The organism is Pseudoalteromonas sp. SR41-8, assembly GCF_014163915.1.
Classification (GTDB): Bacteria; Pseudomonadota; Gammaproteobacteria; order Enterobacterales; family Alteromonadaceae; genus Pseudoalteromonas; species Pseudoalteromonas rhizosphaerae.
Window position 1 is genome coordinate 1 of record NZ_JACJEE010000025.1, and the last position, 57671, is coordinate 57671.

Below are 57671 nucleotides of genomic sequence, written 5' to 3' on the forward strand. Positions count from 1 at the left end.
ATAGCTGATAGCTGATAGCTGATAGCTGATAGCTGATAGCTGACACCCCATAAATTACGTTATGTTAAATAGGCTGAAATAAATTAAAGTGGGCGTAATCATACGAACTAGCCCACTTTTAGAAGGGTTTTGATGTCTTAATTTAGCTCAGAATCTACCCAGAATTTAGTGCCTTTTAGTACGGCTTGTAATGCAAGGCCATTTTCGGTTAATGAATAAACAGTTACTTGACCTGCAATGGCTTCGGCAACAAGTGCACCGCCTTTATCTTGGTATTTTGCCGCTGCATCGGCATTGCCACCGAAGGCCCAACCATTTTCAATAAAACGATTTAACGCAGCTTGATTATGAAAAACCATTACAACGTTAAAGTCTTTAACACCTAAACCAAGTCCTAAACCAGCTTCACCCATATTCATATAAGTGGATTTACCCGTCAAATTATTTTTAACCACACCATAGCCGCCACCAAAGCTGGCTAAAACAACATTGACATTAGCATTATCAAATACTGCATAACCAGCGGCATTTTTAATTTGCTCTTTAACATCTGGTTTTTCTTTGTATAATTTACTGAGTGTATCTGCTCGCATATTTTGCACTAGATTACGCTTTTCAGTTGGAGAAGCACTACCTGTTGTAGCACAACCAAACAGGACTAATGTAAGTGCAACTAAACTTAAAACTATTAACTTTTTCATATGCCTTCCTTAAACCAGCAACATTGCCTTGGTATTATCTGATTAGCTTAACAATATAATTATTCACTAAGTCCAATACTAGACAGTATCGGACTTTAAAGTTAAACTGTAACTACTTTATTTTATTAGAAATAACTATATTATGCTTGTTGCTTTGGTCGATACATTAAAACAATTACGGTATCAAATTGCCCATCTTGAAGATGATACAATGCAATCAGAATACCCAGAACTTGCCACCTTTATACAGCAAGTTGGCTTGACTGTCGCTGAATCTAAGCAAGAATTAGTATTTTTGTATCAATTTTTATATGTTTATGGCCGAAAATCAGAAGCGACATATAATCGTTTTCGGAACGAACTCGAACGCTTTTACCTATGGTCTTGGTTAGTCGCAGAAAAATCAGTATTTGAATTAAAACGTGAAGACATAGAAGCCTATGTCGATTTTATGGTCGAACCCGATAAAAGCTGGGCGATGACTTCAGTGCAATGGCGCTATAAAGATGAGCAAGGGATCCGTAGATTAAACGAAAATTGGCGCCCTTTTATGCTCAAAGAATCTATTGCTAGCCAACAAACATTAGCGGCCATGTTTACTGCTTTAAATGTATTTTACAAGTTTGCTATTTTAGAAGAAAAAACCTTTGCTAACTTTGTACCGGTTGTAAAAAAGAATAGCCCTTATTTAGTTGTGCAATCACAAATAAAAATTCCTGATACCTTGAGTGATATTCAATGGGAATATGTATTTGGTGTCACACGTGATAAGTGTGAGCAACAACCTGATCTTGAAAGAAATTTATTTACCTTAGCGTGTTTAAAAGGTCTTTATTTACGGATCTCTGAACTATCAGAGCGACCACAATGGTCGCCTGTTATGTCTCATTTTTGGCAAGATAATGATGGCTTTTGGTTTTTAAGAATTATGGGTAAAGGAAATAAATTACGTGATGTCACACTCAGTGAAGATTTTGTAACTTATTTAAAACGTTATAGGTTGTACCGAGGTTTACCAGCCCTGCCCCGCGTTGATGAATCTGAACCATTGGTGCATAAAATTCGTGGTCAAGGCGGAATGACCGTTCGACAAATTCGTCGCTTAGTTCAACAAAGTTTTGATTTAGCCAAACAATCTTTACTTGATGATGGCTTTACTGATGATGCCGAGCAACTAGAATCGGCAACAGCGCATTGGCTCAGACATACTGGTGCTACGCATGATGCACAAACTCGCCCTTTAAAACATTTATCAGAAGATTTAGGACATGCAAAAATTGCCACCACCGATCAAATATATATTCAGACAAATATCAAAGAACGAGCAAAATCTGGACTTAAAAGGAAAATCTAAATGGAATATGTTGTATTAGCTGCAGTGGGTTTAGCCTTTTTAATTTATTCATTATCTATGCATCAATTAGAGCGAGCTGAAATTACCGGACCTATGTTTTTTGTTATTATCGGTGCGTTGATCGGGTTTATGCTACCAAGTAAAACGGCATATTTAACCAGAGACTTAGATCACTTATTACCTTTAATAGAATTAACACTGAGCATATTTTTATTTACTGATGCCGCAAAAACCAAACTGATGGTTTTAAAACACAGTTTTCAATACCCTAGCCTATTACTTTTTATTGCTTTACCACTTACCTTGTTTGCTGGAATTATTATTGCGAGTTTAATGTTTACCCAGCTGACACTTATTCAAGCTGCACTAGTTGCAATAATATTAACGCCGACAGATGCAGCGCTTAGTAAAGGATTATTAAATAGCAGCGCGGTGCCTGAAAAAATTCGTGAAGGGATCAATACTGAAAGTGGTTTAAACGATGGTTTATGTGTGCCAATATTTTTAGTCTTGATGTTGTTAGCAAAAGAGCCTGCATCTACATTTTCGGTTTTTGATACGGTCATTGTTTTTGCGCGTGAATTAGGTGTGGCTATTCTGGTTGCAGTTGCTGCAATGGGATTGATCATTCCCGCGATTAAATTTGCCATGCAACGTCATTATTTTTCAAATAATAGTAGCCCATTTTTAGTGGTTGGTATGGCAATGGCCATTTTTTCAATCGCACAAAGTTTGCATAGCAGTGGTTTTATTGCGGTGTTTGTTGCTGGATTAATTTTTGATAGATTTACCGATCAGGCTTTACGCTTAAAACTCGTTGAAGATAGTGAACACATCGCGGACTTTACTGGTTTGTTGATCTGGTGTTTATTTGGTTTTGTATGCAGCTATTTAGTTTTGCCAGAATTATCATGGGCACTTACTGTATTTGCACTACTGAGTACAACGCTTATTCGAATTATCCCTGTGATGTTGTCATTACAATTTACTAAATTAAAAATGAAAGAACGTTTTACTTTTGCTTGGTTTGGCCCGAGAGGCTTAGCATCTATTGTATTTACTTTAATGGTGATCGATAGCGGCATCGAAAATAAATACCTTATAGCTACGATTGCTATGACAACTATTTTATTTAGTGTTTTTATTCATGGTATGAGCACCAAGCCTATTGCTGATAGTTATTTAAAATAAAAAAACGATATAAAAAATGCCGCAATCCTTTTTAAAAGCGTGCGGCATTTTTATATTAAATGTTATTGCTTAGCTTATCTGCTAGTAGTTCTATTGGGTGTTTTGGTTTGAATTTTTCATAGCGTTTAACTTGGCTACGACAAGAAAAACCGGTTGCTAATAATTGCTCAGGTTTATTTTTCTCTACAACACCTTGCCAACTCATTTCATATAATGCTCGAGAGTTTTTTTGGTTTTGCGCTTCATGGCCATATGTACCTGCCATACCGCAACACCCTGTTGCTGTTGTATTAAGTTTTAGGCCTAAGTCAGTAAAAATTGTTTGCCATACATTCGCCGCTTTTGGTAATGCGGTTGTTTCAGTACAATGACTTAATAACGTAAATGTTATATTGCTATCAACTTTGTTAGCTAAAGATTTAAAAGATTGTGTTGCTAACCATTCATGAGCAAGTAGCACTTCAAACTCACCACGTTCATCACCTAAAATAGAATTATATTCATCCCGATAACACATTACTAATGATGCATCTAAACCTACAAGTGGTGCATTTATTTCAGATAATGAATTTAAAAATGTTGCTGCATTTTTTGCTGTGATCTTAAATTCATTTAAAAAACCTTTAACGTGTTGCGGTTTTCCATTTGGCTTAAACGGTAACAGTATTGGCTTCTTGCCTAGTGCGGAAATTATTTTTATAAAACTTTCTACCAGCTCAGCTTCATAAAAACTGGTAAACGGATCTTGCACAATTAGTACATACTCACTTTGTTGCTCGGGAGATAAGCCTGAAAGTTGTGCAAAATTAAATTCGTGTGTTTTATTAATCCGTTTTGTTAAACGTGGTGAACTAAGCACGGGTGTATCAACATAGCCAACAGATTTTTTTATTAATGAGCTGACTAATTTAGTTTTTACAATTGGGTTTATTACATTTGAAAATTTGGCCATTAATGGTGCACTGGCTTCAATATTACCGACTAGATAATCTTTAAGTGGGCGCGCGTAGTAACTGTGATAATAATTTAAAAAACGCGATCTAAAAGTCGGCACATCAACTTTTATTGGGCACGCTGTGGTACATGCTTTACACGCTAAACACTCATCCATTGAGGCTTTAACTTCATGAGAAAAATCATATACGCCTTTCTTTTTATCGCGGCTATGTTGAAAACGTTCCCACCAGGTGATCACTTCACCTTTATTAAGTTCTTTTTCAACCTCAATTAAATCAATCTCTTTTGCTTCTTGTAATCGTAACCATTCGCGCATTAAACTTGCGCGACCTTTAGGTGAATTACGACGATCACCGGTTACTTTATATGATGGGCACATAGGAGAGTTTTCATCATAGTTAAAGCAAATACCATTGCCATTGCATGTCATTGCATTATTAAAACTAGTTTTAACATCAACCGAAATTTGTCTGTCGAACCACGCACGCTTTTGACCGTCAACACTAACTAGTGAGTCCTTACTTTCAATCGGAGTACATATTTTTCCGGGATTAATCCTATTGTTAGGATCAAAAGCTGATTTTATAAGTCGTAATTGCTTAAATAAATGCTCACCAAAAAACTCAGGGCCATATTCACTTCTATACCCTTTGCCGTGCTCGCCCCACATTAAACCACCGTATTTAGCTGTGAGTTTAACAACTTCATCAGAGATCACTCGCAGTAATTTTTCTTGTTCGGGATCACACATATCAAGTGCCGGTCTAACATGTAATACACCGGCATCAACATGACCAAACATGCCATATTGTAAATTATGGCTATCGAGCAAAGCTCTAAATTCAACAATATAATCTGCAAGATTCTCAGGTGGTACGGCGGTGTCTTCAGCAAACGCCAAAGGTTTTTGTGCGCCTTTAACATTACCCAACAAGCCAACTGATTTTTTACGCATGGCATAAATTTTCAAAATATCAGTCTTACTGCTGGTAAGTTGATAACCAATTACGCCGTTTTTTTGTTGTGCAACGCAATCATCGAGTAATGCACAAAGCGACTCAACTTTGTCTTTTATGTCATCAGGCGATACAGCATTAAACTCAACCATGTTAAGCCCTTGCATATCTTTATTTGGCACATCGGTTATTAAGTCCGATACTGAATGCCAAATTATATCTTCACGTGCAAGATTTAAAACTTTGCTGTCAACGGTTTCAACTGAGGTAGCACGGGCATCGACCAAAAATGGTGAATGCCGCAGTGCCGAATCAAAGCTATCATACTTGATGTTGATTAAGGTTTTGAATTCAGCAATAGGTGTGATGTTTAATTTAGCCTCAGTAACAATACCAAGCGAACCTTCTGAGCCAGTTATTAGCCTACTCATATCAAAAGTTTGTAAGTCATCACTTAGCACATGCTCTAGGTCATATCCGGTTAAAAAGCGATTTAAACGTGGAAACTTGGCTAAAATTGCATCCCGCTCAGACAAACAAATATCAAGCACTGTTGCGTACAGTTTACCGATTGTAGTGTTTTGTTCGGCAATTAGTTTGGCTTTATCAATGTCAATTGGTGTCGTTGACATTTGTGTGCCATCGACTAAATAAGTGGTAAGTCCTAAAACATGATCGCTAGTTTTACCATACACCAGTGAGCCTTGTCCTGATGCATCGGTATTAACCATTCCGCCGATTGTTGCGCGATTACTCGTTGATAAATCAGGTGCAAAGAAAAATCCATAAGGGCGTAAAAAATCATTTAGTTGATCTTTAATCACGCCCGTTTGCACTCTAACCCAACCTTCTTCAGGATTAATTTCGAGGATTTCTCGCATATAACGTGATAAATCGACTACGATCCCGGGAGTTAATGATTGACCGTTGGTGCCTGTACCACCGCCGCGAGGTCCAAAAGTCAGCGATAGATAAGGGTCTTGTGCAGCAGTTTGAAGAGCAATTTGAATATCTTTTTCAGTTTTAGGAAAAATAACACTTTGCGGTAACTGCTGGTAAATACTGTTATCAGTTGATGCAGTTATACGAGTGGCATAACTTGCATCAGTGTCGCCAGTAAACCCTTGTTTAATTATAGTTTTTAAGTAACTTGCGACTAAATCGGTCGCGGCATCTTGTTGGCTAATAGTTGCTATCATGACGGTAGTAAATTAAGGCATTTGTTCGATTATATCATGCTAAAGAGCAATAGAAATTGAAGATTTTACAGTTTGTAACACTCTTTTTATCGTAAAAAGACTGTGATTACTTATACTCATAGTAGATGCTTAATTGCGAGGGAATTGAAATGAAAAAATGTGTATTAGTTTTAGTCGGCAGTTTATTTATGTTGCTGGGATTATTTTTTGCTATTGTACCAGGCCCTTCTTTGATCTTTTTTATTGCAGGGCTTATGTGTTTCTCTTTTTATTACCCTAAAGCACGCCATTATTTAGCAATTTGCCAAAAAGCGCTGACAAAATCTTGCGCGTTCTTAGATAAGAAGTTAGCCCGATAAAAGTTATAAATAGGCTATAACATATTGAGTAAACAAAAATGCCAGCAATAACGCTGGCATTTTTTATACTTTAACGATTATTTTGCTAATTTTTTAGCAAGGTATAACCAAGTTTCAAGTACTGTATCTGGGTTTAGTGAAACAGAATCAATTCCCTGCTCTACTAACCACGCAGCAAAGTCTTCATGATCTGATGGACCTTGACCACAAATACCAACATACTTTCCTTTTGCTTTGGCAGTTTGAATTGCCATAGAAAGTAGTTTTTTGATTGCAGGGTTACGCTCATCAAATAAATGGGCAATTAATCCTGAGTCACGGTCTAAACCAAGCGTAAGTTGCGTTAAATCGTTTGAACCGATTGAAAAGCCATCAAAATGTTCTAAAAATTCATCAGCAAGTAATGCATTTGATGGAAGTTCACACATCATGATTACTTTTAAGCCATTTTCGCCACGTTTAAGACCATGTTCTTCAAGTAATTCAATAACACGTTTACCTTCTTCAAGGGTACGTACGAATGGGATCATGATTTCAATGTTGGCCATATCCATGTCGTTACGAACACGTTTGATTGCTTCACACTCTAGTGCGAAACAGTCACGGAAATCTTCCGAAATATAACGTGCTGCGCCACGGAAACCAATCATTGGGTTTTCTTCTTCAGGCTCGTATTGTTGTCCGCCAACTAAGTTAGCATATTCATTTGATTTAAAATCAGACATACGAACAATTACACGCTCTGGTGCAAATGCACAGCCTAAGGTCGAAATACCTTCAACTAATTTAGCAATATAGAATTCAACCGGTGATTCATAACCTGCAATCATCTGTGTGATTTCAGCTTTTAACTCATCTGTTTGAGCATCAAAATTTAGCAATGCTTTAGGATGCACACCAATCATACGGTTGATAATAAATTCAACGCGCGCAAGACCAACACCTGAGTGTGGTAAGCGTGCAAAATCAAATGCACGATCTGGGTTACCAACGTTCATCATGATTTTCATTGGTAGTTCAGGCATTTTATCGACACGTGAAGTGAGGATTTCAAAATCTAAAATACCTTCATAAATAAAGCCAGTGTCGCCTTCAGCACATGATACGGTTACTTCTTGGCCTGCTTTAATTAGGTCAGTTGCATTACCACAGCCTACAACTGCTGGAATACCTAACTCACGGGCAATAATTGCCGCGTGACATGTACGACCACCACGATTAGTTACAATCGCTGCAGCACGTTTCATGATAGGTTCCCAATCTGGATCAGTCATGTCGGTTACTAAAATGTCACCTTGTTGAACTTGATCCATTTCTTTAATCGAATCAAGTACACGAACAACACCTGAGCCAATTTTATGACCGATGGCACGTCCTTCAACGACAACAGCACTGCTGCCATTTAGTTGAAAACGCTCCATAACATTCGTATCTTCGTTTGAACGAACTGTTTCAGGGCGAGCTTGTACAATGTATAGCTTGCCGTCATTACCGTCTTTTGCCCACTCGATATCCATCGCGCGGCCATAATGTTTTTCGATGATCACAGCTTGCTTTGCAAGCTCTTGAACTTCGGCATCGGTAATTGAGAATTTATTTGAAAGGGCTGCATCTACATCTACGATTTCTACTTGTTTACCATGCGCTTGATCGGCAGAGTAAATCATTTGAATCGCTTTTGAGCCAATATTACGGCGCACTACAGATGGCTTACCTTTAGCAAGTGTTGGTTTATGAACATAAAATTCATCAGGGTTTACTGCGCCCTGTACAACCATTTCACCTAGACCATAACTTGAGGTGATAAACACGACATCTTCGAAACCTGATTCAGTATCAATACTGAACATAACGCCAGACGATGACTTATCAGAACGTACCATGCGTTGAATACCCGCAGATAATGCTACGCCGCGATGATCATAACCCTGGTGAACACGGTATGAAATGGCACGGTCATTGAAAAGCGATGCGAACACATGCTTGATGGCGACCATTACTGAGTCGATACCACGTACATTTAGGAAGGTTTCTTGTTGACCTGCGAATGATGCATCAGGCATATCTTCAGCTGTTGCTGATGAACGTACTGCGAATGAAACATCGTCTGCTGCATTGCCGTGGAGTTGGCTGTATGCGTCGCGAATGGCTTGGTCTAAATTAGGTTGGAATGGGGTGTCGATAATCCACTGACGAATATCAGCGCCGACTTTTGCTAGTGTATTTACATCTTCCACGTCCAGTGTGTCTAAAATGTCGTGGATCTTTGCATTTAGTCCTGATTGCTCAAGAAACTCATTAAATGCGTCTGCGGTAGTAGCAAAACCACCTGGGACTTGTACACCAGCGTTTGCTAGGTTAGAAATCATTTCGCCGAGTGAGGCATTTTTGCCGCCAACACGAGGAACATCTTGCATACCAAGCTCTTGATACCAGAGAACGTATTCTTGCACGGATCTTTCTCCAAAAAAACAAATTGTAGTAATAACTGTGAGAGTTAAGAAAGAAAACCTTCTAAAAAGGTCACCTTCATTCTACACTGGCAATAGACCTTACGTAAACCGTAGGGTGGCTATTTTAACTATTAAACGTAATAAAAAGGTTAATATGAGAACTGCATTTTATATTTCTGACGGTACAGCTATCACTTCTGAAGTATTTGGCCACGCCACTTTGTCATTATTTCCCGTTGAATTTAATCATAAAACTATCCCTTTTGTTGAAACTGAAAAAAAAGCGAACGAAATAAAAGCATTGATCAATGCAACGGCACAACGCGAAGGCGAAAAACCATTGGTTTTTTTTACTTTTGTTAATCACAATTTAAGTGAAATTATTCGCTCATCGACCGCCGTTACTTATGATTTCTTAACTACATTTAGTGAGAAAATTGAGCAAGAACTAAAAGTAGCGCCTGTGCCTAAAATTCATCGTACTCATTCAATGCATGAAAAAAGTTATGACTTTAGAATTGATGCCGTGAACTATGCGCTTACTAATGATGACGGCGCTAATATTAGTAACTATGCTGAAGCCGATATAATTTTGGTCGGCGTAAGCCGCAGTGGTAAAACGCCAACTAGTTTATATTTAGCGCTACAGTATGGTATTAAAGCAGCTAATTACCCTATCACTGAAGAAGATTTAGATTCGGGTAACTTACCACAGTGCTTAGTAGCCTATAAGCATAAGCTGTTTGGTTTAACGATTGATCCAGTCAGGTTGGCTGATATTCGCCAACGCCGTATGGCTAATTCAAAATACGCATCACTTAAGCAATGTCGAATCGAAGTACGCGAAGTTGAAATGCTGTATAAAAAACATAAGCTGGCGTATTTAAATTCGACCCATCACTCTGTAGAAGAAATTTCCGCTAAGATCATTTCTGATACTAACCTTGAGCGACGTAAGTACTAACTTCAATATAGCTAATTATAGTTACACAAGGTATAAAAATAATATCGGACATTAAAAAAGCCGCAGATGCGGCTTTTGATTTTGGACTAACTCTACTTACGTGCGTCTTTTAATAAATCTGCAACTAAGAAGCCAAGTTCTAATACCTGATCAGCATTTAAACGTGGGTCACACTGTGTGCGATAACGCTGTGCTAGATCGTCATCAGATAATCCGTAAGCACCACCAGTACACTCTGTAACATGTTGGCCAGTCATTTCTAAATGAACACCACCTGCATACGAGCCCTCAGCTTTATGAACTGCGAAGAACTGGCTGATCTCACGCAAAATATTGTCAAAGCTTCGGGTTTTATACCCTGATGTCGCTTTTTCAGTATTCCCGTGCATTGGATCAGAACTCCAAATTACTTTACGGCCTTCTTGTTGAACGCGACGTACTAAGGCCGGCAACTTTTCAGGAAGTACATCAGCACCCATACGTGTAATTAATGTTAAGCGCCCTGGGATGTTATCTGGATTAAGCGCATCAATTAAACGAATTAAGTCGTCAGGATCCATTCCTGGACCAACTTTTACCCCAATTGGATTTTTAATACCTTTAAAGAATTCGATATGTGCATGATCAAGTTGGCGAGTACGTTCACCAATCCAAACAAAATGTGCTGAGCAGTCATACCAATCGCCAGATAGATGATCACGGCGAGTAAGCGCTTCTTCATACCCCAGTAATAACGCTTCATGAGAGGTGTATAAATCAGTCTCTTTAAGGCTTGGTGCAATTGTTGAGTTAATACCGCACACTTCCATAAACTCAAGCGCATCTTGAATCTTATCCGCAAGTTGTTGGTATTTTTCTTTAAGTGGGTTTGCTGCAACAAAACCCATGTTCCAGCGATTTACCTGATGTAAATCTGCAAGTCCACCTTGTGCAAATGCGCGTAATAAATTTAATGTTGCTGCACTGTGATGATAAGCCGTCATTAAGCGTTGTGGATCGGGAATACGCGCTTGTTCAGTGAACTCAAAATTATTTACGATATCACCACGGTATGAAGGTAAAGATACCCCATCAATGGTTTCTAAATCTGCTGAGCGTGGTTTAGCATATTGCCCTGCCATGCGCGCAATCTTAACCACAGGGCATTTACCGCCATAAGTTAGTACGACTGCCATCTGTAATATTGTTTTAAATGTGTCACGAATATTAGCGGCATTAAAGTCACTAAATGATTCAGCACAATCACCACCTTGAAGTAAGAAGGCACGGCCTTCACAAACGTCTTCTAGTTGTTTAAATAAACTACGGGTCTCTTCTGCGAAGACCAGTGGTGGTGCACTCTTTAATTGGCCTTCAACAGTTTTCAGCGCTTCTTGATCTGGATACTGTGGCTGCTGAAGTATTGGGAGCTCTCTCCAGCTATTTGGGTTCCACGACTGCATATTAATTTCCTCATTCCTACATTTACCTGATAGATGAAAATTAACGTATGCAGTGCCCCTGTTCAAGGACTATATTCGCTAATTATCAATTATTTAGTTATGAGATAAATATTATTGATGATTTGCACTGTTCTGCCACCTTTTTATTTTTTTAAATATGCACTGGGTATTGTTTAACTTATTAATATCAAACATAAAATTAAATAACAGAGCGAGACCGTAGTAAATTAATCAAGTGCCTACTCTATAACTAAAAATAAGAACACATCATACTTAAATTACAATGCTGTGTACTCTTAACTTTACAGATAAAATTAAGTTATTTTTTATATCAAATGGCTGAAGTTTAAAATATGTGCTATGTGTGCGGGGTAATACAAAGGTATACCTAAATTAAATGAAATTCAGTTCGCCTGAGGCCGCTTGTAATTACCTTGTTTGATTCATGTTGGCACGTATTTCAAATTACTGATAGTTGTCAATTTAAGCCTGAATAACACTGCAATTAAATTAAGCAATAGTATGTAATTGTAAAATTCGAGCGCTGATTTTGACTCCAACTCCTATACATCTTATTGGCCTATTTCTCGGCGTTCATACAACATTTTTATAATGCTTGGCTTAAACTAGATAGGTTTAGCAGCTTGTTATCACTGTAGTTCAGCTCTTTAACTATATCGACGATTACTTAAGCTTCATGGTTATAAAGTCTGTAAGCGCTGTTTATTTTTGTGCTCATAGCCATAAACTTACTCACTGCAACTGCACGACTGATAATTTTTAAGCTGTTTCAAATTAGATAATCCCCTGAAGCAAAATTGAAATAGTGTGCCTATGAGTAATTTATAGAATTGGTCACATCAATAAGCTCCCGTAAATTATTGCATTGATATACCAGTATCCATTGGCAACTGAAAACTACAATAGAGTTAGTCCTCACCCTTTAACTACACAACTTATACTTGAGGTAAATACTTCTATCGGATCGGAGATTATGCAATTGCAGCAACATGATGTACTTAATCATCAGCTCAAAGGCAATATTTAAACATACTTATTTAGAGATGATCGAACTTTTAAGTTAGAAAAACTATCAACCTATCCGTTATAAGATCCTTACCAAGAATAAAGAACACATCATACTTTATTGGTTTATAATATTTACTTTGCATCGAGTAAGATTTGACAATATATAAACAGGTGATTGTGCGCTGCTTTGTTTTTAGTTTAACTGCGGCTATGGTAGACTATTATCATCTATATTGTATGATGTGTTCTTATGGTAACTAAAGTACAAATTCGCAGTCAGTTCGATTTACTTAGTGATTTAACTAATCACTTTATTGATGATTTAATGCAATGCGATTATTCAAAGGCTGATTATTATCAATTGCCTGATATTGATAGTAACGATGAAAAGATAGTCCCTCAATCGATCAATGTTACGAAAATTACAGGTGCTACGGGCCAAAAGTTGATTTTAAATTCATTTAACGATATCTATAAAAAATCAGGCTTAAGTAGTCGTGTTTTAAAACGTCACCCTGGGTTACTGGTAATAAAAAATGCGGATCAAAAACAACTTGTTGCTCGAATTCAACAATTAAATAAAGCAAAAGCTGCATTTAAAGAATGTATTCTAGCCATTGATAATAATGATGCTCGCTTTGAAGCGGTTCATAATGCGATACCAAATTTAATAACACTCGCCGCGTACCGTAAAATTCATTTTGAAGTAAACTCCCCTTTTTCAGTTCGTTTTACCTGGATGCACAAACACGCGACTAAAACACTGACAAAAAAGATGGCACTAGCCATGCTCGAAAAATCAGCCGGTTATTCCAATCCTAGAATGATAGATCAACTCAGTTGGCAAACACTCGTTGCTCAAGAACAATTACGTGTCGCTAGTTTAGGAGATAAAGATAAATTACGAATAAGACGCCCAACCCGCGTTAGCCCACAAGTAAATGTGAGATACACCGCGCAAAATCGTTATCATGTTAGTGCCGCACTACCTTTTATTTTGATAAACCCTGAACCGGATGTAAAACTAGGTACGTTATCAGATTATCAAAAACCACAAAGCCATCCGCGTAAACGAGAGTATGATTTTCTTGTTGATAGATTATATTTGGAACAAGTTGATAAATAATTATGTTAAAAAGGCCGCTATATAGCGGCCTTAGTCAGAATAAGCTTAAGCGGTAAGTTAATCTTTAACTATTTCTTCAATTTTATCTTCGTCGATTAAAACTGCATTTTCAACTATGCGTTTACCACCTTGAATTTCAATACGTTTGTTATGCTTATTCAAAGTAAGTATTTCATCACAAAACTGATCTGAAGGATGCATCTCGTATGTATAATCGACAATGTTGCCAGTTTTATCATCTTTAACATTAGTAATGCTATATTCTGAAATAGCACCTTTTTCGATAAGATCTTTCATCGTAGTGGTCATATCACGACGCAATGCTTTTAATTTATTTTCAGTGATATCGTCAGTTGAATAAATTGAGCCATATTTTTCCATGATAGATAACAATCTAAAATGATATGTTTTTCCTGGTGCCGCATAGCGCCAAAGATGATAAAGACGCAACATCATCCAGCGAGATAATCCGCGCTTTAATTCTTGCGCGCTATTGAAATAGTAACCTTTGTATTCAAGGTTATCGATCATGTTATGGACAAACGCATTCAAGCACGCAACACATTTAACATTACCGCCTTGCCCTTTTTTACCACTAAAGTGCAAAGAAGAAAGAAAGTTCATATTTGATTCGTAAAATGAATCATCAATATTGGTATTTTTAGTATCTGTCGCTGAATACTTAAACGATAGCTTAGAACCTTGCAGTGCTTCTAATGCTTCTTTGATTTGTGGGTAAGGCATTGATTGCCCAACAGCTTTAAGTTCTTGCGCTAATTCGTTCATCGAAAAAACCACGGCATATTGAATACCGGACTTAAAATTGATTTTAACAATTTTACCTTTAGAAGCTAAACGGATTAATGCACGTTCTACTTTTTCTTCACGATCTGATGGCCAAACTAAATATTCAACATCTTCACCGTCTTTACGGGTACTTACTACCGCTGGAGTAATTTTAATTTCACCATCATACAAAATGCCATCCACTTTTTCGGATATTTTTCGAGTAATAATGGTTTTTTTAGGCGCTTCTTCGAGTGGTAATTTTTTATGGCCTGAGCGAACAAAACGTCCCCACAAATCATAATGATTAAAAGTATTCGAATAGGCCCTTAGTCCATGCGCTGCATTTTCTAATGAAACTCGCACATCTTTATTGTCTGTAAATAATGCGAGGCTTTCGTTATCTATTGCACTTTCCACCCCGTGGATCTGACCCCGTAATGTATCGGGTAAGTTATCTACCGAGATGTTGACCTTTCGGTTCATTGTTCTTATTTCCAATTTTATTGCGACAGCTAATAACAACACATTAAACAGAAAAAGTTAAATGTTTAAGTTAGTACAAAACTGATCTGGGATTAAAATATATGTTCAGATCACTATTTTACTAAGTAACCTTAATGATCTTGATTTTCAGATCAGTTTTTTACTAACACTACGGTTATAAGTCTAAATTTTACTAACTCACGCATATTTTTGTCCGTCTATTTTTGTTTTTTAACCAAAAATACACGACATAAATCTAATTTTTACTAATGCCTGTGGATAATCATCGAATCAGTTAGCATAGATCTGATCTATACCTACTACAGATCAGATCTATACTAATTGAACAGCCTATTTATCCCGATCGTAAGTGGATAAGTTCTTAATTATCTTAGTAAAAAACTGATCTCAACAGCGGTTTTTGTGCGTAAACCTGTGTTCAAACTGTGCATAACTTAAGTCTCAGATTCAGAGTTAGTAAAATTACGATCTGTCAGTTACTAAAGATCTGATCTTAACCAAGTATAAACCTGATCCACTTTTTTTACTATTATTTATATATATCAAAAACTTAGATGTGTATTTTATGCCCTTAACCTTTACTACCTTATATATTTAACCACCTTTAAACTTCTTTATTTATACTAAGCAATTTTAAAATTACAAATTAATTCTAAATGTCTTGTTATTAAAAGCCATGTCGTCATAAATAGTTGTTTACAGTCAATTGAATGGACATTATACTTAATACCTAACTTTGAGGAATAAAGTATGTCAATTCATAATAATGCGCTATCCACCTATCGGCTTTTAAAAGCAACTGCAGAAGTCGCAGAAAAATCATTAGCAGGACGTATTCAGCATTATCGTGCCCACTTAAAATCTGAAGAAAAAGAGCTTCGAACTTACACTCAAAAAGCAGCAGCAGATCTGTTAGGCTGTAACAATCGTACCTTAAAACGCCGCCATGACAATGGTGATTTTGATGAGCTAAACATCAAACGCGGTGCAAACGGCCATTACGCTTACACTTTGGTAAATATATTTGCTATGGCAGATATAATGGATATTCAGCCAGATCACCGCAATGTTGACGATAAATTACAAGTTATTGTTATCAACTCTCTAAAAGGCGGCTGTGGTAAAACAACCAGTATGGTAAATATTGCTGCAGCCCTAGCTACGACTAACATTAAACGTTACCGTATTGGTATTATTGATTTAGATCCGCAAGGGTCATCATCAAGTTTTTTCCCACCCAGTGAACCTGAACCGATCACGGTCGGTGATTTAATGCGAGATTGCATTGATTTAGATCCAGATGAAACTTGGCAGCAACTTGTTACAAATGCTTTTTTGCCTACGCATATCCCAAATATACGCATTTTGCCTTCTGGTATGGATGACTTTTACTTTGAACATGAAACTGCAACGTTGCTAAAAGATAGTTCAAGTTATGAAAAAACCCGTCATTACCATAAACTATTAGAAAAAGTTATTGATCCGGTCAAGGATCAATTCGATATCATTTTAATTGATACAGCTCCATCTCTTAACTTCATGTTTTATAATGCTTTAATGGCATCTACGGCAATGCTGATCCCGGTGCATCCTGAGGCCGTTGATTTCGATGCTAATAACAAATATTTAAAACGTTTAGGCGAGATCTATCATACCGTTGCATCTTTAGGTCATGAAGGCTGGGACTTTATGCAATTTTTAGTAACTAATTACGTAAAAGGCAATCATTCACAGCGTGACATCGTTAAAGATGTACGCAGTGCATTTGGTCGTCAGGTAATGAGTTACCCAATTAACCACAGCTCGGCAATTACAGCGAGCTCTTCGTCATTCAATACTATTTTTGATCAAAAAACATCTGACAGCTTAGCAAGTAGAGAATCACTGATCAGAGCTCAAGAAAATATAAAAGATGTTGTTGATGAATTAGAAATGCTGATCCGTTCAAACTGGCAATCAACACAATCTCAATTGAATGAAACTAAGTAAGGTAGTTAACAAAAAATGGCTAAAAAACGTAAAAATGACACCAGCTTAGATCCTTTTGCTACTTCAATTGGTAATAGCAATCTTGATGAATTACTAGAACAAGCAAACGCAGGCGATGTGATCAAAATGCCTGCACCAAGCGATCCTAATCGTCAGATCACACTCGTTTGCAAAGTGATCCCGCATGCTGAAATAGAAAGTACCACCAAGGTGTACGCAAAAAATCGTCGTGTTCAAGTATTACTCAATGAAAAGTCTGTCGCTGATATACTCCCTGCAATAGCCGAGGATGGTCGTAACCAACACCCCGCCCTATGTTGGGACAAAGGTGATGAAATGTTGGTATTAGCCGGCTCACGTCGTCGTATGGCATGTATAATCGGCAATGCTGACTACATGGTTCTTAGTTCGAGTGATTTTACAGATTTAGATGCTAAGATTTTAGCGGTATCGTCAGACCAATATATTGCCCCTAGCCTCTGGGAACTTGGCCAAGCATATCAACAAACAAAAGATGAGTTAGTTGCACAGGGAAAAAAAGGCTCTTACCGTGAAGTAGCCGCCATTGAAGGTGTATCGCATACAGCTATTGCTGATGCAATTAAAGCCTTTGAGAAGCTTCCTGCTGCTGTACTTGCCCTTTATCCAACAGCGAATCATGTTGGCCGTGAAGTAGCTAAAAAACTGATTGCAGCAAAAGAACGTGATGAGCATAGTTTTAATCAGCAAGTAAATCATCTGACACACGATAATAGCTTAGAAGAGATAATTGGTGATGATAAGCGTGCAATGGCGATCACTAAATTGCTTACCGCTGAGCCACAGTCAACTCAACGTCGAGAAGCACTACTAGAAAATAATTACATTAGCTTGCAACGTAATTTAAAAAGTGGTGATTTATCAATCAAAATTGATAATAAAGTGATGACTGACAAGCGCTTAGAACAGCTAACTAAGTTATTAAATGCATTTAACTAGTTAATAAAAATCTGATCTGAAGGCTTTTTTTGTTAGTAAAATTCTGATCCCAAACTGTGTTTTGTTAGTAAAATAATGATCTGAAATATCAATAAACCTTACTATTGAGCTCATAGATCATTTTTTTACTAACTGATTAGCTATATTTTTCACTCTTACCGCTATTTTTTTATAACTTAGTAAAAATGTGATCTGTAAACGCGCTTAATTATTAGCAATATGTTTATAACTTGTGGGTTTATTGTTGGTTAGTTGTGTTTAACTATTAAATTCAGCTGTTTTTGTATTGAGATCATTTTTTTACTAACTTATCAGCTCCAACCAGTCTTTTTAATCATTTTAATGCTTTAGCTCGACGCCGATAAATCATATACTGGTAAAATTATTTTTATTTTTTACTGCCCTGAGCAATATGTCTGCTAACTTATCTAAGAATGACCTACTCGCTATTTTTGAAGAGATCAAGCAAGAGCAAGCGACTCAATTTCCTTTATCTGAACGATTTATTAAACAGCTGTTTAAGCCTCATGTGCTCAGTAAAGCAAAAGAGTACGTAGCAAATGGTCAAATTAATTGGTTAGAGCATAATCATGATTTCTCTGTCATTGATGCCTCGGTGTTTGGAAATCAAGGCAGTACTTTTACCCAACACATAGAGATAAAGAAGTTAGCCAATGGTTTTGCAGTTGATCGACACTGTTCATGTAATGCCAAAACTAACTGTCGCCACTTGGCTGCTGTATTGTTAAAGCTGAAGATTGATCATTCTGGTGATTACGGCCAAGACTATATAATGAATGATTGGTTTGAAGAGCTAACAACACTTAAGCAAAACCAGTCAGCACAAGCTAAAAATGTACTTTTATTTGTGCTTGATGTAGAAAACAATCGGGTTATTTTAACACCCAAAATTGCCGCTTTCTCTGCAGAACATCAGTATACCCTCGGTAGAAACCTTACTGATCAGCAGCTTAATAGTTTTGTAACACCATCCGATTTACTCGAAACTGATTTTCGTTTATACAGTTGGATCCGTTCTCAAAATGCACTTGGTAATTTAGAGCTTAGAGGGCAATGGGGATTTAACGCATTACAGCAGTTGATTGCTTCTCAGCGTTTGTTTTTTGGGCGTTCTCGTCAGTCGATTAAAGCTGATAGTGCTGAAGATCTGAGTTTTTCGTGGTCACACAAAAAAGATCTTATTCAATTAAATGTAAGTTTAACGGGTAAACAATCCTGGTTCTTACTTAAAACCACACCACCAACTTACCTTGATACAGAGTCACTACGCATAGGCCGTTTACGTACGCCACTAAGTGGTGAAGAAGTTGCTCATATCAGAGCGATCCCAGCCATTCATACAGCTAATTTTGATCGTGTCTATAAGCAATTAGCTGCAAATTTTGGTGACGGTGTGATACCCCATTACCAATCATCTGAACGTAAAAAAATAAAACGGGTAGCAGATACTTGCGCGGTTATTGATGTTAGTAATAGCAATAACCAATTAAAGCTTACGCTTACCTTTAACTATCAAGATGGTAATTACGCTCCAAACTCAGCACCAGCAAATATTCTCAATGCATCGCTTGAAAATACCGTTATCACAGAGCTCACAAATTTAGGCTTTGAACTATGTAAAGGGGCTTTACAAAATGAGTTTGTTTTTAATAAACAATCAGTTATTCATCAGCATTGGTTTAAATACGAGGTTTTGCCTAAACTTCGTCAGCGTGGTTGGAAGGTAACTGATAAAAAACTAGTGATTAAAAAATCAATCACTAATGTCAGCTTGGATGTTAAACGTGGTAAAGGTCATCAAATTGTTAGTAAAATAATGATCTCAAACGCTAAAGCTGCCACCGTATTAGCAAACGATAATTCAGAATTTCAATCACTTAATCGTCAAAGCGAACTTTTTTATTATTATGCAAATGGTAAACAGTTTGGAGTAATAACAAAACCAGCTTTTGATACGCTTACTGATTTTAAAGATCGTTTTGAGTTTATAAAAACACGCGATGAATTACTTATACCTTTATCATTTTTAGTGCATTTAATAAAGATGAGCTGTTTTGCGGTTAACTTAGTCGACGACAGCTTAGAGTCTTATTTAGCTGAGCTAGATGCACCAACTACTGCCACTACAGTGTTACATGGCTTGAATGCGGGCGTGCGGCTTCGCGAGTATCAACATCAAGGCGTTCAGTGGCTACAGTTCTTAAAACGCCATCAGTTAGGCGGAATACTAGCCGACGACATGGGATTAGGCAAAACCTTACAAGTTATTGCATTTTTAGCTAACGCACGGCAACGAGAGCAAGCAGGCCCAACGTTAATTGTCTGTCCAACGAGCTTGGTAAGTAATTGGCAAAATGAAATGGCTAAATTCGCCAGTAGTATTAAAGTGACGACCCTATTTGGTAGCGCGCGGATTGAGCAATTACAACATTTAGCCCAGGCAGATTGCATTCTTACTACTTATCCATTACTCAAGCGTGATATCGCTTACTACTCACCGTTGTATTTCGAGAATATTATCCTTGATGAAGCGCAGTATATAAAGAATGACAGTGCGCAAGTATCTCGTTTAGTTAAGCGTTTAAATGCTCAATTTAACTTATGTTTAAGTGGTACACCGATTGAAAACAATTTATTTGAATTGAAATCATTGTTAGATTTTGCAATGCCTTCCTTGCTTGGTTCACAGGCTCATTTTAAGCAGCATTTTCAGACTCCGATTGAGCGTGACGCTGATAGTGATCGTGCTAAAGAGCTTAAATCACTGATCTTGCCTTTTATTTTACGTCGAACTAAAGCTGAAGTAGCACAAGAGCTACCACCGAAAACAGAGTTGATCAAAGAGTTTGAATTCGAAGCACAGCAAAAAGATATTTATCAAAGCATTACTGATTCTCTAGAAGAGAAAATGGTCGACCTGTTTGCTTCCCAAGGCGCGCAAAAGAGCAAATTAGCCTTTTTAGAGGCGTTATTAAAGTTACGACAAATATGTTGTCACCCGCGTTTGATTGACGAACACACCTCAGCTAGAAGTGCAAAACTTGACTGGTTGAGTAGCCATTTACCAGTGATGTTAAGCGAAGGTCGTAACATTATTATTTTTAGCCAGTTTACTTCTGCATTAGATATTATTGCGCAGCAGTTAGCATCATTGGAGATCAATTTCAGCCTGCTTACAGGGCAAACGCGCCATCGCGATAAAGTGATCGAAGAATTTACCAGTGGTAAAACGTCGGTATTTTTGATCAGTTTAAAAGCTGGCGGTACAGGGCTTAATCTTACTCAGGCGGACACTGTGATCCATTTCGATCCTTGGTGGAATCCAGCAGTAGAAAAACAAGCGACAGATCGTGCTTATCGAATCGGTCAAACAAATCCTGTTTTTGTTTATAAACTGATAATGGCGAATTCAATTGAGCAAAAAGTATTTAAAATGCAACAACATAAGCAAGCGCTTGTTGATGCATTATTTACTGAAAAATCAATGAGTTTTACAAAGTTTGACGAACAACAAATGCTTTCTTTGATAAAAAGTTAGCATTATTTCAAATTAGCCTGATTTATTTTGAACTAAATTAGCGTGAGGGCGTCTACTTCTTTGCTTGTTGTTGAATTGCAGTTTACACAAGCATCATTGTTGATTTCCCCCTATTTGGTTACTAGTTTTAGTAATGATTGAGCCAGCCCATTTTGAGCTGGCTTTTTTTATGCCTGCTATTTGGTTCACGAGTTATTTTCAACAAATTTAAATTTATTTTGAACTAAAGTAGTTTGAGGGCGTCTACTCTTTTGCTTGTTGTTGAATTGCAGTTTACGCAAGCATCATGTTGATTTCCCTATTTGGTTACTAATTTTAGTAATGATTGAGCCAGCCCATTTTGAGCTGGCTTTTTTTATGCCTGCAATTGTGAGCCGTTTCATTATTTCAATAAATTTAAATTTATTTTTGAACTAAAGTAGTTTGAGGGCGTCTATTCTTATGCTTATTGTTGAATTGCAGTTTACATAAGCATCATGTTGATTTCCCCCTATTTGGTTACTAGTTTTAGTAATGATTGAGCCAGCCCATTTTGAGCTGGCTTTTTTTATGTCTGCAATTGGGAGCCGTTGCATTATTTCAATAAATTTAAATTTATTTTTGAACTAAGTTAACTTAGGGGCGTCTACTATTATGCTTGTTGTTAAATTGCAGTTTCCGCAGGCATCATGTTGATTCCCAAGTTTTAGTTACTTATTTTAGTAATATTAGGCCAGCTTACCTTAAGCTGGCTTTTTTTATATTTCACTCTTTTTACTTATCCCTTTAATAAAAGATTGCTGTAATAGTACGTAATGTTTATTTTGCCTTTTTATTTCTAAAATACTGTTATCTGGCCGCAATTGTTTGCGGATAAATCTATGAATTCATTAAATGTTAATTTTTTGTTTCATTTTGATTTGGTTGTGTCTATTATGGAGAATTGATTGTAATATCAATAGTTAGACACATACCTCGTCATTCTTTAAAGGTAGTGATAATGGCTTATTTAATTAATAAACATACAAGCGAATATTGTTTTTTATATGCGCATCATAGTTTTGGGCGGTTTCAATATTCTGTAGATACACTTGTCAACGATCTAAGCGTGTCGAAAATACACACCATTATTGAGTGGTTGAATGGGAAGTGGTATATCCGTGACTTAAGCCTGAATGGTACTTGGTTAAATCATAAGCGTTTGGTGAAGGATGACTCTGAAGAATTAAGTATTGGCGATAAGATTTATTTTGCCGGTAATTCAGAGGTTACTTATGTAGTTAAAGATCTCAGTCCACCTACGGATCAATTAATTAAGTTAGATGACGAGCAAAGTAAAACAGCCGAGACAATTAAGCTTAATCATTACCACCTATTGCCAGAGCAGCAACCTGATAGCGTGGTTGTTTTTGAGCAAAGTAGCGGCCAATGGTTGTTAGAATCATTACACGATGATGAGTTTACGATACGAGAAGTCTTAGAAGATCATAGTATTATTACCTTAGGTGGCAAACAATGGATGTTTCTTTCTAGCCATCTGGAAGTTGCAACCCAGATGAGCTCTGTACCACAATTGTATATAAGTGATTTAGACTTTATTTTTAACCTAAGTTTGGACGAAGAAACATCAGAATTAAAAGTTCAACATCACAATAATAATAAAGATTTTGATTTGCATGTTCGCTGCCATCACTATTTAACCTTAAATTTAGCGCGCTATAGAGCTTTAGATGCTAAAAAAGGAGTATTACCAGCTAACCAAGGTTGGGTAAATACGGAGCAATTAGTGAAAGATTTAGGTGTCGACATGCGCTATTTAAATATACAGATACATCGTGCTCGTAAGCAGTTTTCAGAAGTTCTAGTCAATGTTCATGATGCTGAAAATATAATCGAAAGACAATTGCGAAAAGTGCGGTTTGCTGGTGCATCCTTTATGATTTATAAAGGGTGTGAATTAGAGAGTACCTCGGATGTCGTTAGAGCATGAAACAGTATTAAAATTTAATAAAGTCATCACTAACTATAAATTAATTAAGCTACTTAACCAAGGAGGAATGGGAAGTGTGTATCTTGCAGAGGATACACGTTTAAAGCGCTATGTTGCGATTAAATTATTAAAGCCTACTGAGCACTCAGTAGAACATAGCGATCCCTTGGTTGAAGCACAGCTGCTTGCCCGTTTAAATCACCCAAATATTGTACAAATACACGATGTACTTTTGTATGAGCAGCAAATTTGTATTGTAATGGAGTACTTAAAAGGTAAAACATTACAGCAGTTTCAACATCAGCACGTCACCACACTCTCCGAAAAGCTTAATTTATTAGCACAACTGTGTGCTGGTCTAACCCATGCCCATAGTCAAGATGTAATGCATTGTGATTTAAAACCTAGCAATATTTTAATTGATAAAAATGAATTGAAAATCACCGATTTTGGTATTGCAACATTACAAAATAAGCCGCTTGGTGAGCAACGTGATGAATCCAGTTTTGGCAGTGCTAGTGCGATGTCCCCTGAGCAGCTTAATAAACAGCCGTTAGATTTTCGCAGTGATTTATTTTCTTTTGGTATGCTGGCCTATATGTTTATTAGTGGCCGTCATCCATTTGGTGAAGGATCTGCGCAAACGATTGCTAATAATATTGCCAACGGTAAAGCGTGTAATGCACATGAGATCATTCCCAAGTTACCTAATGAATTATGTGATTTACTAAATCAATTATTACAACGAAAAAAAGACCGCCGCCCTGTTGATGCTCAAAGTGTAGAGCGTAAGTTACAAGCCGTTATTATAGCTATTAAACAGCAAGAAATTTTGGCGCAAGACACAGTTCCACTAGAGCGACTCGCATTACAAAAAAAACCGCCTAAAAAGACTGTTTTTTTAGGGACTTTGCTTTGCATAGCCGTGGTTGCAACAGGATTAATGTATAAGCTGCAAGTACATAAACCAGCAGAGCACTATGTTGCATTTTTACCTCCGGTGGTAAAATCAGCCGCACTGTTATCCGCAGATACAAATATGCTCAAAGCCACAATTGATGATGCTATTAGGCAAAGTATTATTAATAGTAAGCAGTTAAATCTTATTTCGCAGGATGAGGTTGCGCCTATTGTACAAAGCGGCAAGGCTAAACTTACTTTTGCAGATAAGTTACATAAATTAAAGCAAGCAACGGGAGCACAAGAAGTGGTGACCGCTGAGCTTAATTGTATGCAACCACAATGCTATTTAACGTTAGTTCGGCTCGAGGCGCCAAATTGGACGGTAAAAGCGCGCAAGCAATGGCCGATTATTACTGATAACTATAGTCAAATGTACCATTCAAGCAGTCAGCAATTAACAGCTCTTTTTCCTGATTTTGATAGTAAATATATTGCAATGGCGCAACTTAGTGACAAAGTACAAATTGAGCATATAGAGCTTTATCAAAAAGTGCAGCAAGTAGGTGATTACACTGAGCAATTATTTATGCGTATTAAAGAGGCTATTGAACAAACCCCGCAGTTATATGCCAATTATGAGTTACTACGTGAAGTCGCACTGAGTTTGTATCAGCAATCACAGCAAACAGAGTATTTAGATATTGCCAATAAGTTACTTTTTAACTCACCAACTGCGTATCAAAACACCCCTGCATTTGCTAAAAATGCAATGCTGATCGCGGTTGCTAGACAAGATTGGTTAGCGGCTAAACAGTACTTGACTAAAGCTGAGCAAGTTGGAGCTAATACATTAACGCTTTATGAGTTACAGGGTTTATTATATTTACAACAAGATCAGTTGCCTGAAGCACAACAGGCGTTTGAACTTGCATTAAAAATACGTGTCAGCCCAATTATAAAACAGAATTTGGCGCAAGTACTGTGGTGGCAAGGTCAAATTGAAGAAGCAAAGCAGCTGCTTAATGAAGTTATAAACGTAAGTCCTCAAAACTACATGGCAAATCAATTATTGGCCGATATTGCCCTTACCGAAGGGGAATTAGTAGTTGCAATAAAGCAATATAAACAGGCTATTGAGATTAAACCTGATAGCATAGATTTAAGTAACTTAAGTATTGCGTATTCGTTACAAGGAGAGTTTGAGCAAGCATTAGTAGTTGCCCAACAGGCGGTTGATATAAACCCAGAGCATATCAGCTTTCGCCTTAACCTAGCTGATATTGAAAAGGCTTTAGGGCTTAGTGAATCATACCCCGCAAATTATTTAAAGGTAGTTGAGCTTACGCAAGATAAACTAACTCTTGATAGTTATTTAGAAGTCGCGCAAGCATATAGCCAACTTGGCGAAGCTAAACTTGCCTTACAAGCATTAAATAAGGCAATTAGTATTGCGTCAGATCACAATGAATATGTGTTCACTGCAGCGCTTGTATATAGTGTGATTGGTGAATATCAGTCAGCGTTAATGTATATAGAAAAGTCATTAGCGATAGGTTATCACCCGATGTGGTTTAATTTACCCTGGTTTAAATCTTGGTGCCAAAAAGAAGAGTTTATTGCGTTATTGCAGCAATATGACTCCTCTTTTAGTTGTGCTAGTGTTTTAAATTAAAGAGTTGCCCCCGGCCTACGAACAACAATTTTTGGATCTTGTGACATATAAATCTTGCCCGAAGGTACGTGTTTAGCTGTATACCTAAACGAAATAGGTAAATACTCAGTTTCTTTGCCTTCGGTTACTTCAACAACTTTTTCAAGGTTGTCTTTATCAACACCTAAAAATTCGTAGGTTGGTTCTACTTGAGCAATTGTTAAAACTAAAGTGTTGCCATCTGTGATCTCGGTAGAGATATTATATTGGCAATTGCTATCTGCACCACAGTATTCAACGCCATTCCCATAAAATTCCCAATCGGCAGCCACTGATGGATCTAGGCTGATAATAAGCTCTACATATTGTTTTTTCTCAATGCTTTTTGCATCGTTATTTTTAGCATTATTAAATAAAACACTTAGTGATTCAGTTGGGTTTGTTTCGCTATTGAAAAACGTTAACCAATTTTCTTGAGTATGAGGTAAAACAGTTAACGTTTTAACGGAAAAGTAGTTATCTGCTTTACATTGCACTTCAATATTTGGGGTATTGATTTCGTTCATTTTTTCAGTCCTTGTATTGTTGTATAAGTAAAAACCACTTGTTGGTTTTTATAATTATTCTGAGTGTAGAATAAAATAGTTTATATAACGAATTAAGATGAGTATTTTGTAATGTCCTGTAATAATTTTTCGGGTCATAAAAAAGTAAAAAAACCTATCTTGGTATTTTTAGATTGGCTATCATGAACTGTCTTTTGGCTAATTAAAGTTTATTTATGTATATACAGTTACTTACAGACATTGATTGGGTAAGTGTTGGAATTGGTTTTAGTGTTGGCGCGGTGCTTTTTAGTGTTATTAATGCAAGCCGTGGTAAGCGACTAACAGCAGAGCTAAGTGAGCAGCAGCAACAACTAGCTTTATTGCAAACACAGTCCAATGAAAAACAGCAGCAATATACTGCCTTGATAGATGAACACGATTTACTTAAACAAAGCCACCAAGAACAACGCGACGAAACTCAGCACTATAAAACCCGCTTCACTGAGCAAGAAAAGCAAAGCCAGCAATACAATCATTATTGGCGCAAGGCTGAAGCTGATTTAACAACACTACGAAGCGAATACAATGCCCGTGATGTTGAGCTCAATAATATGCGCACTATGCTTGAGCAAAAGCAAAGCCATTTTGAGCAGCAGTTACAACATATTAAAGAAAGCAAAGAGCAGCTTAAAAAAGAGTTTGAAAACCTTGCTAATCAAATACTCGAAGAAAAATCGCAAAAATTTAAAGTCCTTAATCAAGAAAGTATTGAGCAGCTGTTAAAACCTGTCCAAGGTGAGCTAAAAGGCTTCAGGGATAAATTGGAATCAATTCATGTTGAAGATGTAAAACAACGTGAAGCTCTGAAAATAGAGTTATTACATCTACAAGCGAAAAGCCAAGCAATCACTGAGCAAGCAGACAGGCTCAGTAACGCATTGCAAGGGCAAAAGAAAACCCAAGGTAATTGGGGCGAATTAATGCTTGAAAACGTGTTAGACAGCGCAGGACTGCGCGCTGGTACTGATTATAAACGCGAGGTATCGTTTAATACCGAAGAAGGCCGCCTGCGCCCTGACGTGGTGGTGTATTTACCTCAAGGTCGGCATCTAGTGATTGACGCTAAAACTTCGCTAAACGCTTACACTCGCTACGTAAATGCAGATAATGAACTGCAGGCTCAACAAGCAATTAAAGAGCATGTTGAGGCTGTAAAAGCGCGTATTAATGAGCTGGCGAGTAAATCATATGATCGCTTACCTGGGCTTAACTCTCCTGAAGTGGTGGTGATGTTTGTGCCGATAGAATCAGCTTTTGTTGAAGCCCTTAAATACCAAAGTGATATTTACCAACAAGCGATAGAAAAGAACATTCTGGTTGCCACCCCCACTACCCTCTTAACCAGCTTAAATATCGTGAAACAGTTATGGCGCTTTGAGGAGCAAACTAAATACTCCAAAGAATTGGCAAACCGCGCCGAACGTTTTTATAACAAGCTCAACGGCTTTTTAACCAGTATGGAAGGCGTTGGTAAGCAACTAGATAAAGCCAAAGAAAGTTATGACAAAGCGTTTTCGCAGTTATATCGCGGAAAAGGCAATTTAATTAAACAAGCATCTGAATTTAAAGAGTTAGGGGTGTCGGTGCAAAAAGAGTTACCTCAGGAAAGTGTTGAGAGAGCTCACCTTGAATTGGATCAATAGAGAAAATGAAACAGCTGTTAAACAAAGGAATTGCAACGCTAAAATCGGTATCAGATAAGTTTACTGATGAGCTTAATAAAGGCTATGTTTTAGCCAAAGAAAAGGTCAATGGATTACCTATTTTCATATCGTTAGAACATTGTGGAAAAGTAAGTCCGATATCATTTGACGAAAAGCACTATTTTGTAATTCCTTTTGAATTATCAGAGTATAAGTTTGCTTTACATACTATGCGTTGTTTACCTAACGGTGTACCAGAAGTGAATAATCTACCCAAGCGGCGCATTTTTCATTTTCCTAATGAGCATGCTGAAGCTGGGCTTAGGCTGTACATGTTAAATAGTACTAATGAAATAATGCTACAGCAAGCTGCAGAGCGCACTAACACCTTGCAATCACTTGCCAATGACATCGACGCGTTAGATCGAAAGCTTACTTATGGCATGTTATTAGTAGGCGGCCTTGCTGCCATTGCAAACCCTGCTATTGGTGCGGCGATTGCTGCAAAAGCGGTCTTACCTAGTTTTACTGGGCTATTTAATAAATATGGTATACGCGCATCTGGCGATAAGTTATCACAGTATCAGCTCGAAAAAGCAGTAAAAGAAGCACAAAATAGTATAATACAAGAGTTTGAAGCCTCGAATACAGTGCAAGTTATTAACCCTATTTTACAAGAACTAGCACTTACATTAAGAACAACCGAAGCGGAACATGATCCCTTAACTAGTTTTAACTTAGCTGATGGATCTATTCCTGAATTAGCTAATGATACTTGGCGAGAGCTGACTGAAGCAGCTATTTGTCATGTTTATAAAGAAGTTTATGATGACTCGTCGCTACATAAACAAGCGCACTTAGATGCTAAAGATTTAAGGTGGTTAAAATTACTGTTTGACGTGAATGAAGCAAAGTAGATAAGGCAAGCAAGCGATGAACATTGGTATTTATATTTACGATGATGCCGAAGTGCTGGATTTTTCAGGCCCATTCGAGGTGTTTAGTACCGCTAAACGACTCGCTAATAACGATTGGCAGGTGTGTCTTATTGCTGAAAACAATACACCTGTTATGGCGCGCGGTGGTTTTAGTGTAAACCCCCATTACAGTTTTGTTGATCACCCCGCTATTGATTTGCTCATTGTTGTTGGTGGTGTACACACTGTTGAACTTGAAAAACCTGCCGTAATAAACTGGATACGAGAAACCGCTGGTGCTACTGCTAAAGTTGCCTCAGTGTGTACAGGCGCTTTTTTACTGGCCAAAGCGGGTTTACTCGATGGCTTAACGGTTACCACGCATTGGGAAGATCTTGCGGATCTCGCTAATATGTTCCCTCGGTTAAATGTGATCAGTAATAAGCGCTGGGTATCACAAGATAAATTCACCACTTCAGCGGGTATTTCTGCAGGAATTGATATGAGCTTGCAATTAGTTGCTGAGCTGGGGAGCCCTGAGCTTGCAGAGCTTACGGCAAAACAAATGCAGTACCAGTGGCACAAAAAAATTTAACTGTTCGGTAACTGTTCACTGATAAAGTTATGCATATAATCTCTAAGACAAACCGCTTTTTTACTAAGTAAACGACCACTTGGCCAAATGGCATAAATTTCTCGCGGCAGGCTTTGCCATAGTGGCAATACTCTAACTAACTCTTTTGTTTGTAGCTCATTTATAATTTCAAAGCGCGGTAACAAACCGATACCTTGATGATCCGCAACTTGATATTTTACAAAGCCAGTATCGTTATAAATGCTTTTAAAGCGGCACATGTGTGTGTAAGTAGCACATGATTGCGTGTTCGTTAATAGCCATTTATTTCTAAGTGTTGTACCAATTAAACGGTGATGTTTTAAATCGTTCGGTTCAACAAGTTTTGCTGCATTTGTTAGGTACTCAGGTGATGCGACTAAGATAGAGTCGGCTTCTGCGAGCTTTTTTTGCTGTAATAACGAATCAGCTTGAGGGCCGATCCTGAGCGCTAAATCAGCTTGGTTTTTAATAATATCGTCAAGTTGATTACTTAAAATCAGCTCCAACTGAATATCAGGGTATTTCTTGCAAAACGACAACCACATCGGCTTTAAAAAACCATGACAGATATTCAGTGGCGCGAGCACTTTTAGCTTACCACTAAGTTGTTCTTTTTGTTGATTGAGTTGATAACGAGTTTGTTCAAATTGCTCAACTAAGTTGGCATAACTTTGATAGTACACCTGTCCTTGTTGTGTGAGTGTGCATTGGCGTGCAGAGCGATGCAGCAGTTTTTGCCCAAGGCGAGATTCAAGGCGCTGTAAACGCCGCGTAACTGTTGCCGCAGGCAGCGATAAATACTCCCCCGCTTGAGACAATCCTCCTTGTTGTACTATGTGCACAAACAGCACTATATCATCTAGCATGATTCCACTTTTGCAATTTAAGTTTGATTAAAGCTTTATATTTAACATTTTAGTAAGTCTATATCATTGCTCTTAGGTTTTCTTGTTAAAGAGTATTTTTATGGAACACAGTATTAATTGGGTAGCTGTTATTGTTATCGGTGTAGGCGCAACAGCAGTGCTTGATAGTTGGTCGCTATTACTTGCGAAAGTGTTTGGCGTGCCATCTTTAAACTTTTGTATGGTCGGTCGCTGGATAAGCTTGATGCGAAGTGGTCAATTTAAACATACAGCAATAAACAAAGCGCCATCGCAAAAAGGCGAATGCGCAATCGGTTGGTTTATCCATTATGTAATAGGCGTTATTTTTAGTTTTACTTTTTTATTGGTTATGTCAAATGACTGGCTAGTATCCCCCCGCCTAATACCCGCCCTTATATTTGGTTTAGCCACAGTATGTATGCCTTTTTTTATTATGCAACCTGCGCTTGGGCTGGGTATTGCTGCGAGTAAAACGCCAAGACCAGCGTCGGCCAGAGTTAAAAGCTGTGTATCACATTGTGTATTTGGTGCAGGAATTTATATCAGCTCGCTTGTTTTATTGCTATTTTGAGGAGCTACTATGTCTGCTGATTATTGGTTAAATCGTTGGAAAAACAATGATATTGGTTTTCATGAAAGCCGAGTAAATCCATACTTAGATCGTTATTTTACTAACTTGAAAATTCCTCAAAATGGCCGAGTTTTCGTGCCTTTATGTGGTAAAACAAACGACATTGCATGGCTACTCGAGCAGAATATACAGGTTGTGGGCGTTGAGCTCTGTGAAAGCGCCATTAAACAACTATTTGGCTCTTTAAATGTTGCACCTACAGTAACGGTGCACGACAAGTTTAAACTGTATAGTGCGGATAATTTGGCTATTTGGGTGGGAGATATTTTTGCACTAACCGCCAACTTACTTGGATCTGTTGATGTTACATATGATCGCGGATCATTAGTAGCCCTGCCTTTTACACTACGTAAAAAATATAGCAGGCATGTAGTGATGATCACACAAAAAGCACCACAGCTACTTATTTGTTGTGTATATGATCAGTCTAAACGCGATGGCACACCATACAGTATTAGCGCTCAAGAGGTATTTGATCACTATCACCATGCTTATTCGCTACAACTAATTAGATGTGAAGCTATTGCGAATGGAGTTAAAGGCGTTGTACCGGCAAATATAGTTGTTTGGCAGTTAAACAAAAAAGATTAAACTTTATGTTGTATATTGCATGTAATGTTTGGGGTCAATGGATGAATGCTTGCGATGAACGTTCTGATCTTATATGCAAACTTTGCTAAAGTATCTGTAGTTAACCTTGCTCAGTTTTACGAGCGAATCATTTTGTCACTTCCTCAACCATTTGAACAAATACAATAACTAATAACAGCACTTTTAGGATCATATAATGAATATAATCAAAACCTCAGGGCTTGTCCTGTCGGTATTGGCTGGGCTGTCGCTATCAGGCTGTTCGGTAACACACAACGTCACGGCTACAACAACGATGAATCAAATTAGCAATCCACTGTCGCTTGAACAAATCTATAAAGATAAATATTTCAAAGCGCAGCGTAGCACTTACTTTAAATGGCTTGATGATGGCACCGGCTACACCGTGCTTGAAGAACGTGGAAGCGAGAAAGATAAAAAAGACGACGCTGAGAATGCCAAAGCTGATGATGAAAAAGAACACGGCGTAAAAGGCAACGACATTGTATTTTACAATGCCGACGGTACAGGTCGTAAAGTATTAGTTGAGTTTGAAAAGCTACTGCCAGAGGGCGCAGACGAGCCATTTGCAATCGAAAGCTACCAATGGTCAAAAGACGGTAAATGGCTCATGGTATTTACCAATAGTGAGCAAGTTTGGCGTTCACGCAGCCGCGGGGATTTTTGGTTACTCAATCTTGAGACCAATCAATTACAGCAATTAGGTGGCGCAGACGTTGAGCCTACTAAGTTAATGTTTGCTAAATTCTCGCCAGATAGCTCAAAAGTGGCTTATGTGCGCGATAACAATATTTATATGCAAGCGGTTGGCAGTAATGACGTAACAGCGCTAACAACTGATGGCAGCGCTACCATTGTCAACGGCAACTTTGATTGGGTATACGAAGAAGAATTCACCATTGCGGATGGCTTTCGTTGGAGCCCAGATAACAAATCAATCGCTTATTGGCAGCTTGATACTAGCGATGTGAAGTTTTTCACTATGATCAACAACACTGATGAGCTCTACCCTACTCTTAAAGAATTCCCTTACCCTAAGGCGGGTGAAACTAATTCTGCTGTTCGTGTTGGTGTGGTAAGCCTTGCTGATAAGAAAACCCGTTGGGCCAAACTTGAAGGCGATAACCGCGACCGCTACATTCCTCGTATTAGCTGGGCAGGTACTGGGGATGAGTTAATGATCCAAGACCTAAACCGCCCGCAAAGCCATAACAAGGTATGGTTGTTTGACTGGCAAAAACAGCAACTGACTAAAATTTTAGAAGACAAAGACGATGCCTTTATTGAGTGGTTTTACAAAGCCAACTGGTCAAAAGACGGCAAATTCTTTATTTGGCACAGCGAGCGCGACGGCTGGCGTCATCTTTACCGTGTATCGCGCGATGGTAAAACCATTATTGATCTAACACCTGGCGATTACGATATTGTTGATATGCTCACTATCAATGAAGAAAAAAACGTCATGTATTTTATCGCCTCGCCAGAGAACCCTGGCCAGCGTTATTTATACAGCACGCCACTGGATGGTAGCAGCAAACCTGTGCGTGTAACCCCTGAAGAATTTGAAGGCTCAAACAGCTATTACATGTCAAAAGATGCCTCATGGGCAATGCACAGCTACTCTAAATTTGGCACCCCACCAACAAAAGAAATCATTAAAGTGAGCGATCACAGTAATGTTAAAACCTTAGTTGAAAATAACGAGCTGAAAGAAAAACTCGCTGAGCAAAGCTTACCAAGCCATGAGTTTTTCAAAGTGAATGCGAGCGATGGCACCGAGCTTGATGGCTACATTATGTTTCCAAAGAACATGGATAAAGATAAAAAATACCCGATTGTTTTCTATGTATACGGTGAACCGTGGGGCTCAACAGTGCAAGACCGCTTTGAAGGCGACAGCTACTTGTATAAATCACTGCTAACACAAAAAGGCTTTATTGTGGCATCGGTTGATAACCGAGGCACACGCGCACCAAAAGGCCGTGATTGGCGTAAATCGATTTATAAAAAAATCGGCTCAGTCACTGTACAAGACCAAGTTGATGCGCTTGATGCCATGGCAAAACGCTGGGATGTAATAGACACCGACCGTGTTGGTGTATGGGGTCACTCAGGCGGTGGCAGCTCAACCCTTAATTTATTGTTCCGCCATGGCGATAAGTTCAAAGTCGGTATTGCCTCAGCACCGGTGCCAGATATACGTTTATACGACACTATTTATCAAGAGCGTTATGCGGGTAACCCAAATACCGATCCTGAAAGTTACGACAACACCTCGCCAATTACCTTTGCCAAAAACCTAACCGGTAAGCTATTGCTTATTCACGGCACAGGGGATGATAACGTTCATTACCAAGGCTCAGAGCGTTTAATTAACGAGCTTGTTAAGTACAACAAACAGTTTGAGTTTTTCTCATATCCAAATCGCTCACATAGCTTACGAGAAGGCAAAGGTACCACCTTGCACTATCACACTATGATGGCCGATTTTTTTGAAAAGAACTTATTGAATAAGTAATCGCTTTAAAAAAGTTAGATGCTAAAAAGCCACATACTAACAAATAGTGTGTGGCTTTTTTAATCAAAACGTAACGGGGGTTTACAAATTTCAAGTTTGAATACAGAGTCCTCAGTCTGAAATACCTTAATAAATATAGATGCTACTTCCTATTAGGTTTGCTTTTTTGACAAAAACTGTCAAAAATTAGACTTAAATGGTGACATGTGAGTTGTAAATGCTAATATCCATCCAGAAATAATATTTAAGCAAGGTGTAAAATGTTTATCGAGTTCACTGTTAAAAACTATCGTTCAATTAAAGAAGAGCAAGTCTTTAGCATGGTAAAAGCTAAAGGAGAAGAGCTAGAAGCAACTAATACCTTCATTCCTGAAGCTATTACAAATACACCATTGCTTCGCTCTGCTGTCATTTATGGCGCAAATGCGGCCGGCAAGTCTAATTTAATTCGTGCGTTAATGGATATGGAGGCGATTGTTAGGAATTCCGCTTCAAAAAGTCAAGAAGGGGACTCTTTACCCGTTACTCCATTTTTATTTGATGATTTGACACCAGATGAACCTACAGAGTTCGAAATGATTTTTATTAATGAGGGTGTAAAGTTTCAATACGGATTTTCATTAAATAGTGAAAAGTTGCTAGCAGAGTGGTTGATTGCATATCCTAAAGGCAGGGCTCAAAGGTGGTTTTCTCGTATTTTTGATAAAGACAATAATGAATATGACTACAAGTTTAGTGATTATCTATCTGGAGCTAAAAGTGTTTGGCAAAATGCAACTAGGTCAAATGCACTGTTTCTCTCTACAGCAGTCCAATTAAATAGTGAACAATTAAAACCTGCATTTAATTGGTTCAAAGACAAATTGAGACCTTCTAATGTTGGAGGCTGGGGTCCAGGTTACACAGCATCACTATGTGAAAAAGAAAAGTCAAAAAAGCAAATTTTAGATTTTTTACAGTCGGCTGATTTTAATATTCATGATATTGAGATTGAAACCGAGAAGTTCGACCCTAATACTTTACCTGAAGATTTTCCCGAAGTGTTGAAAGAAAAAATTACGAAAGAAATGAAAGGGAAGGAAGTTATTGACATTAGAACAGTTCATAAAACCAAGTCTGGGAAGTTAATTCCCTTAGACTTTTCCGAAGAGTCAGATGGTACTCAAAAATTCTTTTCCTTTGCAGGGCCATGGATTGATATTTTAGAGAAAGGTTACATTCTAATTGTCGATGAATTACACGATAACTTACATCCAAAGATGGTTAAATATTTAGTTAACTTATTTCATAGTAGTAAAACTAATCCTAAAAATGCTCAACTAATTTTCACTACACATGAAACATCAATTTTGAATCAAGATGTATTCAGGCGTGATCAAATTTGGTTCTGTGAAAAGGATAAATCACAAGCAACAACAGTATATCCGTTGACAGACTTTAGCCCTCGAAAAGATCGAGAGAATATTGAATTGGGTTATTTGTCTGGGCGATACGGGGCTTTGCCTTTCATTAAGCCTTGTAAAAGTGCTGAGGTGTAGTTATGGGATCAGATAATCTTCATCATAGAAGAAAAGCTAAAGCCACAAAGGAGCTAAAAAGAAGAAAATCGAGACGCTCTTCGTATGATAAAATATTGATAGTTTGTGAGGGAGAGAAAACAGAACCTAACTATTTTGCTGAGTTAGTGAACTATTATAAACTCAACTCTGCAAATGTAGAAATTGATGGTACATGTGGTTCAAGTCCGAAAAGCGTATTAGAAAGAGCCGAAAAACTAACTAAGCAGGAAGCTGATAAGGGTGATGGCTATGATCGAATATATTGTATTTTTGATCAAGATTCTCATGAGACATATGCAGAAACAATAAGAAAAATATCGGAAAAAAGACCTGCTAATTTATTTTATGCTGGTGTATCAGTTCCATGTTTTGAATATTGGCTATTATTACACTTTAAATATACTACAAGGCCTTATCATGCAACAGGCTCTTCTAGCGTAGCTAATGAGGTACTTCGTGAGTTAAAGGCGGTTTTTCCTGATTATTCTAAAGGTTGTGAAAATACTTTCATCACTTTGATTGACCAAATTGAGTTTGCCAAGCAGAACGCTATCCGTTCAACTGCTTCAGCAAGACAAAATTATACAGACAATCCATCAACCAATATACATGAGCTTGTTGATTATCTTCAAAATTTACAATTAGCTTGAATATAGTGGACTTCCCATAGTGCTTTTGATTTGAGCTGTAATGCAATATGTAATTTGGTAGCTTTAACAAAATTAGTCTGAAGTCTTCTCGATTCACAATAAACTGTGAATTAATGGTGTTTCATAAGCCTAACGAGATCAATTCAACAGCCCTTCTACCCATTCTAAAACTAGGCGGGAGTCTCTGGTTTGAAAGCGCTGTTTATTGGGTACGTAGTAACAAAACTTAGATTCAACTGCATGAGTGTTAAAGTCTTTAAGTAACTCGGTATTTAATAATCGTTGTACCAGTGTGGTTGAGCAAAAAACCAGTCCTGAGCCTGTCATAGCTTCTTGAATGCCAAATAGCTCTTGGTCAAATGTTTTAATACTAAATAACGCAGGATCTAAGTTGTTTTGAGTAAGCCATTGTTTAAGTGGGGGCTCACTCAGGGCGTTATTTTTCCATTTTGTGGTATACAGCGTAACAGGGCCATTTTGCCATGGGATATCGGCGGCTTTGTATGAGCCGAATACGTTAAATTGCTCGGTTTTTATAATGTCATCTGCGTTTATATTGCTCTGCTGAGCAAAGCGAATGGGTAAGGTGTGCAATTGTTTATCAACGGCTTCACTGGTTGATATATCCACCTCAAGATTAGGCAGGCGCACCGATAGCTCCTGTAATGCAGGTATTAAGCGTAGCGCGGCGAGTGACGAGGTGGTGGTGATTTTAACGGTTGCGCCTGTGGCTTGTACAACTGCTAATGCTTGGTCTATTCGGTTAAAGGCGTCGCTTGTGGCGGTACTTAAATATTCACCGGTGGGTGTTAGGGCTACCTTTCTAACTTGGCGGTAAAATAAATCCACATTTAAACGGCTTTCAAGGTTATTTATATGGTGCGAAATCGCGGTTGGCGTGATGGATAGTTCATCCGCTGCGGCTTTAAAACTGCCTAAACGCGCCGCAGCTTCAAAGGCTTTAAGCGCTTGTAGTGAAACTTGCATAAATGATATTCACAAATAATAAAATTAATTATAGATGAGTATAACTTACTTATTGCTGAGGTTAACTCGTTTGTGAAAAGCTACTGTTAGTTAGATGATTGCCTCACATTCACTACGAGGATAAATAGTATGACTACCCTACTTCACGTTGATGCAAGCGTAAGAGCCGCTAAAAACGACAACCCAGCTCATGATTCAATCTCTAAAAATATTGCTAAGTGTTTTACTGATAGCTTTGCACAACACCAAGCTATAGATGAGTATATTTATCGTGATGTAGGTGTTAATCCGCCGCCTTTTATTACCCAAGACTGGATAGGTGCGGTATTTACCCCTGACGATAAAAAGACTGCAAAACAACAACAGTTACTGGCCTTGTCAGACACATTAATCGCTGAAATTGCAGCCGCTGATATTATTGTGATTTCCTCGCCTATGTATAACTACGGTATGCCCGCACAGTTAAAGGCGTGGTTTGATCAAGTTGTGAGGATCAACAAAACCTTTGATTTTGATCTGGCCCGTGGAGACTTTCCATTACAGCCTTTACTAGGCGGTAAAACATTGGTTGTGATCACCTCAAGCGGTGAGTTTGGTTTTGAGCAAGGCGGTATACGTGAGCATATGAGCCATTTAGTGCCCCATTTACGTACTTTGAGCAAATATTTAGGCGTGAGCACAATTCATGAAATTGCTTCTGAGTATCAAGAGTTTGCCGATATTCGTCATCAGCAATCGTTAAGTAATGCTTACAGTCAAGCAACAGAACTGGCACTACAACTTACCAATATGGCTATTTAGAATAGCTAAATATTACTCGCTTTCCTGTAGTATTTTTAGCCAAGTTGTAATGGGGGTTTACAGTCTATTTTATTTTTACAAATACGAATTTTCGGTTTTTGACATAAAAAGCGCGAGAATATTAACTCTCGCGCTTAAGTTATACATTTTTTGCTTTAATTAAATATCAAAGCGGTCTGCGTTCATTACTTTCACCCATGCATTAACGAAGTCTTGTACAAAACGCTGTTTGTTATCGTCTTGCGCATAAAATTCAGCAAGTGCTCTTAAAATAGAGTTGGAGCCAAACACTAAGTCAACACGGGTAGCGGTCCATTTAGTATTACCGGAGCTGCGCTCAATAATGTTATACGTGCTTTTACTTGCCGGTTCCCAGCGATAGTTCATATCGGTTAGGTTAACAAAAAAATCATTGCTTAATGTGCCTACATTATCGGTGAATACACCATGCTGGCTGCCACTGTGGTTAGTGCCTAGTACACGCATCCCACCAAGTAGTACTGCCATTTCAGGGGCTGTTAACCCCATCAGTTGTGCTCGCTCTAAAAGTAGCTCCTCGGCTGAAACGGCATAATCTTTTTTCTGCCAGTTTCTAAAGCCATCATGAATTGGTTCTAATACATCAAACGACTCTGCATCGGTCATGTCGTCGCTCGCATCGCCGCGACCTGCTGCAAATGGTACGGTGATATCGACCCCCGCGGCTTTTGCAGCTTGTTCAACTGCAGCAGTACCGCCGAGTACAATTAAGTCCGCTAAACTCACCGGTTTGCTTAAACTTGCTTGTACTTTTTCAAGGGCCGTTAATACCTTAGCAAGTTTTTCTGGCTCGTTACCTTGCCAATCTTTTTGCGGGTTTAAGCGAATGCGTGCGCCATTGGCGCCACCGCGATGATCAGAGCCACGGTAAGTACGGGCGCTGTCCCATGCAGTGCTGATCAAGTCACTGGCGCTAATGCCTGCATTTAGCAGTTTGTCTTTAAGCTCGCTAATTTCAGCATCAGATAAGGTGTAATCGACGCTTGGGATGGGATCTTGCCAGATCAAATCTTCGCTTGGTATATCTGCACCTAAATAGCGAGATTTAGGGCCTAAGTCACGGTGAGTGAGTTTAAACCAAGCCCGTGCAAACACATCGGTGAAATAGTCAAAATCATTATAAAAACGTTCGATAATTTTGCGATAGCTTGGATCCATCTTCATTGCCATATCGGCATCGGTCATAATCGGATTTAGGCGAATTGATGGATCTTCAACATCAACAGGTTTATCTTCCTCTTTAATGTTTACCGGCTCCCACTGGTTTGCACCCGCTGGACTTTTGGTAAGCTCCCATTCGTAATTTAACAGCAGATAGCAATAACCGTTATCCCATTTAGTTGGGTGAGTTGTCCACGCACCTTCTATGCCTGATGTCATAGTATCGCGGCCTATCCCACGCGTTTTATGGTTGTTCCAACCTAGGCCTTGCTCAAATACATCTGCGGCTTCAGGCTCTGGGCTAAGATTCTCTTCGCTGCCATTGCCATGGGTTTTACCCACCGTATGCCCACCTACCGTGAGCGCTGCGGTTTCTTCGTCATCCATCGCCATTCGAGCAAAAGTTTCGCGTACTTGTGCCGCAGTTTTGAGTGGATCTGGCTGGCCGTTTACGCCTTCTGGATTAACATAAATTAACCCCATTTGCACTGCAGCTAACGGGTTTTCCATGGTGTCTGGTTTTGCTACGTTGTCGTAACGTTCATCACTTGGCGCAAGCCATTGCTTCTCCGCGCCCCAATAGACGTCTTTTTCTGGATGCCAAATATCTTCACGCCCGCCGGCAAAACCAAAGGTTTTTAAGCCCATTGATTCATAAGCCATATTGCCTGCTAAAATAATTAAATCTCCCCACGATAACTTATTACCGTATTTTTTCTTGATAGGCCAAAGTAAGCGACGTGCTTTATCAAGGTTAGCGTTATCAGGCCATGAGTTCAAAGGAGCAAAGCGTTGGTTACCTGTACCGCCACCACCACGGCCATCAGCTAAACGGTATGATCCTGCTGAGTGCCACGCCATACGGATCATCAAGCCACCATAATGACCCCAATCGGCAGGCCACCAATCTTGGCTTTGTGTCATCAGATTTTTTAAATCGGTTTTAACGGCTTCAAGATCTAATTTTTTAAATTCTTCAGCGTAATTAAAGTCATCGCCATAGGGATTAGGTTTAGTATCGTGTTGATGAAGAATGTCTAAATTTAAGGCCTTTGGCCACCAATCAGTATTGGAATTAGACGATTGTGTGTTGCTACCATGCATGATTGGGCATTTACCCGCACCTGAATTGCTCATTTTTAGCTCCTTTATCGGAATATAAAACTCGGTCTATAACTCACTGTGTTTAAAAGCTTAGTTCATAACAATTAACTTGCTACTGAATGTAATATATTGATTGATAAACCCTGTTTAAGTTCATCCTTTGTACCAATATAGAAGATTAACGATTAAAAACTAGTGCTAAATCACGATTTAAAGCGATTGCAGCTATCGATTAATCTGATGTTTATTGTTAAAAAATAGTGGCAGTAAAATGGCCACACGTATATTGAGTTATTTGATAAGCTGTCTGAATTAATTATAAAAAAGAGTTATTAATTAAAAATGGTTAATTTGAAGTGTTTAGTTTGCTTTCTTATTTTGTTTTCAACTTTTAGCAGCGTTGCTGAGCAATCGTTTGAAATCCCCAGAAGTGCGGTTATAGAGCTTACCGATCAGCAGGCAAAGCTTAGCTATCCTTTATTTATAAAGCTCCCGCGCAGTTACAGTCGAAATAAAGATAAAACATACCCTGTTGTTTACCTCCTTGATGGCTCGTATGCGTTTCAAGTGGCATCCGGGGCGACGCATTTTGCTATGAACAGTGGCGCCATGAATGAAGCAATACTCGTTGCAATTGGTTATTCGCAAGGCTCTAAAGGGTCATCAAGCCGTATTAGAGATTACACACCAAGTAAAGCAAATGATTGGCAGCTCGAAACGGGTAAGGCCGAGCAACATGCTGCTTTTATTCGTGATAATGTGTTTGCTTATATGCAAAGTAATTACCGTGTGACCTCTAACCAACGTACTTTAGTAGGTAATTCATTGGGGGGCTTATTTGCTGCTCATGTACTTTTTACCCAGCCTAATATGTTTGAAAGTTACATTATTGGTAGCCCGTCGGTGTGGTTTGATAATGAGAGCATAATATCTCAGTCGATTACTACAGCTAAGCAAGACGTTAGGGTTTACTTATCGGTAGGTAGTAAAGAAACACCTGAATTTGGCGAAGGGCAAGATATGATAACTGGAGCTAATAAGTTAGCGAGTAAAATACGTCAAGGGGATGCTAAAAATATACAGCTTGAGTTTTCTATCATTGAAGGAGCAAAGCATGCGACGGCATTTCCAACCACGCTGATCCAAGGTTTAGATTGGCTATACGCAAAACAGCGCAGATATTAATACCAATCGACTTAAATATTTAGCCTTTCTAGCGTGCTAAATAAAGCGCTAACGGCGTTATAAATTTTTCATGTAGAACAACTACATATCAAAATTTATGCCTTGTTATCACTCTATTTATCCGTCGCTATAAACTACCAATAACTTAACACGATTGGTATAAAAAAACCCACTGATAAATTAATATCAGTGGGTTTTTAATACGTTAAAACGTATTAACTAAAACAATCGTTTAGATACAAACGATGTTTTCAGCTTGTGGGCCTTTTTGACCTTGAGTAACAGTAAACTGTACACGTTGGCCTTCAGCTAGAGTTTTGAAGCCGTCACCGCTGATAGCGCTGAAATGAGCGAAAACGTCAGGACCTGACTCTTGCTCGATAAAACCAAAACCTTTTGCTTCGTTGAAAAATTTAACTGTACCAGTTGTAGTTGTAGACATAATAGATATCCTAGATATTAATAAAAGTGTGCCTAAAATCAGGCGGTTTAGCTGAAAAAACAAGTATTTAACTGAGGATAACGCGATGAATTATTACTAATAACAACGTGGTACGTACAAATAAACAGAATTTCTTTCAAACTTATAGTGCATTAACGGGTTATTACTAACCCATTAATTAAAAATTAGATGCTAACGATATTTTCAGCTTGCGGGCCTTTTTGACCTTGAGTAACAGTAAACTGTACACGTTGGCCTTCAGCTAGAGTCTTAAAGCCATCGCTTGAGATTGCGCTGAAATGAGCAAAAACGTCAGGGCCTGACTCTTGTTCAATAAAACCAAAACCTTTAGCTTCGTTAAACCATTTTACTGAACCAGTTGTTGTATTAGACATAATAGTATCCTAAGAATTAATAAAAGTGTGCCTTAATTTAGGCAATTTAACAGGAAGAAAACAAGCATTTAACTGAGGATAGCGCGAAGGATTATTACTAATAACAACGTGGTACTTACAAATAAACAGGGCTTTCTATCAACCCGATGCAGAGCAGGATAACAGTAACTTAAACCATATAACAAGCTTTATTTACTTTTCTTTTTAAATCCAAGTTAATTTTGTGAACATATATTGATTAAATAAGAAGAGTCGTAGCCATGCTTACCGTCTCTGCATTCGCTTTGTTAAAGTGATCTAGGTATGGAGTGTAGACTTATTTTTAGTGGGATTAAATTTAGTTGAATGAGATAATATTTTTAATTGGGGAAGTGCGAAATCCCACACTCCCCCCCACGAAAAAAAGGAACTCAGCGCTCATTTGAACAGCGACAGACTCCTTATTTATTCAGCAATTGCGATCGCTATTTCTACTTCAGTTGCGGTTTTATAATATTCATAGTCGCTGGTATAAGTACGAGTGTAACGACAATCATCTGAGCTAAAGTATTGCCAAATTTCACCCCATAAATCAATTATAGCGTCGGGCATTTCGCCTTCGCCACTAAAGACTAAATAACTCCCTGCGTGCGTTGTAACTGTTACTGAATCACGAAGGTTAATTGATTGCTCATCGCTACAGGCAATGACATCAAAATCACCGGTCACATCGCTCTCGTAGTTAGTGTAAACACCAAAGACTTTACTGTCTTTTGTGAGTTTTGAGGTATATTTTTCGCCAAATTTTTGCCAAAGCTCAGCTATCTTTGCTGTGCCAGTATTCATTTCATTGGCATTGCATGTTCTTACTTTTAAGCCGGTTAAGGTCTTACTTGCTAGCTGTTTTACTTCCATTGAGACTATCCTTTAGCATTAATACTCAGTATTAACTTAACAGAAAAAGCATGAAGTATTTAATAAATACGCTATAAAAAGGGTTTATTTTTTGTTGGTGACTAAACCTTTTGTTGCAACGACTCCATTTTTTTGCAAACAGTTACAGCCCAGCTTTGATCACCTCGATCACTTTACTCATTCGTTTTGCCAAAGGCCGATTACGGTGATAACACACATAAATAGATTCGCTGATCGGGTGCTGTAATGGATGGACGTTAATCAACTGTGGTTTACTAAATGCACTCACAGCATGTGCCGGTAGCACAGTAAAACCTAGACCAAGGCTGACAGGTTCAAGAATTAAATTAATTTGGTTTGAAAAACCAGAGCGCTTTATTTGATCAAGGTGTTCAAATTCCGCGTAGTTTTCGCTTAACAATAATTGCGCATGATGTTTTGCATCAGGGTGAGCAATGAAGCCAAGTTCGCATAAGTTTTGCCAGCTTGGAGTTTGGTAACCGGTTGGTGTAATTAATAATAGTGCATCTTGGCCGATTTTATGGCTGGTAACCTCGCTGAGTGTTGGGGCTTGAGTTAAAAAACCAATATCAGCATTGTGATTAGCAACGGCCTGTTCCACGCTTTCGTTTGGGGCAAAGCGATAATCAATAGTGAGTGCTTTATGTTGCCCTTGTAAATCAAGTAATTGATTATAAAACTTAAGCCCGCAACTGCCTGGTGATTGAATCTTTATATTGCCACTGTAGGGTGAGTCGTCATGCAGTTGTTGCTCTAAAAACTGCCACTCTTTTAGTAACTGGCTTCCTTTTTGATATAAGCCTTGCCCTTGTGCGGTAAGGGTAAACTGCTTGCCATGGCGTTCAAGCAATGCGCAATTAACCTGCTGCTCTAACTTTTTAATGTGTTGGCTTACGCCTGACTGGGTCATATAAAGGCGTTCTGCAGTTTGGGTAAAGTGATTTACTTCCACCAAGGTGCAAAAGGTATGTAACCATGTAGGATTTATCATTATAAAACGTACTCAAAATGATGATTAATGATAATTTTACTTAATACAGGTCGGTTCGTAAACTAACTCCATCAACTAAGCATAGTTAAACAGGAGCATTATTATGAGTCATACCTATCCACGTAGTTTTTCGCACATTGGAATTTCGGTCCCCGATGTTGAAAAAGCCGTTGAGTTTTACACCAAAGTAATGGGTTGGTACACCATTATGGAGCCGACTTTAATTACCGAAGACAAAAGCCCAATAGGCGAAATGTGTACTGAAGTATTTGGTGAACAATGGGAAAAATTTAAAATAGCGCACCTTTCAACAGGTGATCGTATTGGTGTAGAAATTTTTGAGTTTAAAAATCAAGAAAACCCAGCTGACAACTTTGAATACTGGAAAACCGGTATATTCCATTTTTGTGTTCAAGATCCAGATGTAGAAGGCCTTGCTGAGCGTATTGTTGAAGCTGGCGGTAAAAAGCGTATGGAAGCACCCCGTTACTACTACCCAGGTGAAAAACCGTATCGCATGATCTACATGGAAGACCCGTTTGGTAACATTCTCGAGATTTACAGCCACAGTTATGAGCTTATTTACAGCGCAGGTGCATACTAAATTAATTGGCATCAGTGTTAAATTGTAACAGCCGCAGCTTAGTTACTGCGGCCTCTGATACCGAAAATGCACTACTGGGTTAGTAGTGCTAAGCGTTATAACCACACATGTGATTTATTTGTTTTCTTATGCTGGCTCTTCTATGCTATTGCGAGCATTTGTGGTTAAGGCAACAAGCGCTTTTCGCACTGCTTGTGGTGTCTCGCACACGTTTTCAAAGCTAATAAAATAATTACGTTGTTGGCTTTGAATATAAAACCCCTGTGGCAGTATGCCACTCATAACCGGTGCATTATCTGATACGCAATAATGCTGAGCTAATATTAGAGCCATTGCATTTTGATGATCTTCATTCATGTGGGTGATCATGCTTTGTTCTTGATCTTCGTCCCAGCTTTTAGCAGCGCTTTGCCACTCATCTTTTTCAAGCCAAAATATTTTCCCAAAGCCGCCAATAAAGCGAACTCGCACAACATCTAATTGCCATAATTTAAAGTCGTGGGCGTTCCGATAACTGTCAGCTTCTGGGTATAACGCTATGTATTTGTTAAGCAGTATTTCGGCCTGAGGGCCTGCAACTTCACAACCATCGCCCACCAATGTGACTCGGCCATGCTCGTTTTGGTCGCCACGGTCAGCGGCATCAAAAATAGTTAAGCTCATTCGAGAATCGTGCTTTAAGTTTTTAGTGTGTTGGGCTATATCGCTAATAAAAAAGTAGATGCGGCCTTGCTCATCACACATATAAGGGGTTACCGAACCAAACGGATAACCTCTTAAGTTGTAAGAAATAGTCGACATAACACCAGCATGGGTTTTAAAAACCAGCTTTTGTGCATCGCTTAATGCTTGCTCTCTCATGAAAACTCCTGACGTTGAGAAAAAACCATGGGTGCATTGTTATATGGATGAGAATTAACATGCAGTTTCATGGCGTACATTTGTTGTAAATTAGATTCTGTAAGTACTGTGTTTATTGGCCCGCTATCGAGTACTTTTTGATCGTGTAATAAAATAGCGTCGGTTGCGTAAAGGCTGGCCAAATTTAAATCGTGAATAGCTATAATGGCACTGTTACCCTGCTCTACAAATGCTTTAACACAACTCAATAGAGCATGTTGATGGCGCATATCTAGTGCTGATGTAGGTTCATCAAGCAGCATCAATTTAGGCTTGGTATGAGTAGAAAAAGCATCTAATTGAGCCAAATTACGCGCCATATGAACGCGCTGTTGCTCACCGCCTGAAAGCTTACTGACACGGCGGGATAAGTACTGGGTTAAGTCCATGAGTGCGGCATACTTGTGGACTTTTTCAGCTTGCATTTTAAGAGACTCGGCATAGGGGTAGCGTCCCATTGCAATGAGCTCAAATACACTAAAATCAAAGCCAACAAGATTGCTTTGCATCATTACTGCTCGTTGAGTGGCTAAGTGTGCTTGAGACAATGTACTCAGAGGATAATTGTTAAACCGTACTTCGCCTTTAAAGTCATAATGCCCGGCTAAAGCATGCAGCAGTGTTGATTTTCCTGCGCCATTTTCGCCTATCAGTGCTACTAGTTGAGCTTTTGCAATGTGCCCACTTATGTTTTTTAAAACACTGTGATTGCCAAAACCAACACTTAGGTTATTAAAAGTAATCATCATTACCCTCGCTTAGTTTTAATGATCAGATAAATAAACAAAGGTGCGCCAAGTAGCGCGGTAATAATACCAATGGGTAACTCTGCAGGCATAACAACTAAACGTGCTAACCAGTCAGAAAGCAGCAGCACAACAACGCCTAATAACATGCACAGCGGTAACATTTTACGTAAATGCGGGCCAACCATTAAACGGGCAATGTGTGGCACAACTAAGCCAACAAAACCTATCAAGCCAGTAAGGGCTACAACGGCACCAACACCTAATGCCACGAGTATAATTACATACAGTTTAAGCTTGTCTGTGTTGACACCTAAATACTGTGCTTGAGACTCGCCAATCAATAGTAAGTTCATCGGTTCTTTGAGTCGCCACAGACCAAGAATACTCAGTAGCAATAATGGTGTTGCTTGAGTTATGGCATCCCAATTGGCACCACCTAATGAGCCCATCGTCCAGTAGTTAATTAATCTAAGCGCACTATCGTCAGCGAAATAGCTTAATAAGCCAATAACAGCAAAGGATAAAGAATTGATCGCAACCCCCACTAAAATTAGTGTGGTTATATTGACCTGCCTATGCTGCTTAGCAATTAAATACACTAAAGAGGTCACTAACAATGCTCCTAAAAATGCGGCATAAGGTAAATAGTATTGAGCATTAAAATTAAACTGGGCGCTAAATGCTATAAAGGCGACCGCGACCATGGCTGCGCCTGCGCTAATACCAATAATTGATGGATCAGCCAAAGGATTACGACACAAAGCTTGCGTTGCAGCGCCAGTTTGGGCAAGCACTAAGCCAACCAATACAGCTAGTACAAATCGAGGTAGACGTATTTGCGTGACCACATTGATTTGCAGCGCATCAAATTGATTAAAATACTCTGGGGCAATCCATGCGATGGCTAAACGCCAATCCCAGCCTGCGGGGCCATATCCTATGCTCAGTAGTGCTAGAGCAAAAATACACACAGTAATTAGCAGCATCCACTTTTGGTTTGCAGTTATAGAAACTGGCTTAAAACGGCTCAAAGTTAATGTGTTCATAAGGTAGCTTTATAGTCGCTTAATTCTTTAATACCCGTGGCTATGCGCGGCGACATTCCCAGTGATAGCAGGCTATCCATCACCAATAATCGGCACTGCTTTGCAGCTGTTAATAAGCGCAGTGTTGGTTGATTACAAAAAGCCTCTTTACCGCCAAGGCTATAAACAACATGGGCTGGTGCGATTAAAAAATCGGGCTGTTTTACGGCAAGTACTTCGTTATTTATTACTTTAAAACCTTTGTGCGTAGCGCCTAAATTAGTGACTCCAGCATAATCAAGTAATAAGTCAGCAACCGTGTCAGTGCCCGCAGCAACAAGCCCGCGCTCATTAGCTGAGAGTAAAAATAAAGCGCTGTGTGTTTCGGTGTTCGCTTTTGGAGGTAATGAATTTTTTATTTGGGCTACGAGGGCTTGGGCTTTGTCTTTCGCATTTAAGTCTTTACCAAGGCGTTTAACAAGATTTAGTAAGTCATTAATTGAGTTGGGTTTTTTATAGTGGATAAGCTCTACACCAGTGGCTTCTATTTGTGCAAGCGCTTGTGCTCGTCCTGCTCCTTCAAGTGCTAAGAGTTTAGTTGGGCGCACCGAAAGTACACCTTCTGCGGCTAAATCACGGTAATAACCAATTTGATCGAGCTGTGTCGCTTGTTTTGGATATAGGCTCGATTGATCCACCGCGACAAGGGTATCTTGCTTATCTAAGGCAAAAATAATTTCAGTTAATGTACCGCCAGCACTCACTATACGCTCCTGCGCGCTTAGGGGGGGAACAGTCAATAAAATCAATATAAAAAGGTATCTCATAAAAAAACTCCAATTATTATTTTCGATTATTATACTCAACTAAATGCAAATGAAAATGATTATCATAATAATTGATCTTGTTTTTAGTTAGTTGTAACATCCCTCCCCTATTAAATAACAACAATTATCATTTGGAGTTAATGTGAATTTTCCTTCTTTTCAACTTACTGCTTTAGCAACGTTACTACTTGGTTCGGGCTCTGCCATTGCCGAGGAGATAATTGGTGAGCATATTGTTGTCAGCGGTTCTCGGTTTGAACAAAAACTTGAAGACGTAACAGGCTCTGTAACTGTGATTACAGAGCAATACATAGAACGTAAATTGGCTGTTGATTTACAAACAATGTTTCGTTATGACCCCAGTATATCAAGCACGGGCAGTGGCTCTGCGGCTCAAACGCTTTCAATTAGAGGAGTCGGTGGTAACCGCGTGGTGTTTATTAAAGATGGCCGTCGAACTAACGATGGTTATGCTGGCGGAGACGGCTATTTGGTTGGTCGTAGCTATTTTGATGTCGCTGGGATAAAGCAAGTTGAAGTCGCCAAGGGAGCCGCGTCTTCATTGTATGGTTCAGATGCACTGGGTGGTATTGTGGTTATCACCACTAAAGATCCGAGCGATTATTTATTAAACGAAAATAGTTTTGCTCAAGTGGCGCTTGGATATCAAGGTCAGAGTAATCAAATGTCGGTAGATATTACTGCGGCTAAAGATTTGGGAGATTTAGGTGTTAGTGCCGTTTATAGCCACCGAGATAGCGAAGAAGTACAAAACTTTACTGAAAACCTACCTGGTTATGATGCTAAATCAGATTCGTTATTGGTTAAACTAGAGCAGCAACTTGATGAAAAGCGCACGTTAAAATACACCTTAGATTATTTTAATCAAACTACTGAACAAGTAATCACCAAAGCGAGCCAAGAAACTAAAGACGAAAATACTAATTGGTCGCTAGCGCTGGATTACGACTCAAAAGCGGCCACAGCAGCGTTTGATCAATGGCATTGGCAAGTATCGTTTAGTCGTTATGAGCAGCAAAGTGATCAAATTAGTGCTACAGCAGCGCATACCGATTACAACGACTATGGCTTTGAACAAGATATTTTAGGGTTAAGGGCTGTATTTAATAAAAAAATAGCCTTACAAGATGCGACCCACAACTTTGTTTATGGTGCTGACGTAGATATATACGATACAACACGTCCACGTTATAAAACACGCTTATTGGCTGATGGAACAGTCGATTTTACAGATCAAAAACAAAAAGCTTTTCCTGGCGCTGATACCTCTTTAGTGGGCGTTTTTATGCAAGACAATATTAAATTTGCAAATAGCGCGTGGTCTTTGATTGCAGGTGTACGCTTTGATTATTATTCATTAGCAGCTAAAGATGATGAGCTTTATAGCGATGCTGAGCTTGATGACATTACCGAATCTGCGTTTTCACCAAAACTTGGGATGATTTATCAAGTTAATGATAATTTATCTTGGTATGGGCAATATGTACGTGGTTTTAAAATTCCCCCGCATGATCAAGCGTATCAAAGCCATGGTGTTGAACCATTTTATCAAATATTACCAAACGCAGATTTAGCACCCGAAAGCAGCGACTCATATGAGCTTGGCATGCGCTTTTCTGGTAATGATATCAACGTTACTTTAAGCGCATTTTACGCCGCTTATGATGACTTTATTGATGTTGCAATTGCAGCTGTTGAGCCAACGTTCATACCGAATGTAAATAAAACTTTTTACCAATACCAAAATATTAGTGAAACACAGATCAGCGGTGTTGAAGCGAGCTTGTTGATGCATGTAAGCGATAATGTTTTAGTTGAGGCAAATATTGCATATGTTGAAGGCGAAAACAAAGAAACAGACGAGCCGTTAACCAGTATCAGTCCATTAAACGGTTCAATACAATTAACAACAGCACTTGGCGATATTGATTGGACCGCAGCATGGCGCTTTGCTAAATCACAGTCTGATGTAGTGCGAGATGCAAGTGGTGATAAAACAACGCAAGGATATGGTTACGGTATTGTGGATTTATACGCAAGTTATGAATGGCAAACATGGCAGCTAAATATTGGTGTAATTAACCTGCTAGATAAAAAATATGTACCCTTTGAACTGATTGCAGGGCAATCTCAGGGGGCTGATTTTAGCCAATATACCCAGCCCGGGCGTAACTTTTCTGCCCGCGTAAGTTATCAGTTTTAAAAGGTAATCAACGCTGCGCTTAAGTGCAGCGTTTTAACCTTACTGCTTTTTTACTTATTCATTGAGCCTTTGCCTAGATGATATAAAAGAGTCGTGATTTTAAAGTTAATAAAGGCTGTAAAGGGGGTTAACAGTTACTAAACAACATGCATCATATTTGCGCATTAATACTTTTGCAGGCTAGTGAAATTAATCCCTATTCTCTGATGGCTGACTTTATGTTGCCCCATAACTAAAGTGAGACTGTCTTGGTTTATAAAAGTAGCTGTGAGTTATGTTGGCTCGATTAATTATTACACTGGCGGCTATGTTTACATCACGTTAGTATAGTGCTTCAAATAAGTTACAAAATGATAATTACATGACTTTAAAAACCAATGCTTTAATTTATTTTTTAGCCTTTAGTAGCGGCTTTAGTATTATGGGAATAGAACTACTTGGCGGGCGAATTTTAGCGCCTTTTTTTGGTAGTAGTGTGCATATTTGGGGCAGTATTATTACTGTGTTTATGCTCAGCTTATCGTTTGGCTATTTATTGGGAGGAAAGCTTTCAATTCGCCAGCCTTCGTTAACCAAATACGGTTTAATATTTTTAGTTGCCAGTATTATGGTGCTGCCCATTGCATTATTTGCCCAGCCAATTATGGCGTATATTTTTTCTCACATAGAAGACAGCCGTTATGGCTCGTTATTGGCCTCTACAGCGTTGTTTTTTGTCCCTACTATTATTTTAGGCATGATTTCGCCTTACTCTGTGCGTTTATTAGTGACCGATAGCGAGCACAGCGGCCAAGTCGCTGGCGGCTTGTATTTTGTCAGCACCTTAGGCAGTGCCTTAGGGACTATTATTACCTCGTTTTACATGGTGCTAGCGTTTGATGTGAATACCATTATTTTGGGTTTCGCGACGACATTAGGGCTATTAGGTTTATTGGCAATTGGCGTAAATCAATTAGCTAACAAGGAGAAACACAATGTTTAAGTATTTGCTCGTGACCTTACTGTTAATTGGGTTTAGCAGCCAAGCTAAGGTGATCCATCAAGAGCGGTCGCTTTATCGTAATATTTTAGTTGAAGAGACCGGCGATTTACGCTGTTTAAAGTTTGACGAAAAAGCCCGTAAAAGCAGTCAAAGTTGCATATATAAAAGCAACCCACAAAAGCTAGTGTTTAATTATACCAAACTCACTTTTGCCAGTTTACTACTGATAGACAATCCAAAAAATGTACTTATTATCGGGCTTGGCGGCGGCACCTTATCAAATGTGATCAGCGAGCTATACCCTGACGCCATGATTGAAAGTGTTGAAATTGATCCCGCAGTTATAAAAGTGGCGCGTGATTATTTTGCTTTTAAAGAGAACGATAAAGTCACTTCGAAAGTACAAGATGGGCGTATTTTTATTAAACGCGCAGCAATCCAACAAGCCAAGTATGACTGGATTATTCTTGATGCATTTAATGGTGATTACATCCCTGAGCATTTACTTACTAAAGAGTTTTTTGCGGAAGTGAAAAGTGTACTGGCTGATGGTGGCGTAGTAGCGGCAAATACCTTTTCATCAAGCAAACTTTATGAGCATGAATCTGCCACTTATGAAGCGGTATTTGGTGACTTTATTAATGTGAGCACTGAGAAAAATAGTAATCGAATTATTTTAGCTGGCTTTAATAAATTTCCAAGTCCTGTGCAGCTAGCACAGCGAATAGAAAAGCTAACCCCGTTATTAGCCCCCTACCGCGTTGATATCAAAGCGGTGAGCGAAGGGATGATTTCGACCAAAGATAATAAAGACTGGCCTAGCGATACAAAAGTACTCACTGATCAGTACTCACCCGCAAACTTACTCAATTTCTAAAGTTTACGGCCATTTTTACTACACTTAGGCCAGCTTGCTGGCCATCAAAGCTAACTGCTAATTCCCCCTTTTTAAGTTAATACCCGATTAAATTTGTAATCGAATTTTCTCTCATAGGTTAGTTTAAGGTTCCTGCTGCTGCACTGATAGATAGTGTGCTTTGAGCGAAAGTTATAGTTAGGCTTGTCTTAAGTATTTCTTAAGAATTGCCTGCTATTGTTAAACTAATTATTTTTCTAGGTATTTTTAGGGGCTTAAAAAGTGGTGATTATTTCTCGGTCTGTATCACGGTTTATGCTTGTGACGGCACTTTTTACTGCTATGGCGAGTGCGCCAGTGTTAAGTAAAGAAACCGTTGTGCCAGTTATCTCCAGTCAGCAACAACTAACCGATAAGTTAGCAGAGCTTAAAGGCCAAGTGGTATTTTTAGATTTTTGGGCTTCGTGGTGTACACCTTGTCGTAAGTCTTTTCCTTGGCTTAATGAAATGCAAACAAAATACCAATCGCAAGGCTTTACGGTGTTGGCAGTTAACTTAGATGTTGAGCATCAAGATGCGGTTGATTTTTTAGCACACACTCCTGCTGATTTTCCCATTATTTATGATCCTGATGCACTAATAGGCAAACAATTCGATTTACTCGGTATGCCAAGTAGTTATGTGTATGGCCGTGATGGCAAAATAAAATATCGCCATATTGGCTTTAAGAACAGTAAAAAAGCGCAATACGAGCAAGAAATAACTCAGTTATTAGCCGTTCAGCCTTAAGAGGTAATGATGAAAAAATTAATAAAAAATAGTCTCCTAACGATGTTAATACTATCTGCAACTGGGTGTGTCAGTATTGGCGTAGAACCGTGGCAACGAGATCTATTAGCTAAAGATGAAATGTCACTCAGTGGCGGATTAGATGCTGCGGTTGACGATCATATTTACTTTAGTAAAGAAGCCTCCAGTGGTGGACGCAGCTTTGGTGGTGGAGGCTGCGGATGCAACTAGTCGACTCACAAACCGAAAAGAACCAAACCAGTAATATTGCTTCAGCACTAGGGCTGGCTGCTTGCGCATTACTAGGCACAGCGCCTGCAGAGGCACAAATAAACAAAGATTGGCAGTTTGACACCGCTGTGTTGTATTACGGTGAAACAGATCGTGTTATGGCAACAGAGGCGATGATCAACGCCAATAAAGAATTTGCTGACGAGCACTTTTTAAATTTACGGCTAACCTTAGATACATTAACGGGTGCCTCAGCAAATGGCGCGGTAGCACAACCGAATGTACAAACATTTACCCGTCCTTCAGGCAATGGCCAGTATGATATTCAGCCTGGTGAAACACCGCTGGATGATACCTTTCGTGATACGCGTGTACAGCTTAATGCCCAGTGGACTCAACCCTTGGCGCAGGATTATACCGTCAGTGGTGGCGTGCATATTTCAAAAGAGTATGATTATTTATCGTTAGGTGTTAATGGTAACTTAGCCATCGACTTTAATAAAAAGAACACTACTTTGTCGTTGGGCGGCAGTTATTTTAGCGATACCTTTACCCCCGAAGGTGGTATCCCGAAAGCATTTGCATCTATGCCAATTGGTGACAGTGAAAGTGCGGCTTGGGACGACACTTTTAACAGTACGCGACGCACAGATCAAGATGATAAAACGACCACCGATTTACTTGTCGGTGTTACGCAAATCATCAACCGTAGAATGCTAATGCAGTTTAACTATTCATATTCAATGGTGGATGGTTACCAAACGGATCCGTTTAAAGTGCTTAGTGTGGTAAATAATGATGGTTTAACACAAGATTATCAATACGAGAACCGCCCTGATGAACGTACCAAGCAAAGCCTATATTGGCAAACCAAATACCATTTTGACAACAGTATTGTTGACCTTTCATATCGTTATATGTGGGATGACTGGGAGATAACATCGCATACGGTTGATTCACGTTGGCGTCTATTACTGGGGGACGACAGTTACCTAGAACCGCATTTTCGCTACTATCAGCAATCGGGGGCAGAGTTCTATCAGCCATTTTTAAATGCAGCAGCGCCTTTGCCGCAGTTTGCTAGTGCTGATTATCGTATTGGTGAAATGGATACTTACACGCTGGGTTTAGAATACGGTACTAAGCTTAGTAATGGCCACAGTATGTCGGTACGTGCTGAATATTACACTCAGCAGCCTACCAATAATGGGTTTGAGCAACCTGGTGCGCTGGCATCACTTGATTTATTCCCAAGTGTGGATGCGGTAGTGCTACAATTTAGTTATTCATTCTAACGAGTTATAGGTTAAGTTACTAACGTGGCTGCACAAGCAATATCAATTCATCCGCAAGCCGCTGGACTAAGTGTAAAATTTAACGCTATGGCCAGCCCTTGTGAATTGTTAGTCGATAGCGTCGATCAGCAGCTTGGCGAGCAACTTGGGCAGCTGGTTGCAAACGAAGTGTGGCGTATTGAACAGAAATACAGTCGTTACAATACTCAAAGTGTTTGCTCTGCTATAAATCAAAGCCAAGGGCTGCCACTTGCCATCGATGACGAAACCTATGCTTTACTTAATTTTGCCAAGCTATGCTTTGATTTAAGCGACGGGCTGTTTGATATTAGCTCGGGTATTTTACGGCGTGTATGGCATTTTGATTGTTCCGACAACCTGCCAACTCCGGCACAAATAAGTGCATTATTGTCTAATATCGGTTTCAACAAAATTGTGTTTGATCAGTCCAGTATTATCTTGCCTAAAGGTATGGAGCTTGATTTTGGAGGGATTGGCAAAGAGTATGCAGTTGATAAATGCATTCAGTTACTCCAAGCACACAGCCCTGTTGCAGCGTTAGTTAATTTAGGGGGCGACTTAGCTGTCACCACTGAGCGTAGTGACGGTCAAGCCTGGCAAATTGGCATTGAACATCCGGGCTTTGTACAACAACAAACTATGGTGGTGTCTTTGCGCAGCGGCGCTCTGGCAACCAGTGGCGATGCTAAGCGTTATTTATTAAAAGACGGCATTCGTTATAGCCATATTCTTAACCCTCTCACTGGCTGTTCGATCACTGATGCACCGCGCTCTGTTACCGTCGCTGCGCCGCAATGTATACAAGCAGGCATGTTAGCAACTCTGGCCATGCTACAAGGTCGCGATGCGCAGATATTGCTCGATTCACAACCCCTCCCCCATTGGATCATTCGCTAATTTGCTCAACACAGTGATATTAAATCGTTTTTAAAGCCCTCTTTGCCGTTATTTTTTAAATCGTTTCGATATTTACTTAGCATGCTAAGTAATGTTAAACTAGTTAGCATGCTAAGTAACTAGGTACTATTATGATTTCATCACCTCCTTTTCATGAAACTTTAGATTTAAGTTTATGCGGTAGCATGGGGCGCGTTTTTCGACTCTGTCGCGATGCCGTTACTCTCGCTGTTGAGCCTTTAGGGTTAACACAATCTCGTTGGACTGCGATGATCCATATCCATCATTTAAAACAAGGTGTTACACAACAAGAACTGGCTAGCAGTTTGGGGATTGAAATGCCTTCACTAACGCGAACAGTTAAACAGTTAGAGCAACAAGCGATTATTGTCCGTCGCATTGACAGCGATGATAAACGTAGTCGTAAAATCTATTTTACTGAGCAAGGATTACTATTATTAGATGCGCTTAGAGACATTATGGCTGAAGTTAAAACACAACTTTATGCAGAACTTACAACGCAGCAGCTTGATACTATGGCCTATGGTTTAGTGCAAATGGAAGCCAATGCTCGACGTTGTATTAGCCACTTTTCTGGAGAGAAATAATTCATGACACCGGATCAGAAATTTGCCCGCTATGTAAAAATATCATTAGTTGGGTTTATTTTATTGTTCGCTTACTTTGTCGTTGCCGATATGTTTTTACCGGTTACTCCGCAAGCGCGCGTATATCACCCTGTAGTACAAGTAACGCCACAAGTAAGTGGCCGCGTGAACCAAGTATTGGTGAATAATAATCAAGCGATTAAAGCGGGTGAAGCGCTATTTTTAATAGAAGCAGCCCCTTTTAAATTAGCACTAGAGCAAGCACAACTGGCTTATGCTGATGCGCAGTTGCAAAACCAGCGCTTAGATAGCAGTGTTAAAGCGATACAGGCTCAGCTAGCTGCTGGAAATGCCAAGCTGCATGAGCAACAGTTGTTATTTGATCGCAGTGAATCGTTATTGAAAAAACGGTCTATTTCGGAGCAAGAATACGAAACAATTAGTGCTAATTATCAATCAAGTCAAGCGAATGTCGCAGCTATTGAAGCACAGTTAACCGAGGCAAAACTGGCGCGTGGACAATTAGGCGAAGACAACCTAGCATTACGCCACGCGCAAAACCAACTGGCACAAGCGAAGCTCAATTTATCATACAGCATAGTGACTGCTGATGCTGATGGTAAAGTCGCAAACTTGCAAGTAAGCACCGGAACATTTGCTAATAAAGGTCAACCGATGTTAGCTATTGTGGCCAATAAAGCTGATTTAGTGGCTGATTTTCGTGAAAAATCGTTAGTTAATATCAAAGTGGGCAGCAAAGCAAAAGTAACGTTTGATGCTCTGCCAGGCCAAGTATTTGCAGCTACAGTGAGCTCTTTTGAAGCTGGCGTAAGTAATGGGCAGCTCAATGCTAATGGCTTATTAAGCAGTACTGAAAGCAGTAATCGCTGGGTTCGTGATGCGCAGCGCCAACGTATTCACATTGATTT

The 57671-nt window shown here is 38.9% G+C and carries 47 protein-coding genes (1 of these 47 running past the window's edge); 30 read left to right on the top strand and 17 right to left on the bottom strand.

Features of this window, described 5'->3' with window-relative positions; all coding sequences use genetic code 11:
- Positions 1-137: 137 nt before the first annotated feature.
- Positions 138-701, bottom strand: a complete 564-nt coding sequence (locus tag H5162_RS15390) for a YSC84-related protein (protein ID WP_182778923.1) — start codon at positions 699-701, stop codon at positions 138-140.
- A 142-nt stretch (positions 702-843) separates the two neighbouring features.
- Here H5162_RS15390 and H5162_RS15395 point away from each other — a divergent pair, with 142 nt between their 5' ends.
- Positions 844-2055 (top strand): tyrosine-type recombinase/integrase, encoded by a 1212-nt coding sequence (locus H5162_RS15395; protein ID WP_145239040.1) that lies wholly within the window; start codon positions 844-846, stop codon positions 2053-2055.
- Positions 2056-3246, top strand: coding sequence for a sodium:proton antiporter (locus tag H5162_RS15400; protein WP_182759759.1), 1191 nt, complete (start codon positions 2056-2058; stop codon positions 3244-3246).
- Positions 3247-3301: 55 nt separating this feature from the next.
- On the opposite strand, the gene H5162_RS15405 is transcribed toward H5162_RS15400, so the two are convergent.
- Complete coding sequence (locus tag H5162_RS15405) at positions 3302-6358, bottom strand: FAD-binding and (Fe-S)-binding domain-containing protein (RefSeq protein ID WP_182731209.1); 3057 nt, start codon at positions 6356-6358, stop codon at positions 3302-3304.
- A gap of 149 nt (positions 6359-6507) precedes the next feature.
- Between H5162_RS15405 and H5162_RS15410 the strand changes: the two genes are divergently transcribed.
- On the top strand, positions 6508-6717 hold the full coding sequence (locus tag H5162_RS15410) for a PGPGW domain-containing protein (protein WP_145239030.1): 210 nt from the start codon (positions 6508-6510) through the stop codon (positions 6715-6717).
- 77 nt (positions 6718-6794) lie between these two features.
- Here the strand turns inward: H5162_RS15410 and ppsA are convergent, their stop codons facing one another.
- Positions 6795-9170, bottom strand: a complete 2376-nt coding sequence (gene ppsA, locus H5162_RS15415) for a phosphoenolpyruvate synthase (RefSeq protein ID WP_149980298.1) — start codon at positions 9168-9170, stop codon at positions 6795-6797.
- A gap of 154 nt (positions 9171-9324) precedes the next feature.
- On the opposite strand from ppsA, the gene H5162_RS15420 reads away from it, so the two are divergent.
- Entirely contained in the window at positions 9325-10134 is an 810-nt protein-coding gene (locus H5162_RS15420; RefSeq protein ID WP_149980299.1) for a pyruvate, water dikinase regulatory protein, read from the top strand.
- A 92-nt stretch (positions 10135-10226) separates the two neighbouring features.
- Here the strand turns inward: H5162_RS15420 and H5162_RS15425 are convergent, their stop codons facing one another.
- The gene (locus H5162_RS15425) at positions 10227-11576 is read right to left on the bottom strand and encodes a class II 3-deoxy-7-phosphoheptulonate synthase (protein WP_145239021.1); all 1350 of its coding nucleotides are present in this window, start codon (positions 11574-11576) and stop codon (positions 10227-10229) included.
- Between the two features lie 1279 nt (positions 11577-12855).
- On the opposite strand from H5162_RS15425, the gene H5162_RS15430 reads away from it, so the two are divergent.
- Positions 12856-13731 carry a DNA replication terminus site-binding protein gene (locus tag H5162_RS15430; protein WP_145239018.1) on the top strand — a complete coding sequence of 292 codons (876 nt, stop codon included), beginning with the start codon at positions 12856-12858 and terminating at the stop codon, positions 13729-13731.
- A gap of 57 nt (positions 13732-13788) precedes the next feature.
- Here H5162_RS15430 and H5162_RS15435 read toward each other — a convergent pair whose 3' ends face one another.
- Complete coding sequence (locus H5162_RS15435) at positions 13789-15003, bottom strand: replication protein A (RefSeq protein WP_145239015.1); 1215 nt, start codon at positions 15001-15003, stop codon at positions 13789-13791.
- Between the two features lie 771 nt (positions 15004-15774).
- Here H5162_RS15435 and H5162_RS15440 point away from each other — a divergent pair.
- The 5 genes from H5162_RS15440 to H5162_RS15460 all read left to right on the top strand — a co-directional run bounded on the left by H5162_RS15440 (position 15775) and on the right by H5162_RS15460 (position 26094).
- Positions 15775-17013: an AAA family ATPase gene (locus tag H5162_RS15440; protein WP_145239012.1), complete on the top strand. Its 1239-nt coding sequence runs from the start codon at positions 15775-15777 to the stop codon at positions 17011-17013.
- A 15-nt stretch (positions 17014-17028) separates the two neighbouring features.
- Positions 17029-17991, top strand: a complete 963-nt coding sequence (locus H5162_RS15445; protein ID WP_182778925.1) for a transcriptional regulator — start codon at positions 17029-17031, stop codon at positions 17989-17991.
- Positions 17992-18403: 412 nt separating this feature from the next.
- Positions 18404-21550 carry a DEAD/DEAH box helicase gene (locus H5162_RS15450; protein ID WP_182778927.1) on the top strand — a complete coding sequence of 1049 codons (3147 nt, stop codon included), beginning with the start codon at positions 18404-18406 and terminating at the stop codon, positions 21548-21550.
- A gap of 979 nt (positions 21551-22529) precedes the next feature.
- Positions 22530-23519 carry an FHA domain-containing protein gene (locus tag H5162_RS15455; protein WP_182759755.1) on the top strand — a complete coding sequence of 330 codons (990 nt, stop codon included), beginning with the start codon at positions 22530-22532 and terminating at the stop codon, positions 23517-23519.
- Positions 23503-26094 (top strand): serine/threonine-protein kinase, encoded by a 2592-nt coding sequence (locus H5162_RS15460; protein ID WP_182778930.1) that lies wholly within the window; start codon positions 23503-23505, stop codon positions 26092-26094. The genes H5162_RS15455 and H5162_RS15460 overlap by 17 nt, the downstream gene beginning before the upstream one ends.
- Here the strand turns inward: H5162_RS15460 and H5162_RS15465 are convergent.
- Complete coding sequence (locus tag H5162_RS15465) at positions 26091-26639, bottom strand: hypothetical protein (protein ID WP_182731205.1); 549 nt, start codon at positions 26637-26639, stop codon at positions 26091-26093. The two genes, H5162_RS15460 and H5162_RS15465, sit on opposite strands and share 4 nt — an antisense overlap.
- Before the next feature lie 215 nt (positions 26640-26854).
- On the opposite strand from H5162_RS15465, the gene rmuC reads away from it, so the two are divergent.
- The 3 genes from rmuC to H5162_RS15480 are packed head-to-tail and all read left to right on the top strand — an operon-like array spanning position 26855 to position 29836.
- On the top strand, positions 26855-28324 hold the full coding sequence (gene rmuC, locus H5162_RS15470) for a DNA recombination protein RmuC (protein ID WP_182731204.1): 1470 nt from the start codon (positions 26855-26857) through the stop codon (positions 28322-28324).
- Positions 28325-28329: 5 nt separating this feature from the next.
- On the top strand, positions 28330-29241 hold the full coding sequence (locus H5162_RS21415; protein WP_259397117.1) for a hypothetical protein: 912 nt from the start codon (positions 28330-28332) through the stop codon (positions 29239-29241).
- 16 nt (positions 29242-29257) lie between these two features.
- A complete protein-coding gene (locus H5162_RS15480; RefSeq protein WP_145238987.1) occupies positions 29258-29836 on the top strand; it encodes a DJ-1/PfpI family protein in 579 nt (192 codons plus the stop codon).
- Here the strand turns inward: H5162_RS15480 and H5162_RS21420 are convergent.
- The gene (locus H5162_RS21420; protein WP_257326690.1) at positions 29833-30723 is read right to left on the bottom strand and encodes a LysR family transcriptional regulator; all 891 of its coding nucleotides are present in this window, start codon (positions 30721-30723) and stop codon (positions 29833-29835) included. The genes H5162_RS15480 and H5162_RS21420 overlap by 4 nt on opposite strands.
- Before the next feature lie 100 nt (positions 30724-30823).
- Here H5162_RS21420 and H5162_RS15490 point away from each other — a divergent pair, with 100 nt between their 5' ends.
- The 5 genes from H5162_RS15490 to H5162_RS15510 all read left to right on the top strand — a co-directional run bounded on the left by H5162_RS15490 (position 30824) and on the right by H5162_RS15510 (position 36714).
- Positions 30824-31315 carry a DUF2938 domain-containing protein gene (locus H5162_RS15490; RefSeq protein WP_145238984.1) on the top strand — a complete coding sequence of 164 codons (492 nt, stop codon included), beginning with the start codon at positions 30824-30826 and terminating at the stop codon, positions 31313-31315.
- 9 nt (positions 31316-31324) lie between these two features.
- The gene (gene tmpT, locus H5162_RS15495; protein ID WP_182759752.1) at positions 31325-31966 is read left to right on the top strand and encodes a thiopurine S-methyltransferase; all 642 of its coding nucleotides are present in this window, start codon (positions 31325-31327) and stop codon (positions 31964-31966) included.
- Positions 31967-32162: 196 nt separating this feature from the next.
- Entirely contained in the window at positions 32163-34505 is a 2343-nt protein-coding gene (locus tag H5162_RS15500) for a S9 family peptidase (protein WP_182778931.1), read from the top strand.
- 260 nt (positions 34506-34765) lie between these two features.
- Complete coding sequence (locus H5162_RS15505; protein WP_182778933.1) at positions 34766-36043, top strand: ATP/GTP-binding protein; 1278 nt, start codon at positions 34766-34768, stop codon at positions 36041-36043.
- Positions 36044-36045: 2 nt separating this feature from the next.
- Complete coding sequence (locus tag H5162_RS15510; protein ID WP_182778935.1) at positions 36046-36714, top strand: RloB family protein; 669 nt, start codon at positions 36046-36048, stop codon at positions 36712-36714.
- Positions 36715-36852: 138 nt separating this feature from the next.
- On the opposite strand, the gene H5162_RS15515 is transcribed toward H5162_RS15510, so the two are convergent.
- Positions 36853-37701 carry a LysR family transcriptional regulator gene (locus tag H5162_RS15515; RefSeq protein WP_182778937.1) on the bottom strand — a complete coding sequence of 283 codons (849 nt, stop codon included), beginning with the start codon at positions 37699-37701 and terminating at the stop codon, positions 36853-36855.
- A 129-nt stretch (positions 37702-37830) separates the two neighbouring features.
- Between H5162_RS15515 and H5162_RS15520 the strand changes: the two genes are divergently transcribed.
- A complete protein-coding gene (locus H5162_RS15520; RefSeq protein ID WP_182778939.1) occupies positions 37831-38502 on the top strand; it encodes an FMN-dependent NADH-azoreductase in 672 nt (223 codons plus the stop codon).
- A gap of 159 nt (positions 38503-38661) precedes the next feature.
- Here the strand turns inward: H5162_RS15520 and katG are convergent, their stop codons facing one another.
- Positions 38662-40839: a catalase/peroxidase HPI gene (gene katG, locus H5162_RS15525; protein ID WP_182778941.1), complete on the bottom strand. Its 2178-nt coding sequence runs from the start codon at positions 40837-40839 to the stop codon at positions 38662-38664.
- 345 nt (positions 40840-41184) lie between these two features.
- Between katG and H5162_RS15530 the strand changes: the two genes are divergently transcribed.
- Positions 41185-41991 (top strand): alpha/beta hydrolase, encoded by an 807-nt coding sequence (locus H5162_RS15530; protein WP_259398262.1) that lies wholly within the window; start codon positions 41185-41187, stop codon positions 41989-41991.
- A 232-nt stretch (positions 41992-42223) separates the two neighbouring features.
- Here H5162_RS15530 and H5162_RS15535 read toward each other — a convergent pair whose 3' ends face one another.
- The 4 genes from H5162_RS15535 to H5162_RS15550 all read right to left on the bottom strand — a co-directional run bounded on the left by H5162_RS15535 (position 42224) and on the right by H5162_RS15550 (position 44734).
- Positions 42224-42433, bottom strand: coding sequence for a cold-shock protein (locus H5162_RS15535; protein ID WP_016706518.1), 210 nt, complete (start codon positions 42431-42433; stop codon positions 42224-42226).
- Positions 42434-42618: 185 nt separating this feature from the next.
- Positions 42619-42828: a cold-shock protein gene (locus H5162_RS15540; RefSeq protein WP_145238950.1), complete on the bottom strand. Its 210-nt coding sequence runs from the start codon at positions 42826-42828 to the stop codon at positions 42619-42621.
- A 444-nt stretch (positions 42829-43272) separates the two neighbouring features.
- Complete coding sequence (locus tag H5162_RS15545; RefSeq protein ID WP_145238947.1) at positions 43273-43722, bottom strand: GyrI-like domain-containing protein; 450 nt, start codon at positions 43720-43722, stop codon at positions 43273-43275.
- Positions 43723-43864: 142 nt separating this feature from the next.
- The gene (locus tag H5162_RS15550) at positions 43865-44734 is read right to left on the bottom strand and encodes a LysR family transcriptional regulator (protein ID WP_182778943.1); all 870 of its coding nucleotides are present in this window, start codon (positions 44732-44734) and stop codon (positions 43865-43867) included.
- 103 nt (positions 44735-44837) lie between these two features.
- Here H5162_RS15550 and H5162_RS15555 point away from each other — a divergent pair, with 103 nt between their 5' ends.
- Positions 44838-45338, top strand: a complete 501-nt coding sequence (locus H5162_RS15555; RefSeq protein ID WP_149980329.1) for a lactoylglutathione lyase family protein — start codon at positions 44838-44840, stop codon at positions 45336-45338.
- 126 nt (positions 45339-45464) lie between these two features.
- Here the strand turns inward: H5162_RS15555 and H5162_RS15560 are convergent, their stop codons facing one another.
- From H5162_RS15560 to H5162_RS15575, 4 genes are read right to left on the bottom strand one after another with little or no spacing between them, the layout of a single operon-like run.
- Positions 45465-46199 carry a HugZ family protein gene (locus H5162_RS15560; protein WP_182717315.1) on the bottom strand — a complete coding sequence of 245 codons (735 nt, stop codon included), beginning with the start codon at positions 46197-46199 and terminating at the stop codon, positions 45465-45467.
- Positions 46196-46987, bottom strand: a complete 792-nt coding sequence (locus H5162_RS15565; protein ID WP_259398263.1) for a heme ABC transporter ATP-binding protein — start codon at positions 46985-46987, stop codon at positions 46196-46198. Before H5162_RS15565 ends, H5162_RS15560 begins: the two co-directional genes overlap by 4 nt.
- On the bottom strand, positions 46987-48033 hold the full coding sequence (locus H5162_RS15570) for an iron ABC transporter permease (protein ID WP_145238934.1): 1047 nt from the start codon (positions 48031-48033) through the stop codon (positions 46987-46989). Before H5162_RS15570 ends, H5162_RS15565 begins: the two co-directional genes overlap by 1 nt.
- A complete protein-coding gene (locus H5162_RS15575) occupies positions 48030-48839 on the bottom strand; it encodes a hemin ABC transporter substrate-binding protein (RefSeq protein WP_182778945.1) in 810 nt (269 codons plus the stop codon). The genes H5162_RS15570 and H5162_RS15575 overlap by 4 nt, the downstream gene beginning before the upstream one ends.
- A 142-nt stretch (positions 48840-48981) precedes the next feature.
- Between H5162_RS15575 and H5162_RS15580 the strand changes: the two genes are divergently transcribed.
- The 9 genes from H5162_RS15580 to H5162_RS15620 form a co-directional block, all read left to right on the top strand.
- Positions 48982-51063, top strand: a complete 2082-nt coding sequence (locus H5162_RS15580; protein WP_182778947.1) for a TonB-dependent hemoglobin/transferrin/lactoferrin family receptor — start codon at positions 48982-48984, stop codon at positions 51061-51063.
- Positions 51064-51424: 361 nt separating this feature from the next.
- Positions 51425-52045 carry a fused MFS/spermidine synthase gene (locus H5162_RS15585; RefSeq protein WP_145238924.1) on the top strand — a complete coding sequence of 207 codons (621 nt, stop codon included), beginning with the start codon at positions 51425-51427 and terminating at the stop codon, positions 52043-52045.
- Positions 52038-52922: a spermidine synthase gene (locus H5162_RS15590; RefSeq protein ID WP_182778949.1), complete on the top strand. Its 885-nt coding sequence runs from the start codon at positions 52038-52040 to the stop codon at positions 52920-52922. Before H5162_RS15585 ends, H5162_RS15590 begins: the two co-directional genes overlap by 8 nt.
- A gap of 294 nt (positions 52923-53216) precedes the next feature.
- Positions 53217-53690 carry a TlpA disulfide reductase family protein gene (locus tag H5162_RS15595; RefSeq protein ID WP_182732002.1) on the top strand — a complete coding sequence of 158 codons (474 nt, stop codon included), beginning with the start codon at positions 53217-53219 and terminating at the stop codon, positions 53688-53690.
- 9 nt (positions 53691-53699) lie between these two features.
- Positions 53700-53921, top strand: coding sequence for a DUF4266 domain-containing protein (locus H5162_RS15600; protein WP_182731994.1), 222 nt, complete (start codon positions 53700-53702; stop codon positions 53919-53921).
- Positions 53912-55216 (top strand): DUF3570 domain-containing protein, encoded by a 1305-nt coding sequence (locus H5162_RS15605; RefSeq protein WP_182778951.1) that lies wholly within the window; start codon positions 53912-53914, stop codon positions 55214-55216. Before H5162_RS15600 ends, H5162_RS15605 begins: the two co-directional genes overlap by 10 nt.
- A 24-nt stretch (positions 55217-55240) precedes the next feature.
- Entirely contained in the window at positions 55241-56134 is an 894-nt protein-coding gene (locus tag H5162_RS15610; RefSeq protein ID WP_310736437.1) for an FAD:protein FMN transferase, read from the top strand.
- Between the two features lie 131 nt (positions 56135-56265).
- A complete protein-coding gene (locus H5162_RS15615; protein WP_182731992.1) occupies positions 56266-56742 on the top strand; it encodes a MarR family winged helix-turn-helix transcriptional regulator in 477 nt (158 codons plus the stop codon).
- 3 nt (positions 56743-56745) lie between these two features.
- Positions 56746-57671: the 5' portion of an HlyD family secretion protein gene (locus H5162_RS15620; RefSeq protein ID WP_145238909.1), read on the top strand. Its footprint extends 136 nt past the window's final position; only the first 926 of its 1062 coding nucleotides appear in the window; it begins with the start codon at positions 56746-56748; its stop codon lies off the right edge, out of view.

What these genes read in the sequence shown, in the direction of transcription:
- H5162_RS15435 (WP_145239015.1), bottom strand. Translation starts at nt 15,003, where the DNA reads ATGAACCGAAAGGTCAACATCTCGGTAGATAACTTACCCGATACATTA.
- H5162_RS15405 (WP_182731209.1), bottom strand. Translation starts at nt 6,358, where the DNA reads ATGATAGCAACTATTAGCCAACAAGATGCCGCGACCGATTTAGTCGCA.
- H5162_RS15590 (WP_182778949.1), top strand. Translation starts at nt 52,038, where the DNA reads ATGTTTAAGTATTTGCTCGTGACCTTACTGTTAATTGGGTTTAGCAGC.
- H5162_RS15465 (WP_182731205.1), bottom strand. Translation starts at nt 26,639, where the DNA reads ATGAACGAAATCAATACCCCAAATATTGAAGTGCAATGTAAAGCAGAT.
- H5162_RS15605 (WP_182778951.1), top strand. Translation starts at nt 53,912, where the DNA reads ATGCAACTAGTCGACTCACAAACCGAAAAGAACCAAACCAGTAATATT.
- H5162_RS15460 (WP_182778930.1), top strand. Translation starts at nt 23,503, where the DNA reads ATGTCGTTAGAGCATGAAACAGTATTAAAATTTAATAAAGTCATCACT.
- H5162_RS15555 (WP_149980329.1), top strand. Translation starts at nt 44,838, where the DNA reads ATGAGTCATACCTATCCACGTAGTTTTTCGCACATTGGAATTTCGGTC.
- H5162_RS15430 (WP_145239018.1), top strand. Translation starts at nt 12,856, where the DNA reads ATGGTAACTAAAGTACAAATTCGCAGTCAGTTCGATTTACTTAGTGAT.
- katG (WP_182778941.1), bottom strand. Translation starts at nt 40,839, where the DNA reads ATGAGCAATTCAGGTGCGGGTAAATGCCCAATCATGCATGGTAGCAAC.
- H5162_RS15600 (WP_182731994.1), top strand. Translation starts at nt 53,700, where the DNA reads ATGAAAAAATTAATAAAAAATAGTCTCCTAACGATGTTAATACTATCT.
- H5162_RS15535 (WP_016706518.1), bottom strand. Translation starts at nt 42,433, where the DNA reads ATGTCTACAACTACAACTGGTACAGTTAAATTTTTCAACGAAGCAAAA.
- H5162_RS15520 (WP_182778939.1), top strand. Translation starts at nt 37,831, where the DNA reads ATGACTACCCTACTTCACGTTGATGCAAGCGTAAGAGCCGCTAAAAAC.
- H5162_RS15440 (WP_145239012.1), top strand. Translation starts at nt 15,775, where the DNA reads ATGTCAATTCATAATAATGCGCTATCCACCTATCGGCTTTTAAAAGCA.
- H5162_RS15575 (WP_182778945.1), bottom strand. Translation starts at nt 48,839, where the DNA reads ATGAGATACCTTTTTATATTGATTTTATTGACTGTTCCCCCCCTAAGC.
- H5162_RS15540 (WP_145238950.1), bottom strand. Translation starts at nt 42,828, where the DNA reads ATGTCTAATACAACAACTGGTTCAGTAAAATGGTTTAACGAAGCTAAA.
- H5162_RS15455 (WP_182759755.1), top strand. Translation starts at nt 22,530, where the DNA reads ATGGCTTATTTAATTAATAAACATACAAGCGAATATTGTTTTTTATAT.
- H5162_RS15395 (WP_145239040.1), top strand. Translation starts at nt 844, where the DNA reads ATGCTTGTTGCTTTGGTCGATACATTAAAACAATTACGGTATCAAATT.
- H5162_RS15595 (WP_182732002.1), top strand. Translation starts at nt 53,217, where the DNA reads ATGCTTGTGACGGCACTTTTTACTGCTATGGCGAGTGCGCCAGTGTTA.
- H5162_RS15515 (WP_182778937.1), bottom strand. Translation starts at nt 37,701, where the DNA reads ATGCAAGTTTCACTACAAGCGCTTAAAGCCTTTGAAGCTGCGGCGCGT.
- H5162_RS15450 (WP_182778927.1), top strand. Translation starts at nt 18,404, where the DNA reads ATGTCTGCTAACTTATCTAAGAATGACCTACTCGCTATTTTTGAAGAG.
- H5162_RS21415 (WP_259397117.1), top strand. Translation starts at nt 28,330, where the DNA reads ATGAAACAGCTGTTAAACAAAGGAATTGCAACGCTAAAATCGGTATCA.
- tmpT (WP_182759752.1), top strand. Translation starts at nt 31,325, where the DNA reads ATGTCTGCTGATTATTGGTTAAATCGTTGGAAAAACAATGATATTGGT.
- H5162_RS15570 (WP_145238934.1), bottom strand. Translation starts at nt 48,033, where the DNA reads ATGAACACATTAACTTTGAGCCGTTTTAAGCCAGTTTCTATAACTGCA.
- H5162_RS15550 (WP_182778943.1), bottom strand. Translation starts at nt 44,734, where the DNA reads ATGATAAATCCTACATGGTTACATACCTTTTGCACCTTGGTGGAAGTA.
- H5162_RS15560 (WP_182717315.1), bottom strand. Translation starts at nt 46,199, where the DNA reads ATGAGAGAGCAAGCATTAAGCGATGCACAAAAGCTGGTTTTTAAAACC.
- H5162_RS15480 (WP_145238987.1), top strand. Translation starts at nt 29,258, where the DNA reads ATGAACATTGGTATTTATATTTACGATGATGCCGAAGTGCTGGATTTT.
- H5162_RS15585 (WP_145238924.1), top strand. Translation starts at nt 51,425, where the DNA reads ATGACTTTAAAAACCAATGCTTTAATTTATTTTTTAGCCTTTAGTAGC.
- H5162_RS15400 (WP_182759759.1), top strand. Translation starts at nt 2,056, where the DNA reads ATGGAATATGTTGTATTAGCTGCAGTGGGTTTAGCCTTTTTAATTTAT.
- H5162_RS21420 (WP_257326690.1), bottom strand. Translation starts at nt 30,723, where the DNA reads ATGCTAGATGATATAGTGCTGTTTGTGCACATAGTACAACAAGGAGGA.
- H5162_RS15390 (WP_182778923.1), bottom strand. Translation starts at nt 701, where the DNA reads ATGAAAAAGTTAATAGTTTTAAGTTTAGTTGCACTTACATTAGTCCTG.
- H5162_RS15425 (WP_145239021.1), bottom strand. Translation starts at nt 11,576, where the DNA reads ATGCAGTCGTGGAACCCAAATAGCTGGAGAGAGCTCCCAATACTTCAG.
- H5162_RS15565 (WP_259398263.1), bottom strand. Translation starts at nt 46,987, where the DNA reads ATGATGATTACTTTTAATAACCTAAGTGTTGGTTTTGGCAATCACAGT.
- H5162_RS15420 (WP_149980299.1), top strand. Translation starts at nt 9,325, where the DNA reads ATGAGAACTGCATTTTATATTTCTGACGGTACAGCTATCACTTCTGAA.
- H5162_RS15410 (WP_145239030.1), top strand. Translation starts at nt 6,508, where the DNA reads ATGAAAAAATGTGTATTAGTTTTAGTCGGCAGTTTATTTATGTTGCTG.
- H5162_RS15505 (WP_182778933.1), top strand. Translation starts at nt 34,766, where the DNA reads ATGTTTATCGAGTTCACTGTTAAAAACTATCGTTCAATTAAAGAAGAG.
- H5162_RS15445 (WP_182778925.1), top strand. Translation starts at nt 17,029, where the DNA reads ATGGCTAAAAAACGTAAAAATGACACCAGCTTAGATCCTTTTGCTACT.
- H5162_RS15490 (WP_145238984.1), top strand. Translation starts at nt 30,824, where the DNA reads ATGGAACACAGTATTAATTGGGTAGCTGTTATTGTTATCGGTGTAGGC.
- H5162_RS15500 (WP_182778931.1), top strand. Translation starts at nt 32,163, where the DNA reads ATGAATATAATCAAAACCTCAGGGCTTGTCCTGTCGGTATTGGCTGGG.
- H5162_RS15545 (WP_145238947.1), bottom strand. Translation starts at nt 43,722, where the DNA reads ATGGAAGTAAAACAGCTAGCAAGTAAGACCTTAACCGGCTTAAAAGTA.
- rmuC (WP_182731204.1), top strand. Translation starts at nt 26,855, where the DNA reads ATGTATATACAGTTACTTACAGACATTGATTGGGTAAGTGTTGGAATT.
- H5162_RS15510 (WP_182778935.1), top strand. Translation starts at nt 36,046, where the DNA reads ATGGGATCAGATAATCTTCATCATAGAAGAAAAGCTAAAGCCACAAAG.
- H5162_RS15615 (WP_182731992.1), top strand. Translation starts at nt 56,266, where the DNA reads ATGATTTCATCACCTCCTTTTCATGAAACTTTAGATTTAAGTTTATGC.